Source organism: Streptomyces globisporus, from assembly GCF_003501885.1.
Taxonomy (GTDB): Bacteria; Actinomycetota; Actinomycetes; order Streptomycetales; family Streptomycetaceae; genus Streptomyces; species Streptomyces globisporus_D.
Genome location: NZ_QWFA01000018.1, coordinates 1 through 46,851, shown reverse-complemented (window position 1 = coordinate 46,851; position 46,851 = coordinate 1). Strand labels below are relative to the sequence as shown.

Here is a 46,851-nt window from a genome sequence, read left to right as displayed (position 1 = left end):
TTCGGCATGGGCGGGCCCGGGGGCGGTGGCGGCCGACCCGGTGGGGGTGGCGGCCAGCGCGGCTCCATGCAGCAGCCTCCCGGCCAGGGTCAGGGGCAGCAGCCTCGGGGCCAGAGCCAGGGCAACCAGCAGGGCAACGCGCCAGCGGGCATGCCCACCGCACCCGGCGGTACGGGAACGGGTACAGGCACAGGCCCAGGCACCGTCCCCGGCTTCGGCGAAGGCATGAGGGGCGGCGGCGGAGGCGGCGGCATGGGCGGCCTGCTGAACGGCGCGACCGTGAACGCCGAGGCCAAGGCCCTCCTGACGAAGGGTGCGGACGACTGCACCTGGGTCGCCGCGGCGGTCGGCGCGCAGAACGCGGCAAGCTACCAACTCGCCACCGGCGAACCGGTGATGGCGATCGGCGGCTTCAACGGGAGCGACCCGTCGCCGACGCTCGCCCAGTTCAAGAAGTACGTGGCGGAAGGCAAGATCCACTACTTCGTCTCGGGCGGCGGAATGGGCGGCGGCACGGGCGGCGAAGGCGGAGGCGGCATGGGCAGTGGCCCCGGTGGCTCCTCCGGCGCCTCCTCGCGGATTTCCTCCTGGGTGACGGAGAACTTCACCGAGGTCACTGTCGGCGGCGCCACGTTCTACGACCTGACGCAGCCCACGAGTTGATGGATCAAGGCGTACGCGGCCGGGTTCGGCGCAAAGGGTCAGAACCCGGCCGCGTACGTCCAGAAGTCCCGCATCACCTCGGGCGCGGCCGGTCCGCCCATCTCCATCTGGGTGAGCAGGACCGCGACCGTGCCCGTGGCCGGGATGACGTGGGCCGTGGTGCCGGTGCCGCCGACCCAGCCGTACCGGCCGAGCACGTTCCAGGGGGCGGCGATCTCGACGTCCACCGCGCCGCCGAACCCCCAGCCCTGGCCCTCCGTGAACAGGCCGCTCGCGGCGCGTTGCTCCGGCGTCAGGTGGTCGGTGATCATCTGGCGGACGGACTCGCCGGCCAGCACCCGCTCACCGGCGTCGTTCAGGCCTTCAGTGAGCAGCATCCGGCCGAAGGCGTACCAGTCGTCGACGGTCGAGACGAGGCCCCCGGCGCCGGACGGGAAGAGGGGCGGGCTGCTCCACTGCCCGTCCGGGGCGTCGACCAGCTCGGGCTCGCCCCCGTGCCCGCCCGCCCCGGCCCGGTAGTAACCGGTGAACCGGTCCAGCGCGGCGGGCTCCACCCAGAACCCGGTGTCCTTCATGCCGAGGGGCTCGAAGATCCGCTCCGACAGATACGCGGGCAGCGGCCGGTCGGCCACCCGGGCGATCAGGACCCCGAGGATGTCGGCGCACGTCTCGTAGAGCCAGCCGTCGCCCGGCTGGTGGAGCAGCGGGATGCGGGAGAGCGCGGCCATCCAGGCGTCCGGCGCGGGCACCGCCTGCGGCTGCGGCGGCCCCTGCTTCAGCTCGGCGAAGAGCGGGGCGATGGCGGGGAGCGAGAAGTCGGAGGGGAAGCCGTACCCGGCGCGGAAGGTCAGCAGGTCCAGGAGGGTGATCGGGCGGACGGCCGACACCACGTCGTCGACCGGGCTCTTCGGGGTCCGGACGACCAGGGGCGAGGCCAGCTCGGGCAGCCAGGCCGCGACCGGGTCGGCGGGGGCGATCAGGCCGTCGTCGACGAGCGTCATGGCGGCCGCCGCGACGATCGGTTTGGTGATCGAGGCGAGGCGGAACAGCGAGTTGCGCCGCATCGGCGCGGACCCGGCGAGGCCGGCCGTACCGGCCGACACGACCTCGACCCGCTCGCCCCGGGCCACCAGCGCCACCGCGCCCGGCATCGATCCCCGGGCGATGTGGGTGTCCAGCAGTTCGTGCAGGGTGGTGGTGGTCATGGCCATCCTTCGTCCGTCCGGTACCGCGTGGTCTTTCGCGGCGGCCCTCGGCAAGGCGGACGCGTTCCCACCGCAAAAGGAAGCAATTCGAGCCGAAATTGCTGGAAAAGGAGACTTCCGGAGCGCCCAGAACTCATCGCCCCGTAGTCATCACCCCCGTAACAGCAGGTCCGCCACCACCGCCCGGTGGTCGGAGGCGAGGCTCTCCGGCACCCAGGCCCTCCGCACGCCGATCCTGTTCTTCGACACCGTCACGAAGTCGATCCGCTTGACCGGGTCCTTCGCCGGGAACGTGGGCGCGCCCGGGTCCGCGTCCGCCAGCTCCCGCCACAGCGGGGCCAGTTCGGGGGCGGCGGGCTCCGCGTTGAGGTCGCCGAGCAGGATCTTCGGGCCCCGGTCCTCGGCCATGATCCGCCGGGTGTCGGCGACCTGGGCGACGCGGACGGCGGGGTCCGGGCGGTAGTCGAGGTGGGTCACGTACACGTGCACCGGCAGCCCCCGCACCCGTACGACGACCTCGCCGAACCCCGGGGCGGGCGCGGGCACCGGGTTCGGGTCCTGGGTCGAGAGGCGGGTGATCTCGTGGTTCTCGGCGCTGACGATCCGGTGCCGCGAGAGCACGGCCACCCCGTACTCGGCCCGGGGCCCGCCCGGTTCGGCCGGGTCGAGGCTGTAGATCGGCGCGAAGGAGACGTGCATCCGCAGCCGTCGGGCCAGTTCGCCGGCGAGATCCCGCCACTCGCTGCGGGAGCCCCAGTGCCGGTCGACCTCCTGAAGCCCGATCACATCGGCTTTCAGGGAACGGAGTTCGGCCGTCTGATGGTCCAGGTCGAAGACGCCGTCCATGCCCGCGCCGGCATGGATGTTGTACGTGGCGACCCGCAGCGGCAGGCCCCGGCCGCCGGTCCCACCGGTCCCGCCCGGTTCACCGGAGGGGGAGCGGTGGGCCGACGCGGCAGCGGCGGACGGTGCGAGGAGCGCCCCCAGGAGGGAGGCGGTGAGGAGGAGGTGAGGGACACGAGACGAGCGGCGACGCAGCGACATGGCTCTCCCAAGGGCCGGAAATCGCGCACTTTGTCAGAAAACTTGTCAGGTCAGCGTCGAGAACCGTACCGCCGGGCCACCCCTCGGGTCCCAGCGGCGCGACCGGTGCGGCTCGAAAGAAATGGACTTGTACGTCGTACAGGGCTGACTTACGGTGTACAAGACAGAGTCCCGTACGCCGTACAACCATCGGCCGCACCACCACGGGCCACCCACCCATGGAGCCCAAGGAGCCCGCATGACGGCGCCCGCCGCAGAGCGACCCGACCTCTCCCACCAGGGACATCCGCAACGCTGGCTGATCCTCGGCGTCATCTGCCTGGCCCAGCTCGTGGTGCTGCTCGACAACACCGTCCTCAACGTCGCGATCCCCTCCCTCACCTCGGAGCTGAACGCCTCCACCGCCGACGTGCAGTGGATGATCAACGCCTACTCGCTCGTCCAAGCGGGCCTGCTGCTCACCGCGGGCAGCTCGGCGGACCGCTACGGTCGGAAGAAGATGCTGATGATGGGCCTCGCCCTGTTCGGCGTCGGCTCGCTCGTGGCGGGGCTCTCCCAGTCGGCCGGCCAGCTCATCGCGGCCCGCGCCGGGATGGGTGTCGGCGGTGCGCTGCTGCTCACGACGACGCTCGCCGTCGTGGTCCAGATCTTCGACGAGACCGAGCGGGTCAAGGCGATCGGCATCTGGTCCACCGTCGCCTCCCTCGGTTTCGCGGCGGGCCCGCTGTTCGGCGGGTTCGTCCTCGACCACTTCTGGTGGGGCGCGATCTTCCTCATCAACATCCCGGTCGCCCTGATCGGTCTGGTCGCCGTCGCCCGGCTCGTACCGGAGTCCAAGGTCGCGCAGGGCGACCGGCCCGACCTGCTGGGCGCGCTGCTCTCCACGATCGGTATGACCGCCGCCGTCTTCGCGATCATCTCCGGGCCCGAGCACGGCTGGGGCTCCGGCCGGGTGCTGCTGACGGCGTTCCTCGGCGTCGCCGTGCTGGCCGGGTTCGTGCTGTGGGAGCTGCACATCCCGAACCCGATGCTCGATATGCACTTCTTCCGGAACCAGAAGTTCGTCGGCGCGGTGGCGGGCGCGATCCTGGTCGCCTTCGGGATGACCGGTTCGCTCTTCCTGCTCACCCAGCACCTGCAGTTCGTCCTCGGGTACGGGCCGTTGGAGGCGGGGCTGCGGACGGCGCCGATGGCGCTCACCGTGGTCGCCCTCAACCTCACGGGCGTCGGCGCGCGGATGGTCCGGAAGTTCGGCACGCCCGCCGTCATCGCGGCGGGGATGAGCTGTCTGGCGGCCGGCCTGGTCGCCATCGCGGTGCTCGGCGGGTACGGCGGCATGCTGTTCGGCCTGATCGTGATGGGTGCCGGCGTCGCCCTCGCGATGCCCGCGATGGCCAACGCCATCATGAGCGCCATCCCGCCGGAGAAGGCCGGGGTCGGCGCGGGCGTCAACGGCACGCTCGCGGAGTTCGGCAACGGCCTCGGGGTCGCCGTGCTCGGCGCGGTGCTCAACGCCCGGTTCGCCGCGCTCGTCCCGGCCGCCGTCGGCGCCGCCTCGCTGCCCGCGGCCCTGGCCGCCGCCGACGGGCCCGCCGCCCGGGAGCAGATCAAGGACGCGTTCGCCGCGGGGCTGGAGACCAGCCAGCTCGTCGGCGCGGTGGCGGTGCTGGCGGGCGGCCTGCTCGCCGCGCTGCTGCTGCGCCGGGCCGAGCGGGTGGAGGCGGCAGCTCAGCAGCTGAAGGCCGACGCTGCGCAGGCAGGGGACCGGGCAGACGCGACGGGACCGGCGGCATAGCATCGGATATGACGCGCGTACCGGACCGTCAGCGTCCGGTACGCCGTTTTTCCGGCGGGCCCGCACGGCCCGGCGTTCGGCAGGACCGCTCGGTGGCAGATCCGAGCACGACGAGGAGAGTGCGCCATGGTGTCCGGGCCCGGTTCCGAACCCGATTCCGCGTCTGAGCCGACGTCAGAGGCTGTGTCCGCGCCCGCATCAGCTCCTGGTGCCCGTCCCGCTTCCGCGTCGTCCGGCGGCTCGAAGGACGCCGCTGTGCGGCCCAGCGTCTGGCTGGGCCGCACGGCCCCCTCGCGCTCCCGCCGGACCGAGTCCCCGGCGGGTCTGGACCGCAACCGGATCACCGAGGCGTCGGTGCGGCTGCTGGACGCCGACGGACTCGCCAGGTTCTCGATGCGCCGGCTCGCCGCCGAGCTGGACGTCACCGCGATGTCCCTCTACTGGTACGTCGACACCAAGGACGACCTCCTGGAACTGGCTCTCGACTCGGTGTACGCGGAGATCGACCGGCCCCGCGAGGGCGCCGACTGGCGGGACCGGCTGCGGGAACTGGCCCGCAGCTACCGCGAACTCCTCGTCCGCCACATCTGGATCTCGCCGCTGGCCGGGACGTTCCTCAACATCGGCCCGAACTCCATGCTGTTCTCGTACGCCGTCCAGGACGTGATCCGGGACACCGGCCTGCCCCTGGAACGGCAGACGGGCGCGCTCTCGGCGGTCTTCCAGTTCGTGTACGGATTCGGCACCGTCGAGGGCAACTTCAAGGCGCGGTGCGACGCGACCGGGCTCACCCAGGACGAGTACCACCAGCAGGCGATGGGCACGATCCGGGCGGAGCCGCACCTGCGGGAGATCTCCGACTACTCCGACGAGATCATGTCCGCCCGGGGCGGCGAGACGGTCGAGGAGATGCGCGAGCGGGACTTCGTCTTCGCGCTGGACCTGGTGATCGCGGGCATCGAGGCGGTGCGCGACCGGACCGGATCCCCGGCCCAGTAGCCGCGTGGCCGCCCGCGTGCCTGGCGGGCTCCGGCTCAGTAACCGCGTGCCGTGTCCACCGTCAGCCCGGGGCGGCGGCCCGCCGTCACGTCCTCCCAGCAGGCGGCGAAGTCCACGGCGATGTCCTCGTCGGTGGTGATCCCCGAGGAGTGCGAGGTGATGACCGTACGGGGCAGCTTCCACACGGGGTCCTCCGGCGCGGCCGGTTCTGCGGGCAGTACGTCCAGCACCGCCCGCCGCAACCGGCCGTCCCGCAGCGCGGTCTCCAGCGCCCCCATGTCCACGGTCGCGCCCCGCCCCACGTTGACGAACGTCGCCCCGCGCACCGCCGCGAACCGGTCGGACCCGAAGAAGCCCTCCGTGGTCGCCGTCAACGGCAGCGTGGAGATCACCCAGCGGGCCTCACCCAGCACGCCGGTGTCCTCGGCGGCCCCGATCACCCGGTCGAATCCCGGCGGCACGACGCGGTCGGCGCCGGGCTCCGGCCCGTACCGCGTGGTGCGGGCCACGCCCACGGTCCGTACCCCGCAGGCGGCCAGCAGCCGCCCCACCGCCGCGCCGATGCGGCCGGTGCCGTAGACCAGGGCGGTCTGCCCGGCGACGAGCTCCGAGGGGAGGCGCTCCCAGTGCGCCCGGGCGTGCTGCTCGGTGAACTCCGGTACGGACTGGGCCTCGGCGAGCATCCAGCCCAGGACGTACTGGGCCATCCGCTCGCCCATCCGGCCCACGGTCCGGGTCAGCAGCGCCGGGCCGGGCCAAGGGCCCCCGGAGAGCAGCCGGTCCGACCCCGCGGTGATGCTGTGGAACCAGAGCAGCCGGTCCGTCCGCAGGGCGTCGGGCAGCGCGTCGCCCACGCAGAGGAGGGGCGCGTCGGACGGCGGCGGAACGTCCGTCAGGGGCTCCGCACCGCGCCCGGTGATCCGCTCCAACTCCCGTACCAGCTCGGGATCCAGCGAGGGAGCGACCAGCAGCCGGGCCTGAGCCAGGGCATCGGGGCCGGGCAGCGGCGGGGGCGGAACGGGCAGCCTGCACGTTAGGAGCGAATGGGGCGTCCCCGCGCCGGGCGGTTCCCCTGGAACCTGCCCGGCGCCCGCGCTCACCGCCCCACTGCTTGCGCTCATCGCGCGATCAGCTCCCCGGGGCCAGGTGGGCCGGGAAGCCGCCGGTGGCGACGGGGCCCCAGCGCTCCGGGGTGACCCGGATGATCGACTTGCCCTGCTTCAGCATCGCCGCCCGGTACTCGTCCCAGTCCGGGTGCTCCCCCGAGATGTTCCGGAAGTACTCAACGAGCGGCTCGACCGAGTCCGGGGCGTCGATGACCTCCGCCGCACCGTCGACCTGCACCCACGGCCCGTCCCACTCGTCCGACAGCACGATCACGCTGACCCGCTCGTCGCGCCGGGCGTTGCGGGTCTTGGCGCGCTCGGGGTACGTCGACATGACGATCCGCCCCGAGTCGTCCACGCCGCAGGTCAGCGGGGATCCCTGGGGGCGGCCGTCGGCCCGGGTGGTGAGCAGGACCGCCCGGTGCCGGGGGCGTACGAACGCCAGCAACTCGTCGAGCTCCACGGCGGTGTTGGTCGCGATGTTCGGTGCCATGCCCACCACCCTACGACCGGCCCGGGCCCCTGGTCGGGCAGCGCCTCGCGCGACGCGGGCCCGGGTCACGCCATGGGCAGCGCCTCGCCCTGCACCGCCTGGATGTCCAGCTCCACGCGCAGCGTCGTGCCGATCGCGGAGATGCCCGCCTGGACGACCTGGTTGTAGTTCATCGCGAAGTCGTCGCGGCGCAGTTCGGCGGTGGCGTGGAAGGCCGCGCGCACCCCGCCCCACGGGTCGGGCCCCGTGCCGAGGTAGGTCAGGTCCAGGTCGACGGGGCGCGAGACGCCGTGCATGGTCAGTTCACCGTGGACGGTCCAGCGGTCGGGTCCCGCCGGGTCCAGCGCGGTGGAGCGGTAGGCGATCTCCGGGTACCGGTCCACGTCCAGGAAGTCCGGCGAGCGCAGGTGCTTGTCCCGCATCCCGTTGCCGGTGTCGATGCTGGCGGCCCTGATCACCGCGTCGACCCGGGAGCGCCCGACCTCCTCGGCGATCTCGATCCGGCCGCCGAAGTCGGTGAACCGGCCGTGCACGCTGGAGATCCCCAGGTGCTGGGCGACCGCGCCGACCGAGGAGTGCGCCGGGTCAAGCGACCAGGCGCCCCGCGGCGGCAGCTCCACCCCGCCCTGCCGGGCCAGGACGATCTGTCCGGCCTCGATCCGGCCGCTCGCGGTGACGAGGGCGGTGGAGGCGGCGGGGGCGTACCCGACCGCCGTGACGATCACCGTGTACGCGCCGGCCGTCAGGGAGCCGTCCGTGCGGACGGCCCCGTCCTCGTCGGCCGCGGCCCGCAGCACCTGGGCCCCGGTCATGTCGGTGACCGTCACGACCGCGTGCTGGACCGCCCAGCCGTCCCGCGTCCGTACCTGTGCGCGAAGTCCCATCCGTATCTCTCCCAGAAGCCCTAGCTCGATGACTCGATGACCCGCGTGCGGCGCCCCGGCGACCCGGCGTCCCGTCGGAACGTGACGGAACGTGGGGGCCACATGAGTCGGGCCCCGGGGCGGTCACGGCCGGCCGTCCCCTGCCTGCCGTACCCGCCACCGGGGCCCCTTCCCACCCGGTCGCGACAGCCTCTCCGCTCGAAGTGCCGCCCGACCAGGGGTCTTCGCGATCCCTTCACGTGAGCCCGTGCTTTTCACCTGCACAGGAGTACGTGCTCACGTGAGGGGCCGTCACTCGCCCGGGTGGGCGAGCTCGATGTCGTGCCCGTCGACCCCCGTACCGCTGACGGTGAGGGAGCCCGCCACCGGCGGGTAGCCGGTCGCGACGACCGAGTACTCTCCCGCGTCCAGGTCGGTGAAGGCGTACGCCCCGTCCTCGCCGGTCGTCGCGGTGGCGACCACGTTGCCCGCCGCGTCGATCAGGGTCACCCGGGCGTCGGCCAGCGGACCCCGGGCGGACCCGGCCCGCACGGTGCCCCGGACCAGGGCACCGGACCGCAGCGCGGCCTCGACGCGGGTGACGCCCTGGCCGCCGATCTCCACCGGCAGCGCCAGCGGACGGAAGCCGGCCGCGTTGACCGCGACGGTCACGGAGCCCGGGATCAGCTCGCCGAAGGCGAACTCACCGGTCGGGCCGGACGCGCCGGTGGCCAGTACGTCGCCCCGGACGTCGGTCACGATGACCATCGCCCCGTCGACGGGGGCGCCGGACTCGGCTGCCCGGACGGTCCCGGCCAGTCCGCTCGTACCGGACAGCAGGATGTCGAAGGCCAGCGGTTCCTCGCCGACGACCACCGTGGACGCCTGCGGCTGGAAGCCGTCGGCGGAGGCGATCAGGACGTAGCTGCCGGAGCCGGGGGCGTCCAGGGTGTATGCGCCGTCGGTCCGGGCCACGGAGCGCCCGAGCTGCCGGCCGCCCAGCGAGATCAGGGTGACGGCCGCACGGGCGACCGGAGCGCCCTCCGCACCGCGCACCACACCGTGGACGGGGGTGCCCTGCACAGTGTCCAGAGGGGTCTCCGCCGTGTCGACCGAGGTGACCCCGGCCGCGCCCTCGGAGACCGGAACGGCCGCGCCGACGGTGGCGGGCACGGGAACCTCGGCCGTTTCGACGGCGGCCGGAGCCTGGTCCGACGTCTCGGTGGGGGCGTCGTTCGCCGCGCTGGTCTTCAGGGCGACCTCCTTGATGAAGATCGTCACGATGAAGGCGACGAGCGCGCACGGAGCGGCGTACAGGAAGACGTCGCCGACGCCGTGCCCGTACGCGGCCTCCATGACCAGCCGGAACGGCTCGGGCAGCTTGTCCAGGTCGGGGATGCCCCCGCCGCCGGTACCGCCGTGGCCGAGCCGGGCGCCCTCCGGGCCGAGCGCGGCGAGGCCGTCCTTGACGTACTGGGTGACCCGGTTGCCGAGCACCGCGCCGAGCGCCGAGACGCCGATCGCACCGCCGAGGGAGCGGAAGAAGGTGACGACGGAGCTGGCGGAACCGAGGTCCTCGGGAGCGACCTGGTTCTGCGTGGCGAGGACCAGGTTCTGCATCATCATGCCGATGCCGAGACCCATGACGAACATGAAGACCGCGACGTGCCAGTACGGGGTGTCGTACCGGATCGTGCCGAGCAGCCCGAGCCCGGCCGTGACCAGGAAACCGCCGGTGACCAGCCACGCCTTCCAGCGTCCGGTCTTGGTGATGACCTGGCCGGAGATCGTCGAGGAGAGGAAGAGCCCCGCGATCATCGGGATGGTCATGACGCCGGACATCGTCGGCGACTTGCCGCGCGCCAGCTGGAAGTACTGGCTGAAGAAGACCGTGCCCGCGAACATCGCGATACCGACGAACAGCGAGGCGATCGAGGCCAGCGTGATGGTGCGGTTACGGAAGAGGCGCAGCGGGATGATGGGTTCCTTGGCCCGCGACTCGATGAACACGAAGACCAGGCCGAGCAGGACCGAGCCCGCGACCATCACGTACGTCTGCCACGACAGCCAGTCGTACTTGTCGCCCGCGAAGGTCACCCAGACCAGCAGCAGGGAGACGGCGGCGCTGATGAAGAACGCGCCGGACCAGTCGACCTTGACGCCCTCGCGCTTCACGACGGGGAGCTTCAGGGTCTTCTGGAGCACGATCAGCGCGATGACCGCGAAGGGCACGCCGACGTAGAAACACCAGCGCCAGCCCATCCAGCTGGTGTCGGTGATGACACCGCCGAGCAGCGGACCGCCGACGGTGGCGACCGCGAAGACCGCGCCCAGGTAGCCGCTGTAGCGGCCGCGCTCGCGCGGGGCGATCATCGCGGCCATGACGATCTGCGCCAGGGCGGAGAGACCGCCGACGCCGATGCCCTGGATGACGCGGCAGACGATGAGCATGCCGCTGCTGGTCGACAGACCGGCGACGATCGAGCCCAGGACGTAGATCACCAGGGCTATCTGGACCAGCAGCTTCTTGCTGAAGAGGTCGGCGAGCTTGCCCCAGAGCGGGGTGGTGGCGGTCATGGCCAGCAGCGAGGCCGTCACGACCCAGGTGTAGGCGCTCTGGCCGCCGCCGAGGTCGGAGATGATCTCGGGCAGGGCGTTGGAGACGACCGTCGACGACAGGATCGCGACGAACATGCCGAGCAGCAGCCCGGTCAACGCCTCCATGATCTGCCGGTGTGTCATCGGCGTGCCGTCGGGGGTGCCGGAAGCGTTGCCGCCGCCGTGCCCTCCGTGCTTGGCGTGGCCGCCCCGCACACCGGTGGGTGTGGTCGTAGCCATTGAGTTCCTTATCCGTGCGTATTTGCTTCTGTTACACAGGTGTACGGGCGTGAGCCTCGTCGCCGAGGCCGGTCCTGCACTCGCCGGTGTGACGTCCGGGGACGCAGCCGCCGGATCCGCGACAGGCGAAGCTGTCACGGAGCCGGGACAGCAGCGCGATGAGCAGACCGACGTCGTCGTCGGACCAGTCCTGGAGGTTGTGGGCGAACACCTCGGTGGTCCGCCGGGTCAGTTCGTCGAGCTGCGCGTGTCCGCCGGGGGTCAGCCGCAGGATGCGGGACCGCTTGTCCGCCGGGTCCGGGGACCGTTCGATCCAGCCGCGGTCGGCCACATGGGCCACGTGGCGACTGGTCACCGACATGTCCACGGACAGCAGCTCGGCGAGCCGGCTGATCCGCATCTCGCCGTGCCGGTCCAGGAGGGTCAGTACGGCGGCGGATCCCGCGGGGCACTCGGGGGGCAGCGCTCGGGCGAGCCCCCTTTTGACGGCCCCGACGGCGCTGAGCTGTCGGGCCAGTTCCTCGTAACTACTCCGTGCGGCCACGGGAACCCCCAGCACACTCACGACTATGTTGTTGCTTAGGGCAACGATAGAAGCCGTTGGTTGCTGCAGGCAAACGAAAATGGCCTTGCAGAAGTAAAGGAACGCAAAAGCCTCCGTAGGGTCGAGGTCAAGCGCGTGCGCCGCCGGTTGCCCGCTTCTTTGGCGGTGCGATTCTCGGACGATCTTCAGATGCGCCGCCGCAGGTAGGGCGGGGTGCCCGGTGGCCCCGGGGGTTGGGCCGAGGGCCCGAGTTCGCTAGGGTCCTGCCCCATGGCACACAACCCCCACGCCCCTCAGCCGGGCCCCGAGGGCAACCACGACCCGGCGGGCAGCACGCAGATGTTCCGCGCCTTCGTCGACGAGGGCGAGCCGCAGCGGCGGCAGCAGCCCGCGGCGACCTCGTCCGGGCCGAGGGTCGGGGTGATCGCGGCCGTGATCGCGGTCGTCGTCGTCCTCGGCGCGGTGGCCTGGCTCGCACTGGGCTGACGAGCGGCCGTACGAGAGTGCTGCCGCACCGCAGCACGCTGGTACGACACCCGCCGTGTGGGGGTCACTCCCACACGGCGGAGACATCCTGCGTCTCGACGCGCATCCCCGGCGGAACCCGCCAGGACTCCACGCAGACGGTGTACGTCTTCGAGCGCGTGGAGCGCGCGTCGATCGGGGCGGGCAGGGGCTGGGACGAGGTGATGGTCGCCCAGTCGACGCCGAGGGCCCCGATGATGTGCGTGGCGAAGGTGACGGTCCCCGAGCGCGCCGGGGAGCCTCCGGTGTTGCGGAACTCCACGGTCACCTTCTCGCACCACCGCTTGTCCGCCGCCGCCCGCTGCGGGGCGCTCAGCGTGAGCGCGGCCGGGGTCGCGGGCGGAGCGGGAGGCTTCGGGCTGCTGGGCGTGCCGGGCCCCGGAGGGGATGGGTTGTCCGTGACGCCGTCCGGCGGGGACCCGGTTCCGCCGCTGCCGCCCGTCTTCGAGGGTGCGGAGGGGGCCGCGGGCTGCGAGGGGGCTGCCCCCGGCCCGCCGGACGAACCGTCCGTCTGAGGCCCGCCGGGCGTCCCCGCACGCGCCCCACCGGAACCGTCCTGGGCGTCGCCGGACCCGCCGGCGCCCGAGAGCCCGGCGCCCGGCGACGTACCACCGCTCGGTGACGTACCACCGCCACCACGCCCCCTGCCCCCAGCGCCCCCACTCCCGCTCTCGTTCCCGTTCTCGTCGAGGGGGGTGAGCGTCACATCGCCCGGGGGCGCCCCGTCCGAGGGAGGCTTCGAGCTTCCGGCGGCCGCGCCCACGGCCGTGTACCCGTCGCCCGGCCCGCTGCCGCAGCCGGACAGCAGGCCGGTGCCCAGGCACAGCGCGGCCGCCGAGGCGGCGACGGCGGTGCCTCGGCGGCCGGTGGAGCCGCGTGTCTGACGTCGCATCGCGTCAGTGTGTCTGACGCGGCGTCACATAAGAACCCTCGTGAACCATTTTCCTCCGGCCCTCCGGTGGCTCTTCGACTCAGTCGGCGATGAGCCCTTCCCTGAGCTGGGCGAGCGTGCGGGTCAGCAGCCGGGAGACGTGCATCTGGGAGATGCCGACCTCCTCGCCGATCTGGGACTGGGTCATGTTCGCGAAGAAGCGGAGCATGATGATCTGGCGTTCGCGCGGGGCGAGTTTGGCCAGCAGCGGCTTGAGGGACTCGCGGTATTCGACGCCCTCCAGTGCCGTGTCCTCGTACCCGAGGCGGTCCGCGAGGGAGCCCTCGCCGCCGTCGTCCTCGGGGGAGGGGGAGTCCAGCGAGGAGGCGGTGTAGGCGTTGCCGACGGCGAGGCCGTCGACCACGTCCTCCTCGGAGACCCCGAGCGCGCGGGCCAGCTCCGGGACGGTCGGCGAGCGGTCGAGCTTCTGGGCGAGCTCGTCGCTGGTCTTGGTCAGGGCGAGCCGCAGCTCCTGGAGGCGGCGGGGGACCCGCACGGACCAGGAGGTGTCACGGAAGAAGCGCTTGATCTCGCCGACGACGGTGGGCATGGCGAACGTCGGGAACTCGACGCCGCGTTCGCAGTCGAACCGGTCGATCGCCTTGATCAGGCCGATCGTGCCGACCTGGACGATGTCCTCCATCGGTTCGTTGCGGCTGCGGAACCGCGCCGCGGCGTACCGCACCAGCGGGAGGTTCAGTTCGATCAGTGTGTCCCGCACATAGGTCCGCTCCGGACTGTCCGTTCCCTCGGGGCCCGAGGCCGGGCCGAGCGCGGCGAGCCGCAGGAACAGGGAGCGGGACAGCGTGCGGGTGTCGATGGCTTCCGGTGAGCTGGTGAGCACGGCAGGTGCCGGCACGCTCTTCGTGAGCGTGAGCACCTTCGAGCTGCCCTGTTCTTCGGACATGCCACCCCCTTGAGGTCGCGGACGGTCGCGGTGGCCGCGACCATCGGAGGAACGCAGCCTCCACCTGAATACCGGAGGCGGGGCTGCGGCAAACGCGCTTCGAGCAGAATGTCACATGTCGGCAACACGCTGTAGTGACATGTCGACAAGTCAGCGACGAATCCGCCCTGGAAACAGGGGGTGTAGCCCTTTTATGCCGTCAGAACTGCTCTGTGGACGGTCTACCCGTTCCGGTTACGCCTCGATCCTGTTTGCGGATCTCAGTCGGGCGAAACTTCTGGCGAGGAGCCTTGACACATGCATCTGGGAGACACCCAGCTCCGCGCTGATCTGAGACTGGGTCAAGTTGCTGTAGTAGCGCAGCAGGAGGATGCGCTGTTCGCGCTCGGGAAGCTGGACGAGGAGGTGCCGGACGAGGTCGCGGTGCTCGACACCGGCGAGCGCCGGGTCTTCATAGCCGAGCCGGTCCAGCAGCCCGGGCAGCCCGTCGCCCTCCTGGGCGGCCTCCAGTGAGGTCGCGTGGTACGAGCGCCCGGCTTCGATGCAGGCCAGGACCTCGTCCTCGGAGATCTTCAGCCGCTCGGCGATCTCGCCGGTGGTGGGGGAGCGCCCGTGAGCGGTCGTCAGGTCCTCGGTGGCGCCGGTGACCTGGACCCAGAGTTCGTGGAGCCGGCGGGGGACGTGGACGGTGCGCACGTTGTCGCGGAAGTAGCGCTTGATCTCGCCGACGACGGTGGGCATCGCGAACGTGGGGAACTGGACGCCGCGCTCCGGGTCGAACCGGTCGATGGCGTTGATCAGTCCGATGGTGCCGACCTGGACGACGTCCTCCATCGGCTCGTTGCGGCTGCGGAAGCGCGCGGCGGCGTACCGGACGAGGGGGAGGTTCGCCTCGATGAGGGCGGCCCGGACCCGGCGGTGCTCCGGAGTGCCCGGCTCCAGGTTCTTGAGCTGACCGAAGAGAACCTGCGTGAGCGCCCTCGTGTCGGCGCCGCGGGCCCGGGCGGGCCGGGCCGAGGGGTCCGGGGCCTCGGTCTGGATGTCCTCGGCCGGAACGGTCGGGACGGCTTGGACGGCCTGGGGAGGCACTTGAGGCGCTGTACTGGCCGGCACGGTGACGCCACCCCTTTGCGGTCAACTAGTCAACTACGGTCAACTCATCCGTCAAAAGCGGTCATAGCATCACAAGACATGTCCACTGTGTGCAAGCACCTCATAGTGCCGTGTTGACGGCATAAGGGTTTAAACGAAACAAGGAAACCCCCCGCCTGAACGGCGAGGGGTCGACGGAACCGGACGGGCCGGTCCCCTTTGGCGAGATCAGAAGGGGTAGTCCGCGATCACCCATGTGGCGAATTCGCGCCACTGTCCGGCGGCGGCCTGGTGGGCGGGGTGCTCGATGTACCGCTTGAGCGCGTCCTCGTCGGCGACGGCGGAGTTGATGGCGTAGTCGTACGCGATCGGCCGGTCGGTGATGTTCCAGGCGCACTCCCAGAACTCCAGCTCCGGAACCTGCCCGGCCAGCTCCCGGAAGGCCCGGTCCCCGGCGACGACCCGCGGGTCGTCCCGCTCGACGCCGTTGTTCAGCTTGAAGAGGACCAGGTGGCGGATCATCGGGCGGCTCCTACTTCACCAGTTCTGACATGAAGTCACCGACGCTCTGGGCGGCGGTGGAAATGCCCTCGAACCCTACCTGGACGAGCTCGGCGGCCCGCTGCGGAGACATGATGATCGTGTACAGCACGAAGACCACCAGCATGTAGATGATGATCGTCTTTGCCTTGGCCACAATCATGCCTCCCCGTCGACCTCATGTGCGATCGGGCGATTCTATCCGCACGAATGGCCGTATCCGGTGGCCGTTTTTGATCACTGATGCGCCTTTTAAGGACCTACGACCCCGCCATCGAGGCCTTTCGCCGGACCTCCCGAGCCTCGCAGCCCGGCACGATGGATAACGAGCCGGACGGGACCAGGCAGGACCCGGAAGGCCGGAACAGGGCCTCTCTGTGGGGTCGGCCGCCGCGCGATTTCCCCCCTGACCGCGACGGACGACCAGCAGGCCCTGTTCTCAACGGGGGAAGCGGCTTGTCCCCCCGATGCCGCTTCCCCCGACCTGACTGCTGGACCGGAGCGCCCGGTCGCCGTGCTTCCTCTGCACCGGCGACCGGGCGCTCTGCTGTACGCGGGTCGCAGGCGAAGGCATCACAGCGACTCAGGCATACCGCTCGAAAAGAGACTGAACATACCCCTCCAGTCGCTGAGCGAGGACATCGGCCGTCAGCTCGACGCGACCCAGCTCACGCCAGGGAACAGCGACCTTCTCCCCGTCCGGGGCAAAACCCAGCGCGTCCAGCAGCCGCCAGTAGAGATGGTCGGTGGAGTCTCCGGCCAGGGTTCCTCCCGCGGCGAGATACCGATCGGCGAACCGCATGCCCGCGGGGACCCCGTGCAGCAGCGCGAGGGTCGTCGCGCAGTGCGCCACGTCCAGATCGGCGGGCCCCCAGGAGGTCTCCACCCAGTCCACGACCCCGCTGATCCGGAGATCGTCACCGGTGCCGGTGAAGAGGACGTTCCCCGGATGGAAGTCCCGATGCAGGAAACACCCCCGGTAGGCCGGGGGCTCGCGGCGGATGACGTCGACGGCCCGCCGCCAGAGGTCGGGCCGCGCGGTGGCCGCGGGCAGGATCACCCGCTCGGGAGAGGCCCAGGCCTGATAGGTCCGAGGACGTTGCCGCGCGGCCACGGGCAGCCGATGAATAAGCACGAGTTGCCGCGCCAGCAGGTCGGCGCGGTCATCGGCACCGCGATCGTCCAGGAGCAGGGCCCCCGGCAGCAGGGACATCAGCAGGGAGGGGTGATCGCAGTGCTCGGCCGCCGCGTCCACGGCTACGAGGGTGGCCGCCGGTACGTCCGTATCACCGAGGAGGCGCAGGATGTTCGCCTCGCGGGTCAGCAAGCCCTCCGCGTGCCGAACATAGAAGGGTTTGACGAAGGACCGCAGAACGAGCGAGCGCGGCCCACCCGGTCCGCCGATATCCAGTCGCCGCATCTCCGACGTCCAGCCACCGCGCAGCGACACGGCCTGCTCGATGCGCTCCGCCTCGGAGAGGCCCTTCTTCTCCACCCAGGATCGCGTGGCATCCCAGCTCGGACGGTCACCACCATCCACACCGATGCTCTCGGCCCCTTCGCCCATGGGGGCAGGCTAGCGGTCGGCGGGCGGATGCGTTCCGTGAACCCGGTTTGCCAGTGGGGCTGTTGGAGCGCCACCGGGGGGCTTATGAAGCCCTGAGGCCTTCGGCGCACAAGGCGCTCTCGATCAACTGCTGGGGTTCGTAGACGGTGTAGCGCTGCTGGTAGTACTCCTCCGGTGTGGTGTACCCCGGCATGGCGTCGCGGATGCCACTGGTGTGCTGGAGCAGGTGGCGGAGGGAGATCCGGCGGCCGTCGTTGCCGTTGCCGTCCACCACCCCGGGCAGCCAATCGTCGACGGTGTCGTCCAGCGACAGTCTGCCCTCGGCCTCCAGTTGGAGCACCACGGTGGCGACCATCGTCTTGGAGGTGCCGGCCATCCGGAAGTACCCGGCGGCGGACACAGGCCGCATGGTCCTCAGATCGCCGGTACCGCTGGTGGCGACGGACTGCCTGGCGTCAGCCCCGATCATCCGCGCCTGCACCCCGCTGACGCCGATGTCCCGTATCGCCGCTGTGTCCCGGCGTAACTGCTCGGCGGGGGAGGGCCCGACGGGCTGGGCGACGACGGGGGCCGTACCGGTGGCGAGCAGCGTAGCGGCACAGCAGACAGCGGTGACGAGCTGCGAGCGCAGAGTCAGAGCCATGAAGCCCGAGCCTCGCGGCCCGGGACCCGAGCTCCGGGGCCTCGTCGATGAGTGCGACATGACCCCTGGTGCTCGTACGGTCGGCTGAGGCTGAGGCACAGGGCAAAGCGAAGGGCCCGGCTCATCGAGCCGGGCCCTTCGTCCACCAGCGGTAGCGGTGGGATTTGAACCCACGGTGACGGGTTACGCCACACTCGCTTTCGAGGCGAGCTCCTTCGGCCGCTCGGACACGCTACCGAGAGAGAGCTTAGACCATCCCGGGCCGTGGACAGAAATCGGTTCTCGGGGGAGGAGCCCGACGTGGCCGGGTAGCCAGGTCTCACCTGGTCAGAGGGTGCGGAAGAACGCCGTCAGCTGCTCCGCGCACTCCGGCTCCAGGACGCCCGCGATGACCTCGGGGCGGTGGTTCAGGCGGCGGTCGCGGACGACGTCCCAGAGGGAGCCCGCGGCGCCGGCCTTCTCGTCGCGGGCGCCGTAGACGACGCGGGCGACGCGGGACTGGACCAGGGCGCCCGCGCACATCGTGCAGGGCTCCAGGGTGACCACCAGGGTGCAGTCGGTCAGGCGCCACTCGCCCACGGCCTCGGCCGCCCGGCGCAGGGCCAGGATCTCGGCGTGCGCGGTCGGGTCGCCGGTGGCCTCGCGTTCGTTGTGTCCGGTCGCCAGCTCCGTGCCGTCGGGGCCGAGCACGACGGCGCCGACCGGCACATCGCCGGCCGACGCCGCCCGCGCGGCCTCGGCCAGCGCGCGGCGCATCGGGGCCCGCCAGGGATCGCGTACGGGGTCGGGCTCCCGTACGCGTACGGGAGCCGGGGCGGGCTCGGGTGAGGGGTCCGGCGGTCGTGCGGTCACTCGCGGACCCTAACGGACGGGGTGGGGTGGAGCAGGTGGTGGGAGAGGGGATGGATGAGGGATGGGTGCCCGGGGGCCTGGCAGGGGCTCGCGCGCCCGCTAGCGGACCGACTCCAGGACCTCCGCCGCTCCCACGGCCTCCGCGATCTCCGCGAGCGCGTCGGTCTGCAGGGTCAGCAGCTCCTTCTCGGACATCCCGAGGTCGGCCAGGACCCCGAGCTCGCCGATCGGGCCCGCCGGAACGGCGTCCGGGTCGGGGGCGTCGTCGTCCGTGTCTGCGGCGGGGGCGGTCCGTTCCGGTTCGCCGTCCTCCGTGCCGTCGAGGTCGACGAGCTCCTCCAGGGCGGCGATCTCGTCCTCGGCCCCTGGTTCGCGGCCGAGCATTTCGTCGGTGAGCAGGATCTCCCCGTAGGAGGAGCGGGCGGCGGCGGACGCGTCCGAGACGTAGATTCGGGGGTCCTCCTCACCGTCCACCCGGACGACGCCGAACCAGGCGTCCTCCTGCTCGATATAGACCAGGACCGTGTCCTCGTCCACCGAGGCCTCCCGGGCCAGGTCCGTCAGATCGGACAGGGTCTCCACATCGTCGAGCTCTGTATCGCTCGCTTCCCACCCGTCTTCGGTGCGCGCGAGCAGTGCGGCGAAGTACACCGTGACTCTCCCACTGGTCATAGGCGAATCGGTCCGACGGGAGGGCGAACGGTGATCCGTCCGTCCTGAGCCCCGCCCAATCGGCATCGTGGCAGAAACAAGCGCTGTGCGAGACCTCTTCGACCGTTGCGTCGGCCATCAGTTCCAGGAGTGCCTGGTCGGCCCTCACCCTGACGCGCCGATCGGAGGGGGAGCGCGCCGGTGGTACTCGGAGGGCTCGCCAGGGGTTCACCAGCAGATTCACCGGGGACGCGGCGGATGATCCGCCCGTCGCAACCCACGGCCCCCGCCGGTTCACCAGCGGAACGTGCGCATCCGCATCTGTTGCCGCATTCGGGCGGCCCGGGCCCGGCGCGGCTGCACCCGGTCCCTCAACTGCTTGGCCTCATGGAGTTCACGGAGGAACTGGGCGCGGCGGCGGCGGCGCGCCGCGTCACTCTCCTGCGCGTCCTCGGCATCGCCCGCCACGCTCTCGGCGTCGCGCCCCTCGCGCTGCCCGCGCGAGGCCGGGTTGTCCCGCAGATCCCCGTCAGCCATCGACACACCACCCCAGTGCTGGGTCCGTATGCCCCCACCTTCCCCCCGAACAGGTGGTTGATGCCAGCGCAGAGTGCCGGGCGGCGCGGTTACTGTTGACGCATGCGGATCCACGTCGTCGACCACCCGCTGGTGGCGCACAAACTCACCACGCTGCGCGACAAGCGCACCGACTCCCCGACCTTCCGGCGGCTCGCCGACGAGCTGGTCACCCTCCTCGCCTACGAGGCCACCAGGGATGTGCGTACCGAGCAGGTCGACATCGAGACCCCGGTGACGCCCACGACGGGCGTCAAGCTCTCGCACCCCCGGCCCCTCGTCGTCCCGATCCTGCGCGCCGGTCTCGGCATGCTCGACGGCATGGTCCGGCTGCTGCCGACCGCCGAAGTGGGCTTCCTCGGCATGATCCGCAACGAGGAGACGCTCCAGGCGGAGACGTACGCGACCCGGATGCCCGAGGACCTCTCCGGCCGCCAGGTCTACGTCCTCGACCCGATGCTGGCCACCGGCGGCACCCTCGTCGCGGCCATTCAGGAGCTGATCAAGCGCGGCGCCGACGATGTCACCGCCGTCGTCCTCCTCGCGGCGCCCGAGGGCGTCGAGGTGATGGAGCGCGAGCTGGCCGGGACGCCGGTCACCGTCGTCACCGCCTCCGTCGACGAGCGGCTCAACGAGCACGGCTACATCGTGCCGGGCCTCGGGGACGCGGGCGACCGGATGTACGGGACGGCCGAATAGAGCCCGCACCACCCCCCTCTGACGACTTTGCGCCCCGTTCCCCGCGCGTACGTACGAAACCGTACGCACGCGCAGGGAACGGGGCGCTTCCGTCAGCAGGAGGGGGACGGGGACGGTGCCGGCTTCGTCAGGGCCGTCATCGCCGCCGTGGCTTCCTTCGGCGTGCTGAACGCCTTGAACTTCGCCCCGAGGATCAGGTCGACCTCACCCGTCTTCCGGGTGTCCGTCTTCTGCACCGTGCCCGCCAGTTGGGTGCCGAGCACCGTGAAGCTGCCGTTCTTCGCGGCCGGGGCCCCGAGCAGCACGCCCGTTCCCGGCACCTTCTTGTCGTACTCCTTCGACGCGTTGCCCACCTCGCCGATGGCGAAACCGCGCTTCTTCAGCTCATCGGCGGCCGCCTTGGCCAGCCCGGTGCGCGTCGTCGCGTTGTAGACGTTCACCTTGATCGCGGCCGGCTTCGGCAGCGCCTTGACGGGGGCCACGGACGGCTTCGCGGTGGGGCAGTCCCGCTTGTGGTCGGCCGCGTTCGCGCTCTTGTCGCCGCCGGTGAACACGTCGATGAGCTGCAGACTGCCCCAGCCGACGAGACCGAGGACGACGACGGCTCCGATGCCCGCGAGGACCAGCCTGCGGCGGTGCCGGGGGCGGCGCATGCGGGGGTAGGTGTCGCCCGTGATGCGGTACTTTCCGCCCATGCCGGGGGGAGTGAGCATGCTCATGGAGGCAGCGTAATGCGACCCGGTGATGATGCGTACTAAATGATCAACGTATGGCACCCGGATGAGCGTGAAAGCACCCGAAAGCCCGAATCAGGGTGTCGGGGGGACGCCTCAAGATGCGTAAACCCCAGTGGGGTGTGTGGTGCCGCAGCGGAGGGCCGCCGGTGCCGGGGCGGTATCAGCCCAGGTCGAGGACGCGTGCGTGCAGGACCTGGCGCTGCTGCAGCGCGGCGCGGACCGCCCGGTGCAGCCCGTCCTCCAGGTAGAGGTCGCCCTGCCACTTCACGACGTGCGCGAAAAGGTCCCCGTAGAACGTGGAGTCCTCGGCGAGGAGGGTCTCCAGGTCCAGCTGGCCCTTGGTGGTCACGAGCTGGTCCAGGCGAACCGGACGCGGCGCGACATCCGCCCACTGGCGGGTGGATTCCCGGCCGTGGTCGGGGTACGGCTTCCCATTTCCGATGCGCTTGAAGATCACACGGAAAGCCTACCGGTCAAGAGCCACCGGGCGCAGCCACGGAAGCTCACCGCTATGCCGGTGCAAAGGGCGTATAGCGCTGGATAGGGCGGGATACCGGGGCAGCGGGGCAGCCCCGGGGTGCTTTCGCCCGCCTGCTCCCGCCCGCCCTGCTTACGGGCTCCGGTGCCAGTGCCGGAGCCCGTGAGCCGGTGCGGTGGTCGGTCGTTACTCCGTGACGCGGCCGTGGCCCTCGCGCAGGCCGCCTCCGCTACCGCCGCTGCCGGGCGTCCCGGTGCCGGTGTCGGGGTCGACCGGGAGGGTCAGCGAGCGCAGGTCGTGCGCGTACGTCCCGACGGCGTTGGCGATCACGTCGATGTTGGTGTCGAAGTGACCCATGTCGATGTTGTCCAGGTCGTCGCAGGCCGCGTGGTAGCAGGGGTCGTACGCGATCCCCGCCTCGCCGCCGAACACCTCGGCCTGGGCCGCCGTCTTGATGCCTTCAGCCCCGGTGTCCGTACCGCCGGACGGGATGCCGACCTCGATGAACGGGCCGTAGTCCGAGCGTCCTGTGAAGTCCGTGCCCGCGTGCGGCTTGCCCTTGCCGTCGAGGAACTCGTTGATGTCCCGCTCCAGTTGGGCCGAGCCCTCCGGGCCGGGGCCCTCGCCGACCTGGTCGGAGTTGTCGCCGTCGAAGACGAACTGGACGCCGTTCGGCGAGGCGATCATGTCGAAGTTCAGGTAGAGCTTGATCTGCTCGCGCTGCTTCTCGGTGAGCGCCGCGACGTACTTCTCCGAGCCGATCAGGCCGTTCTCCTCGGCCGACCACCAGGCGAACCGCACCTTGTTGGCCGGCTTGCTCTTCGACTTCGCCAGCTTCAGGGCGACGTCGAGCAGACCGGCGGAGCCGGAGCCGTTGTCGTTGATGCCGGGGCCCTCGGTCACCGAGTCGAGGTGGGCGCCGAGCATCACGGTCTTGGCCGCGTTGCCGCCGGGCGTCTCGGCGATGACGTTGCGGGTGGGGCGGTCCTCCTGGAGCTCGCGGATCTCGAAGGAGACCGTGACCTCGCCGGCCCCGAGGTCGGCGACGAGCTTCTCGCCCTCCTCCTGGGTGAGCCCGCCGGTCGGGATCTTCCCGGCGGCGACCTCGCCGAGCGTGCCGGACAGCGCGCCCTCGACGTTGTTGTAGATGGCGGCTCCGGCCGCGCCCGCGGTGGCCGCGGCCGCCTGCTTCTCGGCGAAGGAGCAGCCGCCGCGCTTGATCAGCGCGATCTTCCCGGTGAAGTCCGCGGCGGCGTAGTCGGTGGCCTCGCAGCCGGTCGTCTCGTCGACGGGTACGGCGACGAGCTGTGCCGTCACGCCGCCTTCCTTCGTCGACGGCGTGTACGTCATGGCCTTGATCGTCACGTCGCGGGGCGTCGGCGACACCACGGCGAGCTTTTCGGCCAGCGTCTCGGTGTAGGTGAAGCGGAAGCTCTCGTACGAGACCTTGTAACCGGCCCGCTGGAGCTGCCGGTAGACGTACGCGGCCGAGGCGTCGTGACCCAGCGAACCGGCGGCGCGGTGGCCCTCGGTGGAGTCGGCTATCGCCTGGAACTGCTGGAGGTGTTTGTAGGCGTCGCGTGCGGACGCGTTCCTCACCAACTCCCGCGACAGCTTGGCCGCTTCCTTCCCGGGGTCGTGCGAGGCGGGGCGTCCGGGGTGCGGGGACGCGGCCAGGAGGAGCGGTGTGGCCAGGGCGGTGGCGGCCACGACAGCCATGGCTCTGCGACGTGTTGCGTGCACAGGAGTCCTTCCGGTCTGAACGGCTGGTGCCCCGAGCCGCTGGTTCCTCGAACGGCTCGGTGGCTGAAACGGCTGAACGGCTGAACGAATGTGCTGCGAAAGCTAGCGAGTGCGGTGACGCCTGTGAACCGGTGTGGCTGATTCTGATCGGTGGGGTGGGGGTGTCGGCCTGTTCCGGTGCATGGTCATGTCACTTTCGCGCCCCCGGGCGACGTCTGCTCCCGCGTTCCTTCGCCCGTGACGACGTACTTCTCCCGCCGACGTCCTACTTCTTCCGCGGCGTCCCGGGCTTCTTCGCCGCCTTGGCTGCCTTGGCCGCCGCCTTGGCCTCCTGTTTGTACGCACGCACCTCGACCAGCGACTCCGGGCCCGTGATGTCGGCGACCGACCGATGCGATCCGGCCTCCCCGTACGGGCCCGCCGCCTCCCGCCACCCCGGTGGACGTACGCCCAACTGCTTGCCGAGCAGCGCCAGGAAGATCTGGGCCTTCTGCGCGCCGAAGCCGGGCAGGGCCTTGAGGCGGTCCAGCAGGTCGTCGCCGGTCGTGGTGTCCCGCCACACCGCGCTCGCGTCGCCGCCGTACTCCGCGACCAGGAACTGGCACAGCTGCTGCACCCGCTTCGCCATCGAGCCGGGGTAGCGGTGCAGGGCCGGTCTGGTGGTGAACAGCTCGGTGAAGGCGTCGGGGTCGTAGGCGGCGATCCGCCCCGCGTCCAGGTCGTCGGAGCCCATGCGTTCCGCGAGGGTGTACGGGCCCGTGAACGCCCACTCCATCGGAACCTGTTGGTCCAGCAGCATGCCGACCAGGGCGGCCAGCGGGCTGCGGCCCAGGAGTTCGTCCGCCTCGGGGTTCTGGGCGATGTGCAGGGTGACGGCCTCGCTCTTGCCCGTCCCCTTGGTCTTTCCCTTGCCGCCGGTGCTGTCGCTGCCGCTGCCGTTGCCGCTCGTGGTCATGCTGCCGATCATCGCGAGCGCGGCGGGCGGCGGCGAGCGGGGCTGCGCCGATGGCCTCTTCCCAGTCGGCCGAAGGGAGTACCCCCTATCCGGACGGCCGGTCCAGTCGGCCCGCGCGCCGGCGCAGGTAGCGGGCCTCGGGCTCGCTGAGGGTGGCGTCGGCGGCCGCGCGGTAGGCGGTACGGGCGTCGTCGTGCTCCCCGGCGCGTTCCAGGAGGTGGCCGCGTACGGCGTCGAGCCGGTGGTTTTGCTGCCCGAAGGCCCCGGAGGCCTTCGCCAGCGCGTCGACCTCCGTCAGCCCGGCCCGGGGCCCGTGCACCATGGCGACGGCGACCGCCCGGCCCAGCGCGGCGGCGGGGTCGGGGGAGCGCCGCACGAGGAGGTCGTACAGGGCGAGGATCTGCGGCCAGTCGGTGTCCTCGGCGCGCCCCGCCTCGTCGTGCAGGGCGGCGATCGCGGCCTGGAGCTGGTAATCCCCGGCCGGCCCCTGGGCGAGCGCCTCCTCGGCCAGGGCGATGCCTTCGGCGATGGCCGTACGGTCCCAGAGGGCCCGGTCCTGTTCGTCGAGGGGGATCAGCTCACCGTCCGGGCCGGTGCGCGCCGGGGTGCGCGCCTCGGTGAGGACCATCAGCGCCAGCAGCCCGGTGACCCGCCCCTCGTGGGGGAGGAGCCGGCGGACGGCGCGGGTCAGGCGGATCGCCTCGCGGGCCAGGTCCGTGCGGTGGAGGTCGGGGCCCGCGGTGGCGGTGTAGCCCTCGTTGAAGATCAGGTAGAGGACCTGGAGCACGGCGGCCAGCCGCTGGTCGCGGTCCTGCGCGTCCGGCTGCCGGAACTGCGTCCCGCGCACCGCCCGCTTGGCCCGGCTGATCCGCTGCGCCATCGTCGCCTCCGGCACCAGGTGGGCGCGGGCGATCTCCGCCGTGGTGAGGCCGCCCACCGCGCGGAGGGTCAGCGCGATCTGGGCGGCGGGGGAGAGCGCGGGGTGGCAGCAGAGGAAGAGCAGGGTGAGCGTGTCGTCCTCGGAGGGGGCCCGGCCGAGGCCGGAGGGGCCTGTCCCGGCGGGCCCTTCCCCGGGCGGCGGGGCGACGAACGCGTCCGCCGGGGTGAGGGCCGCCGCCGTCTCCTCGCGCCGACGGCGGGCCTCGTCGCTGCGCAGCCGGTCGGTGAGGCGGCGGGATGCGACCCGGATGAGCCAGCCGCGCGGGTTGTCGGGGATCCCGTCCCCGGGCCACTGCTCGGCGGCCGCGATCAGGGCCTCCTGGACGGAGTCCTCGGCCGGGTCGAAGTGCCCGTACCGGCGGACGAGTGCGCCGAGGACCTGCGGCGCGTGGCGGCGCAGCAGGTCCTCGATGTCGTCCGTCGCTCGGCCCACCTGGACCTTTCGGTTCGGTCAGTCGTCGATCCCGCCGCCTACCGGCCGGATGAGGACGGGGTACTCGGGCGCCCCGGCCGGCTGCGGACAGCGTGCCACGCGGGCGGCGATCTCGGTCACCCTTTCCAGGCTCTCGCAGTCGAGGATCCAGAACCCGGCGAGCAGTTCCTTGGTCTCGCTGTACGGCCCGTCCGAGACGACCGGGCGGCCCTCGGCGTCGACGCCGACGGCCCGGCCCTGCGCGGGCTCCGTGAGCCCGTACGCGGTCACCAACTCGCCCGACTCGGCGAGGTCGTCGTTGATGCTGCCCATGTACGCGAACATCTCCTGCATGGCCTTCTCGTCCCAGGCCGGGCTGTCGGCGTTGCCCTTGCCGGTCTGCGCGTCGTAGTCCGCCTGACTGCCCTGGACCATCACCAGATACTTCATGACCGTCGCCTCCTGGTCGCTCGTGGTCGTTCTTCGTCCTACACAGGGGACGTCGGGGCCGATGGACGCTTCTCGACACCACGCGCGAAACTTCTTCGGATTCACCCGGCGGGGTGGGGGGAACGGGGCGTTCAGTAAAGTGCGGCTGCGCCTCGTCTCCGCTCGTCGCGCCCGCTTTTGCTCCCTCCCCGCACCCCGAACGACGAGGTCCCGGCCCGTGCCCCCATCGCCCTCCCCAGCCCCGCTTCCGTACCCCGTCACCGTCGTGGGGATCGGCGCGGACGGCTGGTCCGGGCTCTCCGGCACGGCACGGGAGGAGCTGCGCGGCGCGGAAGTGCTGATCGGCGGGGCGCGCCAGCTGGATCTGCTGCCGCCGGAGTGCGCCGGGGTACGGGTGGCCTGGCCGTCCCCGCTGCGGCCGGCCGTCCCCGGGCTGCTCGCCGAGCACGGGAAGCGCCGGATCGCGGTGCTGGCGAGCGGGGACCCGATGTTCTACGGGATCGGGCGGGCGCTCGCGGAGGAGCTGGGGCCGGAGGGGCTGCGCGTGCTGCCGCACCCGTCCTCCGTCTCGTACGCCTGCGCGCGGCTCGGCTGGCCACTGGAGGACACGGAGGTCGTGACGCTGGTGGGCCGCCCGGCGGCGCGTCTGGCCGCCTCCCTGTACGCGGGGCGGCGGCTGCTCGTCCTGAGCGCGGACGCGAGCACTCCGGCGACGGTCGCGGCGCTGCTGACGGACCGGGGATTCGGCCCGAGCAGGGTGCGGGTGCTGGAGCAGCTGGGCGGCGAGGACGAGGAGCACGTCGAGGGCGTCGCGGAGGCCTGGGCGCACGAACCCGGGGACCGGCTGAACGTCGTCGCGATCGAGTGCCGGGCGGCGGCGGATGCGCTGCGGCTGGGCACGGTGCCGGGTCTGCCGGACGCGGCCTACGAGCACGACGGTCAGCTCACCAAGCGGCACATCCGGGCCGCCACGCTGGGCACGCTGGCGCCCGCGCCGGGGGAGCTGCTCTGGGACGTGGGCGGCGGCTCGGGCTCGATCGCGATCGAGTGGCTGCGGGCCCACCGGTCCTGCCGGGCGGTGAGCGTGGAGCGGGACCCGGTGCGGGCCGAGCGGATCACCCGTAACGCGGAACGCCTGGGCGTCCCCGGCCTGCGGGTCGTCACGGGCCCGGCGCCTTCGGCCCTGGCCGAACTCGACGTTCCGGACGCGGTGTTCATCGGCGGCGGCCTGACCGCGCCGGGCCTGCTGGACGCGTGCTGGGAGGCGCTGCGGCCGGGGGGCCGGCTGGTCGTGAACACGGTGACGCTCGAGTCGGAGGCGCTGCTGGCCGAACGGCACAAGGCGTACGGCGGCGAGCTGGTGCGGCTGTCGGTCGCGCACGCCGTGCCGGTCGGCGGGTTCACGGGGTGGCGGCAGGCGATGCCGGTGACGCAGTGGTCGGCGACCAAACCCTCATCTTCAGACGTAAGTTCGCACATGGGAGACAGACGATGACCGTGTACTTCATCGGCGCGGGTCCCGGCGCCGCCGACCTGATCACGGTGCGCGGCGCCCGGATCCTCGCCGCCAGCCCGGTCTGCCTGTACGCGGGCAGCCTGGTCCCGGTGGAACTGCTGGCCGAGTGCCCGGCGGACGCCCGCCTGATCGACACGGCGAACCTGGACATCGACCAGATCACGGAGGAGCTGGTCCGGGCTCATGCGGACGGCCACGACGTGGCGCGGCTGCATTCGGGGGACCCGTCGGTGTTCAGCGCGGTGAACGAGCAGATGAAGCGCCTGGACGAGGCGGGCGTGCCGTACGAGGTCGTCCCCGGCGTCCCCGCGTTCGCCGCTGCAGCCGCGGCTCTGAAGCGCGAGCTGACGGTCCCGACGGTCGGTCAGACGGTGATCCTGACCCGCATCGCCCAGCGCGCCACGGCGATGCCGGAGGGCGAGGACCTGGCCACGCTGGGCCGCAGCGGCGCGCTGATCGTGCTGCACCTGGCGGCCCGGTACGTGGACCGGGTGGTCGACGAACTGCTCCCGCACTACGGCGCGGACTGCCCGACGGCGGTGGTGGCGATGGCGTCCCGCCCGGACGAGATCATCCTGCGCGGCACCCTGGACTCGATCGCCGCACAGGTGAAGGCGGCGGGGGTGATCCGGACGGCGGTCATCATGGTGGGCCGCACACTGGGCGCGGAGCAGTTCCGGGACAGCCACCTGTACTCCCCGGAGCGGGACCGGCACGTGTGCTGAGGGGGCAGGGGAGGGGACGGCATGCGAGGCGACGCGAACGCGGTCACGAACGGCAGGATGAGCCGCGATGAGGCGCTGTCGTTGGTGCGGCGTCTGCTGAACGACACCGGCGACACCGGCGAGGCGGAGGCGGACGAGATCCTCGACGCCTTGGAACGCGGCCTCGCCTGCCCGCACATCAGCGACTACATCTACTGGCCCCTCCCGGACTCCGACCCCACTCCGGAAGAGATCGTCGACCGAGCACTGGCCTATCGGCCGACAGTGCTCTGACCTGGAGGGCGGGCCTTGCTTGATCGCGGCAGCCACGGCGGGTGCCGGTGGCTCGGCCGGTTCTGGCCCTGCCCGCTTCGCTGGGGTCCGTTCCGTGGACGATGACAGGGTGATCATGGCGCGGGCCCGGATGCATGTGGTGCCTGCGGTGTTGGCGTTGGCCAATCCGCCCTGGCAGCGGGACGTGTGGCTGGATCCGGAGGTGTTCGAGGACCTGGAGTACGTCATCCACACGCTTTTCGACGACTTCTGCGATGCCGAGCATCCGGAGCGCTATCTCGGGATCGGTCTGCGCAGTGAGGAAGAGGTCGTTCTCCTGCGGGAGTTGGACCGCGCGCTGACCGTCGCCGAGGCGCAGGCTCCGGGTGGTTTCGACGCGGAGATGCTGCGCGTCGAGGGGTGGGCGGAGGTGGTGGCCGTGGCGGGGCGGTTGGCGCAGGTCATGGTCGCCAATGACCTGGGGGAGATCCTCGCGCTGCAAGAGGGGCAGGGTGCCGCCGAGGTGTGAGGCGGGCGGTTCGGGCCGGCGGACATGGGTGTGCCCGGGGGCCACTGTGTGGCTCCCGGGCACGGGTGCGTGCTTCGTGTTGCGCGTCAGCCCTTGATCTCGATCTCGCCGTTCGACTCGGACGCGGCCGTGTCCGGGGTGGTGGTCGGGGACGGGACCGTCGTCGTGCGGTTCTTCAGGTTCTCCAGGAGGGACGCGAGGTCCACGCCCGTCGTCGAGCTGAGCAGTTCCATGCCCTGCGAGACGTTGTCGGTGACCGTCCGGGCCAGCTGGCTCGCGCCGTCCGTGGAGATGACCGTCATCTTGTCGATGGCGCTCAGCGGCTCCGAGGCCTTCGCGACGACGCTCGGGAGGACCTCGACGAGCATCTGGAGGACGGCCGCGTCGCCGTACTGGGCGAACGCGTCGGCCTTCTTCTGCATGGCCTCGGCCTCGGCCGCACCCTTGGCGGCGATGGACGCCGCCTCCGCCTCGCCCTCGATGCGGACCGCGTCGGCCAGCGCCGAACGGTGCAGCTTCTCGCCCTCACCGGTCAGGCGCGAGCGCTGCGCGTCGGCCTCGGCCTCCTTGACCAGGGCGATGCGGCGGGCCTCCGCCTCCTGCTCGGCCTGGTAGCGGGCGGCGTCGGCGGGCTTACGGACCTTCGTGTCCAGCTCGCGGTCGGTCAGGGCCGCCTGGCGCTCGGCGACCTTCTCCTGCTCGGCGAGGACTTCCTGCTGGCGGGCCGCCTCGGCGAGCGGGCCGGCGGCGTTGGCCTTGGCGGCCGCGGCTTCCGTCTCGGCCTTGATCTCGGCCTGCTTCAGGTAGTACGTCCGCTCGGCGATGGCGATCTCCTCGGCCGCCTTCAGCCGGGCCTGCTCCGATGCCCGCTTCGCGATGGCCTCGGCGATGTCCGCCTCCTGCTTGGCGCGGGCGGCCTCCGGGCGGCCGAGGTCCTCCAGGTAGGAGCCCTCGGTGGTGATGTCCTGGATCTGGAAGGCGTCCAGGATCAGGCCCTGGCCGGAGAGGCTGGCCTCGGCCTCCTCCGCGACCTGGCCGGCGAACGCGGCCCGGTCCCGGATGATGTCCTCCACCGACATCCGGCCGACGATAGCGCGCAGCGCGCCCGAGAGCACTTCCTGCGTGAAGCCGACGATGCCGTCCTGCTGCTGGAGGAAGCGCTGGGCCGCGGCGCGGATCGCGTCCTCGCTGCCGCCGACCTTGACGATCGCGACGCCTTCGAGGTTCGACTTGACGCCGCGCAGCGTCACCGCGCCGCGCACGGAGATCGGGATGTGGCGGCTGGAGAGGTCCAGGGTGAACTTCTGCTGGACGAACGGCACGACGAAGACGCCGCCGCCCACGACGACCTTCTGGCCGCTGTTGTCGATGCTGGTGCGTCCGGTGACCGGGTCCGTCGACTTCTTGCCGCGGCGGCCGGTGATGATGAACGCCTCGCTGGGCCCGGCCACCTTGTAGCGCGTGATGACGACGAGGCCGAGCAGGACGAGGAGTACGACGATGCCGATGACGGCGATGACTACTGGACTCATGAGGTTTGTCCCCCCTGCCTCCCTTGGGGGACGGCAGATCGTTGTGGAGCGGGCCTTGCTGTGGACGTGGAGGTGGCGGTGGAGTCGGTCAGGGTGGGGCGGTCAGGTGGGTGGGGCCGGTGTGCGTGGTCAGCGCTCCACCGGGCGTACCGCGACCGATGTGGTCGACAGTGCCTCTTCCACCCAGATCTCGGTCCCGCGCGCGACGGGCGTCGCCGATTTGGCCGCGTACTTCACCGGCTGGCCGCCCAGGCGCAGCAGCACCTCGCCGTAGCCCTCGGCCGGAATGGCCGTCACCACGGAACCCGAGGTGCCGACCAGGTCGGAGTCGCGCGGGGTGGCGTGCGTCTGGTCGCGCATCAGGGCCCTGCTGAGCTTCCAGGTCAGCCAGCCCGCGACCAGGCCGGCGGCGACGCCGACGACGGTGGCCACGAGCGTCCCGGCGCCGGTCGCGCCGAGCACGATCGCTCCGCCGAAGCCGAGCATCGAGAGGAAGCCGGCGATCACCGGAAGCGAGAGCAGCCCGTCGAAGAGGCCGTCCACGACGCCGTCGAAGAGCCCTTCGAGGACCCCGTCGAAGATCAGGGAGAGGGTCAGCAGGACGATCCCCGCAATGCCGAGACCGAGAAAGAAGGTCACGCGATCACTCCCCTGCCTGTCGACTTCCCCCGAGTGTTTTTCGTCGATCTGGCTGGATGATCCCATACACGACCCGCTCCGGTCACTGCCGGGATCCGGCAACCTTTACGCGCCTTTGATGCCGGACAGATGGTTCGTGAGGGTGTCGAGCGACTGGAAGGTCGCTCCGAGCAACGCCACGTGCTTCCAGCGCAGGACCCCGTCCGGGTCGATGAGGAAGACCGCCCGCCGCACTCCGATGCCCGGCGCGGAGACCCCGTACGCCTTGGCGATCTCCCGGCCCTCGTCGGCCAGCAGCGGCATGCGCAGGCCGAAGGCGCGGGCGAACGACTCATGGCTGTCCACACCCTGTGGACTGATCCCCCAGACGTCGGCGTCGAGCCCCTCGAAGGCCTCCATGCCCGAGGAGTACGAGCACAGCTGCTTCGTGCAGACCGAGGTGTTGTCCCCCGGGTAGAACGCGAGGACCACGGATCGGCCACGGGCTGCGGAGAGGCGGTAGTCGGCGCGGTCGAAGGTCTCGCCCGACAGGACTCCGCCCGGGAGGGTGAAGTCGGGTGCCTCGGTGTTGAGTTGGGGGCCTGATGCCATGGGAAGGCTCCTTGGGTGAGTGGTACACGGACGCTCCGTCGTCGCGACCGTACCGGGGGCGGCACTTTCCCGGACCGGCGAGTCGTTGATCGGGGGGATCCCGTCGGGTCGGTCGAGATCCGTCGGGATGCGTCGAGCCGTCCGCCCATCCGGGGCGGCCTCGGCGCCGAATACGGGGAGAGGGGGCGCTGCGCCCCGCACCCGGACCTGGAGGTACGCGTGGCCCAACGACCGCCGTCGGCAGCGGTTCTCGTTCTGCACGGAGGGCGCGAGACCGGTACGGAGCCCCCGCCGCCAGGTCTCCTCAATCTGCCCGGCACCCGCATGCGCCCCTTCGTCCGGGCCGTCGGCCGGGCCGCCCGCGCCTCCGGCGGCAACGTGCTCGTGACGCCGGTGCGGTACGGCCACCGGGGCTGGAACGGCGACCGCGCGGACCCCTTCCACGACGCCGTGGCCGCCCTCGACGCGCTGCGGGAGGAAGCGGGCGACGACCTGCCGGTGGTGCTCCTGGGCCATTCCATGGGGGCGCGCGCCGCCCTCCGCGCCGCCGGGCACCCCCTCGTGCGGGGCGTCGTCGGGCTCGCCCCCTGGTGTCCGCCGGGGGACCCGGTCACCCAGCTCGCCGACCGTGACATCGTCCTCGTCCACAGCGACCGGGACCGGATGACCAGCCCCCAGGCCACCCAGTCCCTCACCGCCCGGGCCCGCCGCGCCGGCGCCCGTACGTGCATGGTCACCGTCCGGGGCGGCGACCACGCCATGATCCGGCGGGCCTCCGCCTGGCACCGGCTCACCACCGGGCTGGTCACCGGACTGCTGGGTTCCGGCAGTCTGCCGGGTCCGGTCGGCGAGGCCCTCGCCCTGCCGCCCACCGCCGAGGCCACCGAGGGCACCCTCGATCTGGACCTCGACCTCGGCCTCGACCTGGGTCCCGATCCCGGGCGGTTCGGGGCCGGGACTCGCGCCTAGGGCCGGTCGGCGCACCGCCGTCTGCCGGGCGACGCCCCGCCCCGGGCCCTCGCCCGGCCCGGACGAGAGCCCCGGGAACCCGCCTGCTCTCCTGCGGATGCGGTACAGGATGCCGCGGCCGACGATGGAGGCTCGGGAGCCGACGAGCGGTGGGAGGCATGCTCTTGCAGGCCGACACGTGCGACGACGGCATGCCGTCGTTCTTCGACCCGAAGACCGTCGCGGCCCTGTTCGACGGCAATCCCGCCGCCGTCGCGGTGCTCGACCACGATCTCCGCTACACCTACGTCAACCCTGCACTCGAACGGCTCAACGGCCTCCCCGCCCGCTCCCACATCGGGCGGACCTTCTCCCAGGTGCTGCCCGGGCTGCACGGCCAGGCCGCCGCCCTGCGCGACGTGCTGGCCGACGGCAACCCCCGGGAAGTGACGATCAGCGGGCGGACCTGGGCGCCGACCGAGGAGGAGCAGCAGCTCTGGCGGGCCACGTACCACCGGCTCGACGCGGGCGGGGAGGGCTGCGGGCTGATGGCGATCGTCGTCGAGATCACCGACATCGCCCGGCAGCGCGAGGAGCTGGAGCAGGCCCGCGGCCATGTCGCCCTGCTCTCCACCGCCGCCGTCCGGATCGGCACCACGCTCGACGTGGACACCACCTGCCGGGAGCTGACCGACTTCGTGGTGCCCGACTTCGCCGACGTCGCGGTGGTCGACGTGTTCCCCGCCGACGTGGGGCACTCCGTACGCCGCCCGGAGCCCGGCGTCGTACGGCTGCGCCGCGCCGCGCTGCGGGGCGAAGGCGAACTCGACGAGCAGGTGCAGCGGTTCGGCGACCCCGGGGAGTACGTCGACTTCCCACCGGACTCCGCGGTGACCCGCTGTCTGACGGAGAACCAGCCGGTCATCGATGACTGGGACGACCGCGGCGAGGAGCGCAGCGCCCTCACCACCGACCGGATCGCCGCCTCCCGGGCGCTCGGGCTGCGCGAGGCGATCGTCGTCCCGCTCACCGCCCGGAGCCGGCCGCTCGGCACGCTCACCCTTGTCAGGGCGGAGGGCTCCCCCGCCTTCGGCGACCAGGACGTGGCCGTCGCCCGCGAGCTCGCCGTGCGCGCGGGCGTTGCCATCGACCACGCCCGCCGTTACGACCACGAGCACAGCATCGCCCGCGAGCTTCAGCGTTCCCTGCTCTCCGAGCCGTGGGGGCCCGCCTCCCACGTCGAGGTCGCCACCCGTTACCGCCCCGCCGACGAGGGCGTCCTGGTCGGCGGGGACTGGTTCGACGTCGTCCCGCTCCAGGACGGCCGGCACCTCAAGGCGATGGGCGACGTGATGGGGCACGGAGTGGAGGCGGCCGTCGCGATGAGCCAGTACCGCTCGCTGCTGCGGCTGCTGGCACAGGAGGACCTGCCGCCGCACCGGATCCTGGAGCAGCTCGACACCATGGTGGAGCGGTCCGGACTGGACCGGGCGGCGACCTGTCTGCTCGCCGTCGTCGACCGGTTCGGCGGGGTGTGCGAGGTGGCCAGCGCGGGCCATCTGCCGCCGGTCTTCATCGACCCGGGCGCCGCCGGGGCCCGGGTCGTGCCGGTGCCGGTGGGGCCGCCGCTGGGCACCGGGTTCGGCGGCTACCGGACCGCGTCCGTGCCCTGCGGCCCGGGGACCGTGCTGTTCATGTACACCGACGGCCTGGTGGAGCGCCGGGGCGAGGACATCGACGTGTCCGTGCAGCGGCTGGCCTCGCTGACCATGCCGCCGGGCGGGCGCCTGGAGGACCTGCTCGACCGGGTGCTGGACCGGTTCGGCGAGGACGCGGAGGACGACATCGCCGTGCTCGCGTCCAGGATCCGCGAGGGTCCGCCGGTGGTGCGGCCGACCCCTGCGGAGTGACGGCTGCTGTTTCCATGAGCCCCGGTCAGCCCAGTTCCAGGCTCGTGATGCCGTACAGGCCCGGCCGGTCGATCACCGGTTCCGGGCCGCTGTACATCCGCGCCGTGTCGAACGACGGGGTCAGGCCCAGCTCCCCGGCCAGCCGCACCGCCGCCGGATTGATGTCGGGTACGTCGACGGCGACCGGGGTGTGTGGCGCGGTGGCCGCGACCGCGCTGACCAGGGCCGCCGCCACGGCGGGGGAGTCGGCGTACAGGGGGCCGATCCGGGACGCCGCGCGGCAGGCCCGCAGCACCGCGAGGCCCTGGAGCCCGCCGTCCCCTACCGCCGCGAGGGCCGTGCGGCCGGGGGCGGTGATCCAGGCGGCCAGAAAGGTGTCCCGGGCGGCCGGGAAGTACCGCCGGTCGTAGGCGGCGAGCAGGTCGAACGGCACGCTGCGGGCGTCGATCAGGGTGGTCCCCGGCGGCGGCGCGATGTCCGGCGGGGGCGTTCCCTCGTACCGCGCGTTGCTCCAGCAGGTGCGGAAGCCGGAGCGGCGGTAGTTGTCCTGCTGCGCGGGCACCCCGTCGAGGCCGACGGTGCGCCCGGCGAGGCGGGCCGTGCCGGCCTGCCAGGTCCGCAGCCCGTAACCCTGTCCGCGCAGATGGGGGCGGGTCAGGTAGAAGCCCAGGAAGCCGTACGCGTCGCCGTGGCGGACGACGGAGACGGAGGTGACCGGCTCGCCGTCCAGCCGGCCGAACAGGAAGCCGCCGGGGTCGGTCGCGAAGAAGACCCCGCCGTCGTGCAGGCCCGGGTTCCAGCCCTCCTCGTGGGCCCAGGCGCTCAGCGTCACGATGTCCTCGGCGCGGGCCGCGGTGATCTCGAAAGGGTTCGGCACGGCACAGTCGTACCCCGGCCGGGCATCGTTCAGTGGCCGGAGGCGGGGCGATTTCCGGCCTTTCGGGCGGGCTGCTGAGGAAGGGGTCGCTCAGGCCGCTTCCGGGTTCTCCCGCTTCCGGCTGCGCAGCTGCCGCAGGACGAGGGCGGCCGAGGTGATCAGCGGCAGCATCCCCGCCACCGCGTCGGCGGTGTTCAGCTTGTCGTGCGTGCCCTTGGCCCGGCGGACCTGCTTGGACGCCCTGACGACCGCGAGCGCGCTGCTGCCCAGGCTCAGGACGAGCCCGGCCTTGCTGCCGCGCAGGCCCTGGGCGGGTTTCGCGGACCGTTTCTTCGCCATCGGGGACACCTCCAGCCGGTGGGGCCCGTCCGTTCGCGGGCGCGCCCTCACCGTCCACGTAACCGGGTGTCCGACGCCCCCGCAAACGCGGGGGCGTCGGACACGGGAGGTCCCGGCGCGGCGCCCCGGCGCCATCCCTCGTTCACATGGTGTCCGTGCGGGGGTCGTCGGGCCTTGCGATGGTCCCCGGCGGAAGACCATTTCGCGGGAGGGGACGTTCATGAACCGATCGAGAGCGCTGTTGCTCGCCGGGGTGCTGGCGGCGGGCACGGCCGTGGCCGGGGCGGGCACCGGGGCGGCGGCAGCGGACCCCTGTTCCGGGAGCGGGCCGCTACCGCGGACCTGCGCGCAGCCGGGGGACCTGATCGACGTCACGCTCGGCGAACTGCACCCCACCCAGGCCGTACTCGGCTTCGACCAGGTCTTCTACAAGCTCGGCCGGTACGGCGGCGGCCGCGACGAGGCGGCGGGCGACGTCAACAAGCGCTTCGACGACTGGTGCGAGACCAACGGCCAGGAGGAGGCGGCCTCGGCCGGCCCCGGCGCCCGGCTGGACGACCCGTCGAGCTTCTCCTGCACCGTGCCGGTCGGGCTGGAGACCCCGGAGACCGTCGCTCCGATGAAGACGGCCGTGATCGGGCCCGGCGGCAAGCTGTACCTGACCGACGGTCACCACACGCTGACGTCCTTCCTGGAGGGCCCCGACGGCTCGCCCCGGATGCACATCCGGCTCCGCGTCACCGACAACTTCAGCGCGCTGTCCCCGGCCGCCTTCTGGCAGCGGATGGCCGCCGAGAAGAAGGTGTGGCTGCGCGACGAGAACAACCGGCCGCTCGGTGTGGAGCAGCTTCCGGACCGGCTGGGCATCACGCACTTCCGCGACGACCCGTACCGCAGCCTCGTCTACTTCACCCGGGACATCGGTTACGAAGTCCCGGACGGGGCGACGGAGTTCCTGGAGTTCTCCTGGGGGGCGTGGCTGCGCGGCGAGCACGACACGGCCGCGTACGACCTGACCGCCCCGGGCCCGTACCTCGACCTGGTGAAGCGCGCCTCGCAGTCGATGGCGGCGCTCGCGCCCGACGCGGTCGTCGACGACGGGAGGACCGCCGCCCAGCTCGGCCGGATCGACGAGTGGAACGGCGGGAAGAAGGAGACGGGCGGGGAGTTCGCCAAGCTGGGCAAGCCGCTGAGCGACCCCAAGCCGGGCAAGCTCGCCGAGGCCCTGGAGCACAAGGCCCGCGTGCTGCCCCTGCCCGCCTGCACCACCACGGTCACCGGGCCCCGCAACGGCCCCCTGGTCGTGACGAGCGGCGTCACCTGCCTGGACAGGGCCGCCCAGCGCGGCCCCGTCGTCGTCCGCCCCGGGGCGGCCCTCGTCGTCACCGGCTCCACGGTGGACGGCCCGCTCCAGGCCGACCGGGCGACGGCGGTCCACCTGTGCGGTTCGCGCGTCGCCGGGCCCGTCGTGGTGAGCCGCAGCTCAGGCCCCGTACGGATCGGCGGCCCGGGCTGCACCGCGAACACCCTCGAGGGACCCGTCGTACTCACGGGCAACGCCGCACGCTGAGCGGCCCCTCGGCTGAGCGACCCCTCAGATGAACGCGTATGCCACCGTCGTCGCCGCCCCCAGGCCCGCGCCCGCCAGGGTCTGGGCGACGGTGTGGTAGCCGAGAGCGACCCGGGACCAGCAGACCGCCGCCGTCAGCGCGTACGCGGCGATCCACCAGGGGGAGTGCACGACGGCGAGGAGCGAGACGGCCGCCGAGGCCACCGCCGAGTCGACCGAGATCTTCCACACCGTGTTGACGGCCAGCAGACCGATCGTCATCACCCACAGCGCGAGCATCGCGACGAGGATCCCGGTCGGCGCGTTCCCCAGCACCATCACCACCGAGCCGGCGCCGATCGAGCCGAGGATCACGAAGAAGATCGGCGCCCGTTTCGTACGGTCCACCACATGGCGGTCGCCCCAGGTGCCGCGTCCGCGCTCCCACTCGATGTACCCGGCCGGGATCAGCCCGGCGCAGAGTGCCCCGAGGAAGCCCCAGAGCAGCCCGGTCCAGTCGCCGCCCGCCGCCGCGAGGCCGATGCCGAGCATGCCGGCCAGCAGCACGTTGCGCGGCTGGAGGACGTCGGTGACGGTGCGCGCCACGGAGGACGTGCGGGCGGAGGCGGTGGGGGTTCCCTCGTCGGTCGTCCCTCGGCCCGGGGCGGCGTCGGTCGTGGGTGCCGTGGTGCCGGTCATGCGCTCGTCTCCGTCGTGCGGGCCGTGTCGGCCGTGGCTGTGGCGAGGACGGCGCGGGCGCGCTCCTCGTCCACCGTCCGGTACGCGGCGGCGACCCCGACCAGCCGGGCCACCTCGCCGTCCTGGTCCGCGGCATGCTGGGAGGCGACCGTCGCGGCGCCTCCGGCGGGTGCGCCGGACTCCTTCGCGAGCAGGGCGGCCCGGATCCAGTAGGCGTCGGTGAGGGACGCGGCGCGGCGCGGATCGTCCGTGTCGCGGGCGGCGGCCCGTCCGGCGGCGTCGAGCAGCCCGTCGGGCACGTAGTGGCGCAGCTTCTCGGCGGCGTCCGCGATGTCGGCGGCCCAGCGGTCCACCCGCAGGTCGGCCGGGACGTTGAACCGGGTCAGCTCGCGGGGCAGGGACGCGGGCGGGTCGAACGGCTGCTCCGGGAACGCGGCCATCAACTCGTACCAGAGGGCGTGCAGTCCGACCTGGGCCCGCCACAGCCTGGCCCGGCGGGCGCCGGCCGCGAACGCGGGGATGGACGCGCCGAGGGCGAAGAAGGCGAACAGCACCAGCTGCGCGGCCTCGGTGATCTGGTCGAAGCGCAGGGCGAACGCCTCGGTCGGCTCGTCGACCACGCTGATCCACAGGAAGAGCGTGCGGCTGACGGTGTAGCCGACGCCGATGAACATCGCGAACGTCATCATCCCGAGCCCGATGCGCAGATGGCGGCGGCGGGCGTCGAGGGTGGCCAGCGCCCACTGGAAGGCGCAGACGGCGGAGGCGGCCCCGAGGTAGAGGTAGAAGACGCTCATGTAGAGCGTGGCGCCCCACTCGCCGGCGTGGTCGGAGACGAAGCGGTCCGAGGGCTCGGAGCGGTCGACGACGGTGAAGAACAGGACGGTCAGCAGGATCAGCGTGGCGACGGAGGCCTTGGCCGCCAGCTTCTGGACGAGCCGCGCGAACCGTACGTGGCGGGGGACCGCGCCTTCTTCGGGGTAGCTGCCGTAGATGGCCACGATGTAGCTGAGGATGGCCAGAATTGCCACCGTGGCGGTGTAGTGCTTGATGAGGACGGCGAGGTCGGTGACGGCGCTGTTGTTGAGGCCGATGCGGACCGCCTCGGTCTTCGTCCACAGGGCGATGGCGAATCCGGCGTAGCAGCCCCACAGCGCCCGGCGTCTGCGATCCTCCTCGTCGCCCCACAGGGCAGCGGGCATACGCCACAGGGCAACGGCCGTCATCAGGCCCGCTATGAGGTAGCCGGCGAGATCGAGGGGGGTCACGGCGGTGTTCGTCCTCGGGTTCGGGGTGCGGGGGTGGGGCCCGCGGGCGAGACCGGTGGCACGTGTCAGGTGTCGCCGGACCGTCTTCCGGGGAAGAAGCCGCGCCTTCGATGCGCCACCGGGCGGGACAGGGAGTTGTCCAGCCGCCCCACCATGTCATCGGTGGTGAGGTCCCGCGCCATCCGGGGGATCAGGGAGGCACCGAATTCGGCCATGCGTTCGTCATGGGTGTCGTACTGGGCGCGGGCCTGGACGGTGCCGCCGCCGGAGGCGAAGGACGCGGCGGCGGCCGGGGAGATCATCCGGGCGATCAGCGAGGTGTCGAAGACCGGCAGGAGCGTGCGCAGTCGCTCCGCGTCGAGCGTGGTGCCGTGGTCGAACCACTCGTGGCACAGCTCGTGCAGGATCACGTGCTGGGTCTGGTACGCGGTCGGCCTGCGGCGGTAGAGGACGAGGCTGGTGGGGCCCGCCTTCAGGCGCAGTCCGCAGGCGGCGTTGACGCGGGCGAGGCGGTCCGGCATCTCGTGCAGCCGGATCGTGCGCCCGCTCGCCTCCTCCATGTTCGCGACGAGCCCGTCCAGGGTGAAGGGAACCGGGATGGGCAGGTCGGCGAGCCCGGCCTCGCACTCTTTCCGCAGTTTCCGCAGGGACATGACGAAGACGCTACGCTGCCGGGCCCGCGCGAGGGCGCTTCACCGCGGAATCTCTCCCACCGCTCCGCCCGCTCCCCCGCTCCCCGGGTCGTCCTTCTCGCGGGCCGCGTCCTCCAGCAGGGACAGGGCGAACCGCAGCAGCTCCGGCGGGAGCCCGTCGTCGTCCAGGCCCCGTCCCGCCAGACCGCTGATCTCGCCGGTGCGCCGCTTGGCCAGGAACTGGAGCCCGGCGACGACGTCGTCGACGACCTCGGACTCCTCCTTGAAGAAGCGCCAGTCCACGCCGAACCCCAGCCCGAGGGCCTTGAGGATGTCCTCGGAGGGCTGGGTGACCTTGCCGGCCAGGATGTTGGAGAAGTAGCTGTGCGACAGCGAGCCGCCGCGGTCGCGGACCAGTTCGGCGAAGACCCGGCCCGAGATCTTCTGGCCGGGGAAGGTCTTCTCGACCATGTACTCGACTTTTTCCCGCAGCGAGTCGAAGCGGGGCAGCTCGTCGGGACCGGGGGCGTCGACGGGTTCCGGACCGCGTTCGTCGCCGTCGTCCATGGCCATCCGGGCCTCCACGATCACCTCGGAGTCGGAACTGAGCTTGCGCAAACACTCTACGTCACTGTTAACTCGAAAAAACACGGGCAGGGGACCACGAGGGGAGTCCCTTGCCCGTGAATGATCCCGTACCCCGCCGTGCCCGGAACCGGCTCCGGACAGGGGTGTAGCCCTTCACGACGGGGGATGCGTGAAGGGCTACGCGTGCATTATGGCCCCGCGGTACTCCCGACGACAACTGACCGGTCGGTCAGTGATCCGCGGAAGGCCCGCGAGGGCGGATCCGCGCTGCCCTCCGCGGCCATCCGAATCTGTTCCGGTCGCGATAGACATGCCCTCGCGGGACGATTAGGGTTTCTTGTGCAGTCACGGGAAACAGTGGTACGCAGCAGAGGTGCACCCCGCAGGCGTACGGCGCCCGGCTCCTCCGGTCCGCGCGTGACGGAAGAGGTGCAGATGCCCCCGGAGACCCCCTCGCACGCCGCCGACCGTCTCGACGACGACGACTACCCCGCCTACACGATGGGGCGCGCCGCGGAGATGATCGGTGCGACGCCGGGGTTCCTCCGGGCGATCGGCGAGGCCCGCCTGATCACCCCGCTGCGGTCCGAGGGCGGCCACCGCCGCTACTCCCGCTACCAGTTGCGCATCGCCGCCCGCGCCCGCGAGCTGGTCGACGCCGGCACGCCCGTCGAGGCCGCCTGTCGCATCGTCATCCTGGAGGACCAGTTGGAGGAGGCGCTGCGCCTCAACGAGGAGCTGCGCGGCCGCTCCGGCTGAATATCTGTTTTCGGCAGCACAGAATTTCGCGCAATGCGCGATGAGGCTTTTCGTGTTCCGGCCCGGCCGGTGATTTCAGGCACTGCCTCTTCCGGTTCGTCGTGCTAGTCTTGATCTCAGTTGCAGTTGTGGTTCCCAAAAACTTCAAGTGCTCCTGCCGATCGGATGTCGGCGGGCGCACTTTTGTCTTTCCGGTTTTCTTGTTTCTTCCGGACGGGGTAATCATCGCGGCGACGTGGGGTTCGCACAGTGTGGACCCGCGGGCTCTGCCCCTAAGGAGATATGACATGGCTACTGGAACCGTGAAGTGGTTCAACTCGGAAAAGGGCTTCGGCTTCATCGAGCAGGACGGCGGCGGCGCCGACGTCTTCGCCCACTACAGCAACATCGCCTCCAGCGGCTTCCGTGAGCTGCAGGAAGGCCAGAAGGTGACCTTCGACGTCACGCAGGGCCAGAAGGGCCCGCAGGCCGAGAACATCGTCCCCGCCTGATCATTCAGGCAGCACGGCGCAGCTGGGGCCCGCACCTTGGGGTGCGGGCCCCAGCTCGTTGTCGTTTCCGGGGCCCGCCGCGCGCGGCCCCCGACGGAGCCGCGTCCGGTGACCTGATTCCCGGCGGCCGGGCTCCGTTTTCTTTTGTCATTTCATCGGCTCGTTCTTGCGATTCCGGGTGCCGTTCACGGTCGTTTCCCCGAAAAAGAATCCCTCGATACGCGCCCATCGAGGAGAGGTTCTGCATGAATCGCGAACGCACACCCCGCTCGAACGACCGGTTCTCCCGGACCCGTTCCGGCGGTGCCCCCCGCTACTCCGGCGGTGGCGGCGAGCGCCGGGCCGCGGGCTTCGGCGGCGGCCCCAAGCGCTCCGGCGGCTCGGGCCGGCCCGGTGGTCACAGCCGCCGTTCCCCCTCCGGCGTCAAGGGCGAGTTCGCCCTGCCGGTGACGCTCACCCCGGCCCTCCCGGCCGCCGAGACCTTCGGTGAGCTGGAGATGCCCGCACCGCTGAAGGCGGCACTGACCGCCGAGGGCATGACCGTGCCCTTCCCGATCCAGGCGGCCACCCTGCCGAACTCCCTGGCCGGCCGGGACGTCCTGGGCCGCGGCCGCACCGGCTCCGGCAAGACCCTCGCCTTCGGCCTCGCGCTGCTGGCCCGCACGGCCGGCCGCCGGGCCGACGCCAAGCGCCCGCTCGCCCTGGTCCTCGTGCCCACCCGGGAACTGGCCCAGCAGGTCACCGACGCGCTCACCCCGTACGCCCGGCCGCTGAAGCTGCGCATCGCCACCGTCGTCGGCGGCATGTCCATCGGCCGTCAGGCCAGTGCGCTGCGCGGCGGCTCCGAAGTCGTCGTCGCCACCCCGGGCCGCCTCAAGGACCTGATCGAGCGCGGCGACTGCCGGCTGGACCGGGTCACCATCACCGTCCTCGACGAGGCCGACCAGATGGCCGACATGGGCTTCATGCCGCAGGTCACCGAGTTGCTCGACCAGGTGAACCCGGACGGGCAGCGGATGCTCTTCTCGGCCACCCTGGACCGCAACGTCGACCTGCTGGTGCGGACCTACCTTAAGGACCCGGTCGTGCACTCCGTCGATCCGGCCGCCGGTGCGGTCACGACGATGGAGCACCACGTGCTGTACGTCCAGGGCGCGGACAAGTACGCGACCACGACGGAGATCGCGGCCCGCGACGGCCGCGTGATCATGTTCCTGGACACCAAGCACGCGGTGGACAAGCTCACCGACCACCTGCTGCACAGCGGGGTCCGGGCGGCGGCGCTGCACGGGGGCAAGTCGCAGCCGCAGCGCACCCGCACCCTGGAGCGCTTCAAGACCGGGCATGTCACGGTCCTGGTAGCCACCAATGTCGCGGCGCGCGGCATCCACGTCGACAACCTCGACCTGGTCGTCAACGTGGACCCGCCGAGCGACCACAAGGACTACCTGCACCGCGGCGGCCGTACCGCCCGTGCCGGGGAGTCCGGCAGCGTCGTCACGCTGGTGCTGCCCAACCAGCGCCGCGAGATGACGCGGCTGATGGCGGACGCCGGGATCACCCCGCAGATCGCCCAGGTCCGCTCCGGCGAGGCCGAGCTGAGCCGGATCACCGGTGCGCAGGCGCCCTCCGGTGTCCCGGTCGTCGTCACCGCCCCGCCCAAGGAGCGCTCCGGCCGCGGTGGCGGCGGCGCGTTCATGGGCCGCGGCACCAAGCGCGGTGGCGGGGCCCCGGCCCGGCGCGGCCGTCCCGGAGTGCCGACGCCCGAGGAGCGGGCGGCCGCCGCGCAGCGCCGGAAGAACCGCGCGGCGTGAGCCCTACGGCCCCGGCGCCACGGTCAGGTGACTGTCTGTAACAAGGCGCCGGGGCGGGGCGTCGGTCCCCGCCCCGGGGCCAGGCCGCCTCCAGGATGGGCGCCATGAAGAGGAAGCTGACCGCGTTAGGCGTGACGGTGGTGGCGTCCGTGCTGCCCACCGCCGCCGTCACCGCCGCCCACGCCGACGAGACGCACACCGACTCCCACAACGGCCCGCAGGTGGCCCTGATCGCGACGGGCCAGATCGACGATCCGCTGGAGGGCGTCCTGGAGCATGTCGCGGTGCTCGGCCGGACCGTCGTCGAGGATCACTGAATCCGTGCCCCCCCGGCCCGGCCGTCCGGTGGCGTCTCAGGACGCCGGGGCGGCCGGTGGTTTCTGCCGGGCCCACGTCATGCGCGGCTCCAGCAGCGGGCGCAGCAGCCGCCGGACCGGGGGCGTGCAGAGCAGGGTGATGACGGCGATCGCGCCCAGGGTGACGGCGACCGTGCCCAGCGTGGTGTCGAAGAACGGGTCATCGTAGAAGCCGCCGTACTTCAGGCTCCGGACGACGAAGCCGTGGAGCAGGTACCCGTACAGCGTGCAGGTGCCGAGCACGGTCATCCAGCTCCTGCCCTTGGGCACCCAGGCGAGGAAGCAGGCGCCCAGCACGAGCGCGGCCAGGAACAGCAGGAGCGTGGTCATCGGGCCCGTCCACTCGGCGATGCTCATCTCCTGGGCGCTGTTCTTGCGGAAGAACAGGGAGGTCGAGGTCCGGGGCACCAGCCAGTACGCCAGCAGCATCCCGGCCACGAACACCGGCACCGAGACGACCCGCACCCAGGTGGACCGGACGAGGGCGAAGTGCTCCGGGCGCAGCCGCAGGCCGAGCACGTAGAACGGCAGGAACTGGAGCATGCGCTGGATCTGGAGGGACCCGTCGGCGGCCGGTGACACCGTCGCGAGGGCGGCGACGGCGAGGGAGACCAGCACCGGGAAGCGCACGGTCTGCCAGACCGGGGTGGACAGCCGCCAGAAGAACAGGGCGGGCAGGAACCACAGCAGCCAGTAGGGCTCCAGCATCGACAGCGGGAAGTCCGGTTTGTCGGCGGCCCGCTCGAACAGTGTGTAGAGGGCCTCGAACAGGATGTAGGGCACCAGCAGGCTGGTCACCAGCTTCCACACCCGGTCCGGGCGCAGTTCGAAGTTCCGCGAGAAGTAGCCGGCGATCAGGATGAACACCGGCATGTGGAACGTGTAGATGAAGGTGTAGGCGGCTTCCACGAGGCGCCCGGGCGGCAGGGGCTCCCAGGCGTGCCCGACGGCCACCAGCACGATCGCCAGGTACTTCACGTTGTCGAAAAAGGGGTCCCGGCCGTCGGACGGCGGTTCTCCGGTCTCCGGGGCGGCGGCAGCGGCGGTGGGGCGCGGCTGCTCGGAGGTGAGGGGGGAAGGCATCCTGACACCCTAGAACGCGAAGGCGTTCCCTCCACCCGCTGTGTCATGCATCACTTATGGATGGTCCGTGCGGGCGGCGCGCACCACTCGCCGGTGCGGCGGCGCAGCGCGTCCCGACGGCGGGGGCCGCCCTCGAGGGGCTCGCTGACTTCGCATTCAACGGCCCCCCCGGGTCGCCGCCCGGCACGCCGGTGCGGGAGAACGGCTGACGGGGACGGGTTCGCCGAGGGTGTCATAACGGGTGATTCCGGGGCGTTCCTTGCTATACACGAGCGATGGAGTACCCGGGCACCCTCGTTCTGATCATGGCCCTGGCGGTTCTCGCCCCGCTGCTCGGTTACGCGACCGGGCGGTGGCTGCCGGTCCCCGTCGTCATCTTCGAGATCGTGCTCGGGATCCTGGTCGGGCCCGATGTGCTCGGCTGGGCCCATCACGACCAGGTCATCGACACCCTGTCCGACCTGGGGCTCTCGATGTTGATCTTCCTGGCGGGGTACGAGATCAAGTTCGCGGAGGTCCGCGGTGACACGCTGCGCCGGGCCGGCGGGGCCTGGGTGCTGTCGTTCGCCGCCGGGCTCGGCGTCGCCCTGCTGCTGAGCGGGGCGGACCTGGCGAAGAGCCTGGTCATCGGCACCGCGCTGACCAGTACCGCGCTGGGCGCCGTTCTGCCGATCCTGCGGGACTCCGGGCGTCTTGAGGGGCGGTTCGGGTCGGTGGTGATGGCGTTCGGGTCGGTGGGGGAGTTCGGGCCGATCATCGCGATGGCCCTGCTGTTCAGCGGGCGGAGCCCGGGGGCGGCGAGCGTGGTGCTGGCCGTGTTCGCCGTCGTCACGGCGGGCGCGGTGTTCTGGGCGATGCGGCCCAGGCCGCCGTGGTTCGCCCGGATCATCGCGGTGACCCTGCACTCCAGCGGCCAGTTCGCCGTGCGTTTCGTGATGCTGCTGCTGGCCGGGATGCTGGGGCTCGCTCATGTCTTCGGGCTGGACACGCTGCTCGGCGCGTTCGCCGCGGGGATGCTGACCCGGCTCGTCCTCCAGGGGGCGGTGCCCGAGCGCAGCGACGCGATCCTGGAGCGGGTCGAGGCGATGGGCTTCGGCTTCCTCGTGCCGTTCTTCTACATCGTCACGGGCATCGACTTCGACCTCGCGGCGCTCCTGGACGGCGGCCGCCCGCTGGCGCTCCTGCCGGTCTTCCTGTTGCTGTTCCTGCTGGTGCGCGGGGTTCCGGCGTATCTGCTGGCCCCGCGCGATCTGACCGGGCGGGCCCCGCGGGCCGCGCTCGGGCTCTTCACCTCGACGTGTCTGCCGCTGGTGGTCGCGATCACCGCGATCGGCCTGGACGAGAAGGTGATCGGGGCGGGGGAGGCCGCCGCCCTGGTCGCCGCCGCGATGGTGTCGGTGCTGGTGTTCCCGCTGCTGGCGTTCCAGCTGCTGCGCGGGGAGGAGGGCGGGGGTGGACGCAAGGCCGTTCCGGGGCGGGGGGCGGCGGAGAGCGGGGAGGTGTGGTG

The 46,851-nt window shown here is 71.8% G+C and carries 49 protein-coding genes, 1 tRNA gene and 1 pseudogene; 17 read left to right on the top strand and 34 right to left on the bottom strand.

Annotation, left to right across the window (positions count from 1 at the left end):
* Positions 1-663, top strand: a pseudogene (locus tag D3105_RS05375) (glycosyl transferase); the annotation flags it as partial.
* Positions 664-701: 38 nt separating this feature from the next.
* Here the strand turns inward: D3105_RS05375 and D3105_RS05370 are convergent.
* Both D3105_RS05370 and D3105_RS05365 read right to left on the bottom strand, forming a co-directional pair.
* Positions 702-1,868, bottom strand: coding sequence for a serine hydrolase domain-containing protein (locus D3105_RS05370; RefSeq protein ID WP_118900447.1), 1,167 nt, complete (start codon positions 1,866-1,868; stop codon positions 702-704).
* Positions 1,869-2,018: 150 nt separating this feature from the next.
* The gene (locus D3105_RS05365) at positions 2,019-2,912 is read right to left on the bottom strand and encodes an endonuclease/exonuclease/phosphatase family protein (protein ID WP_118900445.1); all 894 of its coding nucleotides are present in this window, start codon (positions 2,910-2,912) and stop codon (positions 2,019-2,021) included.
* A 238-nt stretch (positions 2,913-3,150) separates the two neighbouring features.
* On the opposite strand from D3105_RS05365, the gene D3105_RS05360 reads away from it, so the two are divergent.
* Together D3105_RS05360 and D3105_RS05355 are read left to right on the top strand one after the other, a co-directional pair.
* Entirely contained in the window at positions 3,151-4,707 is a 1,557-nt protein-coding gene (locus D3105_RS05360; RefSeq protein WP_118900444.1) for an MFS transporter, read from the top strand.
* Positions 4,708-4,962: 255 nt separating this feature from the next.
* On the top strand, positions 4,963-5,706 hold the full coding sequence (locus D3105_RS05355; RefSeq protein WP_118900442.1) for a TetR/AcrR family transcriptional regulator: 744 nt from the start codon (positions 4,963-4,965) through the stop codon (positions 5,704-5,706).
* Between the two features lie 35 nt (positions 5,707-5,741).
* On the opposite strand, the gene D3105_RS05350 is transcribed toward D3105_RS05355, so the two are convergent.
* The 5 genes from D3105_RS05350 to D3105_RS05330 all read right to left on the bottom strand — a co-directional run bounded on the left by D3105_RS05350 (position 5,742) and on the right by D3105_RS05330 (position 11,550).
* Positions 5,742-6,731 carry an NAD(P)-dependent oxidoreductase gene (locus D3105_RS05350; protein ID WP_118900460.1) on the bottom strand — a complete coding sequence of 330 codons (990 nt, stop codon included), beginning with the start codon at positions 6,729-6,731 and terminating at the stop codon, positions 5,742-5,744.
* Between the two features lie 103 nt (positions 6,732-6,834).
* Positions 6,835-7,305 carry a PPOX class F420-dependent oxidoreductase gene (locus D3105_RS05345; RefSeq protein ID WP_118900439.1) on the bottom strand — a complete coding sequence of 157 codons (471 nt, stop codon included), beginning with the start codon at positions 7,303-7,305 and terminating at the stop codon, positions 6,835-6,837.
* Between the two features lie 65 nt (positions 7,306-7,370).
* Positions 7,371-8,189, bottom strand: a complete 819-nt coding sequence (locus tag D3105_RS05340) for a YceI family protein (RefSeq protein WP_118900437.1) — start codon at positions 8,187-8,189, stop codon at positions 7,371-7,373.
* A 291-nt stretch (positions 8,190-8,480) separates the two neighbouring features.
* A complete protein-coding gene (locus tag D3105_RS05335) occupies positions 8,481-11,006 on the bottom strand; it encodes an MFS transporter (RefSeq protein WP_118900435.1) in 2,526 nt (841 codons plus the stop codon).
* A gap of 31 nt (positions 11,007-11,037) precedes the next feature.
* Complete coding sequence (locus D3105_RS05330; protein ID WP_118900433.1) at positions 11,038-11,550, bottom strand: MarR family winged helix-turn-helix transcriptional regulator; 513 nt, start codon at positions 11,548-11,550, stop codon at positions 11,038-11,040.
* 270 nt (positions 11,551-11,820) lie between these two features.
* Here D3105_RS05330 and D3105_RS05325 point away from each other — a divergent pair, with 270 nt between their 5' ends.
* Positions 11,821-12,036: a hypothetical protein gene (locus tag D3105_RS05325; protein ID WP_030077455.1), complete on the top strand. Its 216-nt coding sequence runs from the start codon at positions 11,821-11,823 to the stop codon at positions 12,034-12,036.
* A 64-nt stretch (positions 12,037-12,100) separates the two neighbouring features.
* On the opposite strand, the gene D3105_RS05320 is transcribed toward D3105_RS05325, so the two are convergent.
* The 11 genes from D3105_RS05320 to D3105_RS05275 form a co-directional block, all read right to left on the bottom strand.
* Positions 12,101-12,967: a hypothetical protein gene (locus D3105_RS05320; protein ID WP_118900431.1), complete on the bottom strand. Its 867-nt coding sequence runs from the start codon at positions 12,965-12,967 to the stop codon at positions 12,101-12,103.
* A 79-nt stretch (positions 12,968-13,046) separates the two neighbouring features.
* The gene (locus D3105_RS05315) at positions 13,047-13,913 is read right to left on the bottom strand and encodes an RNA polymerase sigma factor SigF (protein WP_030579030.1); all 867 of its coding nucleotides are present in this window, start codon (positions 13,911-13,913) and stop codon (positions 13,047-13,049) included.
* A 234-nt stretch (positions 13,914-14,147) separates the two neighbouring features.
* Complete coding sequence (locus tag D3105_RS05310) at positions 14,148-15,026, bottom strand: RNA polymerase sigma factor SigF (protein WP_118900429.1); 879 nt, start codon at positions 15,024-15,026, stop codon at positions 14,148-14,150.
* Between the two features lie 207 nt (positions 15,027-15,233).
* Positions 15,234-15,527, bottom strand: coding sequence for a Dabb family protein (locus D3105_RS05305; RefSeq protein WP_118900426.1), 294 nt, complete (start codon positions 15,525-15,527; stop codon positions 15,234-15,236).
* A gap of 10 nt (positions 15,528-15,537) precedes the next feature.
* Positions 15,538-15,702 carry a hypothetical protein gene (locus D3105_RS34465; protein WP_010056643.1) on the bottom strand — a complete coding sequence of 55 codons (165 nt, stop codon included), beginning with the start codon at positions 15,700-15,702 and terminating at the stop codon, positions 15,538-15,540.
* A 426-nt stretch (positions 15,703-16,128) separates the two neighbouring features.
* The gene (locus D3105_RS05300; RefSeq protein WP_118900424.1) at positions 16,129-17,112 is read right to left on the bottom strand and encodes a phosphotransferase family protein; all 984 of its coding nucleotides are present in this window, start codon (positions 17,110-17,112) and stop codon (positions 16,129-16,131) included.
* A gap of 82 nt (positions 17,113-17,194) precedes the next feature.
* Positions 17,195-17,755, bottom strand: coding sequence for a serine hydrolase domain-containing protein (locus D3105_RS35195; protein ID WP_240646812.1), 561 nt, complete (start codon positions 17,753-17,755; stop codon positions 17,195-17,197).
* A 149-nt stretch (positions 17,756-17,904) separates the two neighbouring features.
* Positions 17,905-17,992 (bottom strand) — tRNA-Ser (locus D3105_RS05290).
* A gap of 90 nt (positions 17,993-18,082) precedes the next feature.
* Positions 18,083-18,511, bottom strand: coding sequence for a tRNA adenosine(34) deaminase TadA (gene tadA, locus D3105_RS05285; protein WP_118900421.1), 429 nt, complete (start codon positions 18,509-18,511; stop codon positions 18,083-18,085).
* 195 nt (positions 18,512-18,706) lie between these two features.
* Positions 18,707-19,258, bottom strand: coding sequence for a hypothetical protein (locus D3105_RS05280; protein WP_010063059.1), 552 nt, complete (start codon positions 19,256-19,258; stop codon positions 18,707-18,709).
* 294 nt (positions 19,259-19,552) lie between these two features.
* On the bottom strand, positions 19,553-19,795 hold the full coding sequence (locus D3105_RS05275) for a hypothetical protein (RefSeq protein WP_118900457.1): 243 nt from the start codon (positions 19,793-19,795) through the stop codon (positions 19,553-19,555).
* A gap of 102 nt (positions 19,796-19,897) precedes the next feature.
* Between D3105_RS05275 and upp the strand changes: the two genes are divergently transcribed.
* Positions 19,898-20,533, top strand: coding sequence for a uracil phosphoribosyltransferase (gene upp, locus D3105_RS05270; RefSeq protein ID WP_010063062.1), 636 nt, complete (start codon positions 19,898-19,900; stop codon positions 20,531-20,533).
* 92 nt (positions 20,534-20,625) lie between these two features.
* On the opposite strand, the gene D3105_RS05265 is transcribed toward upp, so the two are convergent.
* The 6 genes from D3105_RS05265 to D3105_RS05240 form a co-directional block, all read right to left on the bottom strand.
* On the bottom strand, positions 20,626-21,228 hold the full coding sequence (locus D3105_RS05265; RefSeq protein ID WP_118900419.1) for a LytR C-terminal domain-containing protein: 603 nt from the start codon (positions 21,226-21,228) through the stop codon (positions 20,626-20,628).
* A gap of 202 nt (positions 21,229-21,430) precedes the next feature.
* Entirely contained in the window at positions 21,431-21,727 is a 297-nt protein-coding gene (locus D3105_RS05260; protein ID WP_003967677.1) for a type II toxin-antitoxin system VapB family antitoxin, read from the bottom strand.
* A 207-nt stretch (positions 21,728-21,934) separates the two neighbouring features.
* Positions 21,935-23,467, bottom strand: coding sequence for a M28 family metallopeptidase (locus D3105_RS05255; RefSeq protein WP_118900417.1), 1,533 nt, complete (start codon positions 23,465-23,467; stop codon positions 21,935-21,937).
* Between the two features lie 289 nt (positions 23,468-23,756).
* Complete coding sequence (locus D3105_RS05250) at positions 23,757-24,446, bottom strand: HhH-GPD-type base excision DNA repair protein (protein WP_240646811.1); 690 nt, start codon at positions 24,444-24,446, stop codon at positions 23,757-23,759.
* 85 nt (positions 24,447-24,531) lie between these two features.
* A complete protein-coding gene (locus D3105_RS05245) occupies positions 24,532-25,818 on the bottom strand; it encodes an RNA polymerase sigma factor (RefSeq protein ID WP_118900415.1) in 1,287 nt (428 codons plus the stop codon).
* Between the two features lie 18 nt (positions 25,819-25,836).
* On the bottom strand, positions 25,837-26,247 hold the full coding sequence (locus tag D3105_RS05240; RefSeq protein ID WP_118900413.1) for a YciI family protein: 411 nt from the start codon (positions 26,245-26,247) through the stop codon (positions 25,837-25,839).
* 217 nt (positions 26,248-26,464) lie between these two features.
* Between D3105_RS05240 and cbiE the strand changes: the two genes are divergently transcribed.
* From cbiE to D3105_RS05220, 4 genes are all read left to right on the top strand, one after another.
* Positions 26,465-27,742, top strand: coding sequence for a precorrin-6y C5,15-methyltransferase (decarboxylating) subunit CbiE (cbiE, locus tag D3105_RS05235; RefSeq protein ID WP_118900410.1), 1,278 nt, complete (start codon positions 26,465-26,467; stop codon positions 27,740-27,742).
* The gene (cobM, locus tag D3105_RS05230; protein ID WP_118900408.1) at positions 27,739-28,488 is read left to right on the top strand and encodes a precorrin-4 C(11)-methyltransferase; all 750 of its coding nucleotides are present in this window, start codon (positions 27,739-27,741) and stop codon (positions 28,486-28,488) included. Before cbiE ends, cobM begins: the two co-directional genes overlap by 4 nt.
* Positions 28,489-28,509: 21 nt before the next feature.
* Entirely contained in the window at positions 28,510-28,761 is a 252-nt protein-coding gene (locus D3105_RS05225; RefSeq protein WP_240646810.1) for an e9imm peptide, read from the top strand.
* 94 nt (positions 28,762-28,855) lie between these two features.
* Positions 28,856-29,269 (top strand): SCO4402 family protein, encoded by a 414-nt coding sequence (locus D3105_RS05220; protein ID WP_118900405.1) that lies wholly within the window; start codon positions 28,856-28,858, stop codon positions 29,267-29,269.
* A gap of 86 nt (positions 29,270-29,355) precedes the next feature.
* Here D3105_RS05220 and D3105_RS05215 read toward each other — a convergent pair whose 3' ends face one another.
* From D3105_RS05215 to D3105_RS05205, 3 genes are all read right to left on the bottom strand, one after another.
* The gene (locus tag D3105_RS05215) at positions 29,356-30,801 is read right to left on the bottom strand and encodes a flotillin family protein (protein WP_118900403.1); all 1,446 of its coding nucleotides are present in this window, start codon (positions 30,799-30,801) and stop codon (positions 29,356-29,358) included.
* 129 nt (positions 30,802-30,930) lie between these two features.
* A complete protein-coding gene (locus D3105_RS05210; RefSeq protein ID WP_118900401.1) occupies positions 30,931-31,440 on the bottom strand; it encodes a hypothetical protein in 510 nt (169 codons plus the stop codon).
* Between the two features lie 105 nt (positions 31,441-31,545).
* Positions 31,546-32,031 (bottom strand): peroxiredoxin, encoded by a 486-nt coding sequence (locus D3105_RS05205; RefSeq protein ID WP_118900399.1) that lies wholly within the window; start codon positions 32,029-32,031, stop codon positions 31,546-31,548.
* Between the two features lie 219 nt (positions 32,032-32,250).
* Here D3105_RS05205 and D3105_RS05200 point away from each other — a divergent pair, with 219 nt between their 5' ends.
* Both D3105_RS05200 and D3105_RS05195 read left to right on the top strand, forming a co-directional pair.
* On the top strand, positions 32,251-33,000 hold the full coding sequence (locus D3105_RS05200) for an alpha/beta fold hydrolase (protein WP_118900397.1): 750 nt from the start codon (positions 32,251-32,253) through the stop codon (positions 32,998-33,000).
* A 158-nt stretch (positions 33,001-33,158) separates the two neighbouring features.
* Complete coding sequence (locus tag D3105_RS05195) at positions 33,159-34,889, top strand: SpoIIE family protein phosphatase (protein ID WP_206272656.1); 1,731 nt, start codon at positions 33,159-33,161, stop codon at positions 34,887-34,889.
* A 25-nt stretch (positions 34,890-34,914) separates the two neighbouring features.
* Here D3105_RS05195 and D3105_RS05190 read toward each other — a convergent pair whose 3' ends face one another.
* Together D3105_RS05190 and D3105_RS05185 are read right to left on the bottom strand one after the other, a co-directional pair.
* Positions 34,915-35,766, bottom strand: coding sequence for a GNAT family N-acetyltransferase (locus D3105_RS05190; RefSeq protein ID WP_118900395.1), 852 nt, complete (start codon positions 35,764-35,766; stop codon positions 34,915-34,917).
* Between the two features lie 90 nt (positions 35,767-35,856).
* Positions 35,857-36,105, bottom strand: coding sequence for a hypothetical protein (locus tag D3105_RS05185; RefSeq protein WP_118900393.1), 249 nt, complete (start codon positions 36,103-36,105; stop codon positions 35,857-35,859).
* Positions 36,106-36,325: 220 nt separating this feature from the next.
* Between D3105_RS05185 and D3105_RS05180 the strand changes: the two genes are divergently transcribed.
* Positions 36,326-37,675, top strand: coding sequence for a ParB/Srx family N-terminal domain-containing protein (locus tag D3105_RS05180; protein WP_118900391.1), 1,350 nt, complete (start codon positions 36,326-36,328; stop codon positions 37,673-37,675).
* 24 nt (positions 37,676-37,699) lie between these two features.
* Here the strand turns inward: D3105_RS05180 and D3105_RS05175 are convergent, their stop codons facing one another.
* The 4 genes from D3105_RS05175 to D3105_RS05160 form a co-directional block, all read right to left on the bottom strand.
* A complete protein-coding gene (locus D3105_RS05175) occupies positions 37,700-38,353 on the bottom strand; it encodes a hypothetical protein (protein ID WP_206272654.1) in 654 nt (217 codons plus the stop codon).
* Entirely contained in the window at positions 38,350-39,621 is a 1,272-nt protein-coding gene (locus D3105_RS05170; protein WP_118900389.1) for an MAB_1171c family putative transporter, read from the bottom strand. The genes D3105_RS05175 and D3105_RS05170 overlap by 4 nt, the downstream gene beginning before the upstream one ends.
* A 65-nt stretch (positions 39,622-39,686) precedes the next feature.
* Positions 39,687-40,274 carry a toxin gene (locus tag D3105_RS05165; RefSeq protein WP_118900387.1) on the bottom strand — a complete coding sequence of 196 codons (588 nt, stop codon included), beginning with the start codon at positions 40,272-40,274 and terminating at the stop codon, positions 39,687-39,689.
* Between the two features lie 39 nt (positions 40,275-40,313).
* Positions 40,314-40,871: a hypothetical protein gene (locus D3105_RS05160; RefSeq protein ID WP_118900385.1), complete on the bottom strand. Its 558-nt coding sequence runs from the start codon at positions 40,869-40,871 to the stop codon at positions 40,314-40,316.
* Between the two features lie 405 nt (positions 40,872-41,276).
* On the opposite strand from D3105_RS05160, the gene D3105_RS05155 reads away from it, so the two are divergent.
* The 4 genes from D3105_RS05155 to D3105_RS05140 all read left to right on the top strand — a co-directional run bounded on the left by D3105_RS05155 (position 41,277) and on the right by D3105_RS05140 (position 44,222).
* Positions 41,277-41,600 (top strand): MerR family transcriptional regulator, encoded by a 324-nt coding sequence (locus D3105_RS05155; protein WP_118900382.1) that lies wholly within the window; start codon positions 41,277-41,279, stop codon positions 41,598-41,600.
* Between the two features lie 287 nt (positions 41,601-41,887).
* Positions 41,888-42,091, top strand: coding sequence for a cold-shock protein (locus D3105_RS05150; RefSeq protein WP_030707104.1), 204 nt, complete (start codon positions 41,888-41,890; stop codon positions 42,089-42,091).
* Between the two features lie 245 nt (positions 42,092-42,336).
* On the top strand, positions 42,337-43,905 hold the full coding sequence (locus D3105_RS05145; protein WP_118900380.1) for a DEAD/DEAH box helicase: 1,569 nt from the start codon (positions 42,337-42,339) through the stop codon (positions 43,903-43,905).
* A gap of 104 nt (positions 43,906-44,009) precedes the next feature.
* The gene (locus D3105_RS05140; protein ID WP_118900378.1) at positions 44,010-44,222 is read left to right on the top strand and encodes a hypothetical protein; all 213 of its coding nucleotides are present in this window, start codon (positions 44,010-44,012) and stop codon (positions 44,220-44,222) included.
* A 36-nt stretch (positions 44,223-44,258) separates the two neighbouring features.
* Here D3105_RS05140 and D3105_RS05135 read toward each other — a convergent pair whose 3' ends face one another.
* Positions 44,259-45,344: an acyltransferase family protein gene (locus tag D3105_RS05135; protein WP_118900376.1), complete on the bottom strand. Its 1,086-nt coding sequence runs from the start codon at positions 45,342-45,344 to the stop codon at positions 44,259-44,261.
* Between the two features lie 275 nt (positions 45,345-45,619).
* On the opposite strand from D3105_RS05135, the gene D3105_RS05130 reads away from it, so the two are divergent.
* On the top strand, positions 45,620-46,851 hold a 1,232-nt coding region (locus D3105_RS05130), incomplete at its 3' end, for a cation:proton antiporter (protein ID WP_118900374.1).

What these genes read in the sequence shown, in the direction of transcription:
- D3105_RS05370 (WP_118900447.1), bottom strand. Translation starts at nt 1,868, where the DNA reads ATGACCACCACCACCCTGCACGAACTGCTGGACACCCACATCGCCCGG.
- D3105_RS05365 (WP_118900445.1), bottom strand. Translation starts at nt 2,912, where the DNA reads ATGTCGCTGCGTCGCCGCTCGTCTCGTGTCCCTCACCTCCTCCTCACC.
- D3105_RS05360 (WP_118900444.1), top strand. Translation starts at nt 3,151, where the DNA reads ATGACGGCGCCCGCCGCAGAGCGACCCGACCTCTCCCACCAGGGACAT.
- D3105_RS05345 (WP_118900439.1), bottom strand. Translation starts at nt 7,305, where the DNA reads ATGGCACCGAACATCGCGACCAACACCGCCGTGGAGCTCGACGAGTTG.
- D3105_RS05340 (WP_118900437.1), bottom strand. Translation starts at nt 8,189, where the DNA reads ATGGGACTTCGCGCACAGGTACGGACGCGGGACGGCTGGGCGGTCCAG.
- D3105_RS05335 (WP_118900435.1), bottom strand. Translation starts at nt 11,006, where the DNA reads ATGGCTACGACCACACCCACCGGTGTGCGGGGCGGCCACGCCAAGCAC.
- D3105_RS05325 (WP_030077455.1), top strand. Translation starts at nt 11,821, where the DNA reads ATGGCACACAACCCCCACGCCCCTCAGCCGGGCCCCGAGGGCAACCAC.
- D3105_RS05320 (WP_118900431.1), bottom strand. Translation starts at nt 12,967, where the DNA reads ATGCGACGTCAGACACGCGGCTCCACCGGCCGCCGAGGCACCGCCGTC.
- D3105_RS05315 (WP_030579030.1), bottom strand. Translation starts at nt 13,913, where the DNA reads ATGTCCGAAGAACAGGGCAGCTCGAAGGTGCTCACGCTCACGAAGAGC.
- D3105_RS05305 (WP_118900426.1), bottom strand. Translation starts at nt 15,527, where the DNA reads ATGATCCGCCACCTGGTCCTCTTCAAGCTGAACAACGGCGTCGAGCGG.
- D3105_RS05300 (WP_118900424.1), bottom strand. Translation starts at nt 17,112, where the DNA reads ATGGGCGAAGGGGCCGAGAGCATCGGTGTGGATGGTGGTGACCGTCCG.
- D3105_RS35195 (WP_240646812.1), bottom strand. Translation starts at nt 17,755, where the DNA reads ATGGCTCTGACTCTGCGCTCGCAGCTCGTCACCGCTGTCTGCTGTGCC.
- tadA (WP_118900421.1), bottom strand. Translation starts at nt 18,511, where the DNA reads ATGCGCCGCGCGCTGGCCGAGGCCGCGCGGGCGGCGTCGGCCGGCGAT.
- D3105_RS05275 (WP_118900457.1), bottom strand. Translation starts at nt 19,795, where the DNA reads ATGGCTGACGGGGATCTGCGGGACAACCCGGCCTCGCGCGGGCAGCGC.
- upp (WP_010063062.1), top strand. Translation starts at nt 19,898, where the DNA reads ATGCGGATCCACGTCGTCGACCACCCGCTGGTGGCGCACAAACTCACC.
- D3105_RS05265 (WP_118900419.1), bottom strand. Translation starts at nt 21,228, where the DNA reads ATGGGCGGAAAGTACCGCATCACGGGCGACACCTACCCCCGCATGCGC.
- D3105_RS05255 (WP_118900417.1), bottom strand. Translation starts at nt 23,467, where the DNA reads ATGGCTGTCGTGGCCGCCACCGCCCTGGCCACACCGCTCCTCCTGGCC.
- D3105_RS05250 (WP_240646811.1), bottom strand. Translation starts at nt 24,446, where the DNA reads ATGACCACGAGCGGCAACGGCAGCGGCAGCGACAGCACCGGCGGCAAG.
- D3105_RS05240 (WP_118900413.1), bottom strand. Translation starts at nt 26,247, where the DNA reads ATGAAGTATCTGGTGATGGTCCAGGGCAGTCAGGCGGACTACGACGCG.
- cobM (WP_118900408.1), top strand. Translation starts at nt 27,739, where the DNA reads ATGACCGTGTACTTCATCGGCGCGGGTCCCGGCGCCGCCGACCTGATC.
- D3105_RS05225 (WP_240646810.1), top strand. Translation starts at nt 28,510, where the DNA reads ATGCGAGGCGACGCGAACGCGGTCACGAACGGCAGGATGAGCCGCGAT.
- D3105_RS05215 (WP_118900403.1), bottom strand. Translation starts at nt 30,801, where the DNA reads ATGAGTCCAGTAGTCATCGCCGTCATCGGCATCGTCGTACTCCTCGTC.
- D3105_RS05205 (WP_118900399.1), bottom strand. Translation starts at nt 32,031, where the DNA reads ATGGCATCAGGCCCCCAACTCAACACCGAGGCACCCGACTTCACCCTC.
- D3105_RS05195 (WP_206272656.1), top strand. Translation starts at nt 33,159, where the DNA reads ATGCTCTTGCAGGCCGACACGTGCGACGACGGCATGCCGTCGTTCTTC.
- D3105_RS05185 (WP_118900393.1), bottom strand. Translation starts at nt 36,105, where the DNA reads ATGGCGAAGAAACGGTCCGCGAAACCCGCCCAGGGCCTGCGCGGCAGC.
- D3105_RS05180 (WP_118900391.1), top strand. Translation starts at nt 36,326, where the DNA reads ATGAACCGATCGAGAGCGCTGTTGCTCGCCGGGGTGCTGGCGGCGGGC.
- D3105_RS05175 (WP_206272654.1), bottom strand. Translation starts at nt 38,353, where the DNA reads ATGACCGGCACCACGGCACCCACGACCGACGCCGCCCCGGGCCGAGGG.
- D3105_RS05165 (WP_118900387.1), bottom strand. Translation starts at nt 40,274, where the DNA reads ATGTCCCTGCGGAAACTGCGGAAAGAGTGCGAGGCCGGGCTCGCCGAC.
- D3105_RS05155 (WP_118900382.1), top strand. Translation starts at nt 41,277, where the DNA reads ATGCCCCCGGAGACCCCCTCGCACGCCGCCGACCGTCTCGACGACGAC.
- D3105_RS05150 (WP_030707104.1), top strand. Translation starts at nt 41,888, where the DNA reads ATGGCTACTGGAACCGTGAAGTGGTTCAACTCGGAAAAGGGCTTCGGC.
- D3105_RS05145 (WP_118900380.1), top strand. Translation starts at nt 42,337, where the DNA reads ATGAATCGCGAACGCACACCCCGCTCGAACGACCGGTTCTCCCGGACC.
- D3105_RS05140 (WP_118900378.1), top strand. Translation starts at nt 44,010, where the DNA reads ATGAAGAGGAAGCTGACCGCGTTAGGCGTGACGGTGGTGGCGTCCGTG.
- D3105_RS05135 (WP_118900376.1), bottom strand. Translation starts at nt 45,344, where the DNA reads ATGCCTTCCCCCCTCACCTCCGAGCAGCCGCGCCCCACCGCCGCTGCC.